Here is a 57,671-nt window from a genome sequence, read left to right on the forward strand (position 1 = left end):
CTCTTTACCCAAGCTGACCCTCTGAACGCTTCGAATCCTACGCATTTACCCCTCCTAGCCTCCCCTTATAAAAGGGACGAACCAAGGCTCGCTTGCGCGTCGCTTAATCAAAAGGCGGTGCGACGATAGGAGCGAGCCTGTGGTTCTCCCCCTAATATAGGGGGGAGCTAGAGGGGTATCTGCGGTGAAGTTACGACAAGTGATAATTCAGATTTATCACCGAGTTCTTTACCCAAGCTGATACTTTTAACGCTTCAAGTCCTGCGCATTTACCCCTCCTAGCCTCCCCTTATTAAAGGGAGGAACTACTGGCTCGCTACGCATCGCTTAATTACTTACCGCAACACTTCTTAAACTTGTTGCCACTACCACAAGGACAAGGATCATTGCGCCCCACCCCTTTAAACGGGTTCACCGTTTGAGACTGATGCCCAACCATCATCTCATCCGCCGCCATTGCGACTTCATTCACCATCGCATCCAGTTGCGGCGCCAAGTCTGCATAGGTTGGCAGTTGCTCAAAGCCCGCTTCACGCATTTGAGCATGCGTTTGCTCTTCGTCCATTGCTAACATCAAAGTCGTCAACAGAGCTTGAAGCATGCGCTCTGTGCCATCAGATAGCGTTTTACCTTGCCATTGCGTCTCAACAACCGGCCAAACCGTCATGAAACCTTCTGCAAAGTCTGCCGCTTGCTCTTGGTTGTCATCAAGCAAAGCCAGCAATGCGTATTGATTGGTTTTTAGAAGCGCATATTGAGCATGCAGGTGTTCAACGACCCAAGTCTCATGCTCTGATGTAAAATCGCCGATGACTGAAGATAACCAAGCCTCTGGTTTTAGCGGCTCAGCAGCAAAGTTAGCGGCTAGGATTGCGCCTTCAATAAACGCGCTAGATTCGCCTGTCCAGTCGACAGGAAGCTCGATGAATTTCATTTGTTCACTACACCAATCAAAATTTTCGGCAAGTATATTTACCTCGCCCTAGAAACACAATGGTCGATTCTTTGTTCTATAACGGGTAGAATCCCCGCTCCCTGAATATGATGAGAACTGGTATGCGTGTTGTTTTGGGCCCGATGGAGGGTGTGTTAGATCATTTAATGCGAGAAATTCTTACCGAGATCAACGACTACGATCTTTGTGTGACTGAATTTGTTCGCGTTGTTGACCAAGCTTTGCCTGATCACGTGTTCTATCGCCTGTGTCCTGAACTGGCTCAAGGTTCCATGACCAAATCCGGTACACCTGTTCATATTCAGCTTCTCGGCCAAGATCCCCGGTGGATGGCGGAAAACGCCGTTAAAGCAGCGTCACTTGGCGCGAAAGGGATTGATCTCAACTTTGGCTGCCCTGCAAAACTGGTCAACAAGAGCAAAGGCGGCGCGGCGTTACTGCAGCACCCAGAGCTTATCCATAGCGTAGTTAAAGCATGCCGAGATGCGGTAGACCCCTCTATTCCCGTTACTGCTAAGATTCGCTTAGGCTGGGAAAATCCAGATGACTGCTTTGAGATTGTTGATGCGATTGAACAAGCAGGCGCCAATGAACTTACCGTACATGCACGCACCAAAACTGGCGGATATAAAGCTAGCGAGATCAAATGGGAATACATCAACGCGATTCGCAGCAAAACCAACTTGCCTCTTATCGCGAATGGTGAGATTTGGAACTACGCCGATGGACAGCGATGCATTGAAACTACAGGCGTCGATTCTTTGATGGTCTGCCGCGGCGCGTTCAATGTGCCGAACCTCGGTAACGTGGTCAAACACAACCATACAGTGATGCCTTGGCATGAAGTGGTTGAGCTGCTTTTGGTCTATTCAACCTATGAAATCAAAGGCGATAAAGGGCTTTACTATCCAAACCGCGTTAAGCAGTGGTTCTCGTATCTTCGTCAGCAATACCCAGAAGCCGCTGAGCTATTTCGTGAGATCCGCACCTTTAACAAAGCGGCACCGATTGTCGAGCACATCCAGCAATACCGCGACAAGATGCTTGCGACCTTATCGCAGTAATCACCTTGCCGCAGTCAACCTAGTTAGTGTGTCAGCAGCAGAGAGCCCTCTGCTGCGATAGTGACGTCTAACACACCATCAATTGATTCAGATTTGCTGCCCGTCGATGCACATTCAAAACGGGCACTCTCAAGCCCTAGCTTCCAAACCGGCAGCGAAAACTGCACAGCGTCTGTCCCTAGATTAAAGCCACTAATCACCACTTCATCGTCCAGTTGACGGGCGAACACCAAGCTAAACTCATCAACATAAAGCGGGACAAAACTACCTCGCTGCAGTGCTTTTGATGCTTTACGAAGCGAAATCAATTGCTTGCAATACGGTAGCCACGAACTTGTCTCCACTCGCTCCCATGGGAAGCAGCGACGATTATCGGGATCATGCGTCCCCTCAAGCCCGACTTCCACACCGTAGTATAAGCACGGAGTGCCTACGTAGGTCATCAGAAGCTGTAAGGCGATGGCAAGACGATTGTCATTGCCAGCCAAGGTAGTAATAAAACGTTCCGTATCATGACTATCGAGTTGGTTTAACTGAGATAGCTGGTTGCTCCATGGCACTTTAGCACTTGCCTCTTGAAGCCAGCTTAAAAACTCGTGACAGTCGATGCTGATAGGATCAAACGCAATATCTTTGCCAGCGAGAAGCGCGCGCAGTGGATGGGCAAAACCATAGTAGTTCATGGCGCCATCTTCTTGATCGCCCTGTAGCCACTGAGTTGCTTCAAAGAAATGCTCACCCAGCATGTAGGACTCAGGATTCACCGACTTCATCGATTCACGAAACGCCCTCACATAATGGGCGTTGTTTGCTGCGCCCTCACCCTCACCCAGCATATGAATCACATCAAAACGCCAGCCGTCTATGTTGTATGGTGGTTTCAACCAATGTTTGATCACAGAGTCTTCGCTTCGATAGATATGATCGCGGACTTCTTCATTGTGGAAGTTTAAAACCGGTAGCGTATCGATTCCTTTCCAACCCACATACTGTTTAGAGTCACCATTAAAGAAGTAGTAGTCGCGGTAGGGACTGTCTGCAGAAGTGTAAGCACCGTTACTCGCCTCTAACACGTCAAACCATGGGTGAGCGACCGAGGTGTGATTGAGAACTGCATCAAGCACCACTTTCATTCCTCTTTGATGCAAGTTGTCTGCAAGTTCGGCAAATTGTTGATTAGTACCAAACTTAGGATCGATCGAATAGTAGTCCACCGTGTCGTACTTATGGTTACTGTATGAGGTGAAAATCGGATTGAGGTACAAGGTGGTTATCCCGAGATCTTGCAGATAGTCCAACTTAGATTCGATACCAGCTAGGTCGCCACCATAAAACTCAACCGCGCCCGAACTGCCATGATTGCCTACTGGCTCTCCCCACTGTTTCTTCACTGACTCACGATTGCGATTTGGGTATTGGTACTCGCCAGTCTCAACGCCAATACTCGGGTCGCCATTACAGAAGCGATCTGGGAAGATCTGGTAGAACACCTGCTCTGCAACCCAACTTGGTGGCTGATCTGCGCGGTTATATTTGAAATGATACTCTCGCCCCGGCATACGGCTGTGAGTGCCGCGCGCATCGAGCCAATATTGGCCCGTCGCAGTCAGTGCCTTAAACACATAGTAAGTCACATCTTTATCGGCACTCAGAGGCAATGCTGCTTGCCAGATGTCTAGCTGACCTTTGGTACCAACTTTACTAAGCTCGACTAGATATTCTTCATTGTCCGGCTCATGACGAAGCTTTATTGACTCAAATTTATCTTGCTCAGCAAATAGACGAATAGTGAGTTTATCACCTTCTCGCACTAACCCATCTTGGGTTTGCGGATGATATAAAAATGGCTGATTCATTATGATTCTTCTGTTATAGGGAACGAGGTAGGATAATTGTAGAAGAATCGGCTGAAGAAAAAATCCCCCTTCAAATTGAAGAGGGATCACAGATTGTAGGCTTAGCTCGGGAGGCTGAGACCTTTAAACAATGATGATTAGCTGAGCAACAAACTGTCGTCAGCTAGCTCTTCACCACGTACTTTGGAGAACATTTCCAATAAGTCTGGCACTTGCATATTGGCACGCTGATCGCCTTCTACATCGAGGACAATTTCGCCTTGGTGCAGCATCACGGTTCGATCGCCACAAGCGAGTGCATCTTTCATTGAGTGCGTCACCATCATTACCGTGAGGTTAAACTCTTGAATAACCTTTTTGGTGAGATCAATAACGAACGCCGCCATGCGTGGATCTAGTGCCGCAGTGTGTTCATCCAATAGCAGCAACTTACTGTCTGACAATGTTGCCATAACTAGGCTTACCGCCTGACGCTGACCACCAGATAGCAATCCAATGTTGTCCCCGAGCCTGTCTTCAAGTCCAAGTCCTAGAATGCTGATGCGCTCTTGGAACAGCTTGCGACGTTTACTCGACAGCGACATGCTCCAGCCACGCTTTTTACCACGCATGTAGGCCAGTGCCATGTTCTCTTCGATAGAGAGATCACCACAAGTACCGGCTAAAGGATCTTGAAACACGCGTGCACATTGATTAGCACGTTGATCGACGGTTTGGCGAGTCACATCCATATCATCAATGAGAACACGCCCACCGACCATCGGCGTTTCACCCGTAACCGCACCTAGCAAGGTTGATTTACCAGCACCGTTAGAGCCAATGACCGTCAAAAACTGATGCTCTGGCACCTCTAGGTTCACCCCTTTCAGTGCACGATTTTCCAACACCGTCCCTGGATTAAAGGTAACTTGAATATCTTCTAGTCGAATCATGCTGCATTCCCCGTTTTGCCTGGTTGAGAGACCGCTTTACTCTTAGCAGGCTTTACGACCTTTTTTGCTTTGAGGTTTCCTTTTATCTTTGGCGCAATCAGCGCAGCTGCCACTAGCACGGCGGTGACCAAGTTTAGGTCGGATGCTTGCAGGCCAAACATGCCCGAACTCAAGGCAAAGGCGACGGCCAAACGATACAGAACAGAGCCAACAATGACTGCAGTTACAGCAACCCAAATCTTACGACCAGGAATAAGCGTTTGACCTAAAATGACCGCAGCCAGACCGACAACAATCGTACCCACGCCGGATGTGACATCAGCGAAACTGTTGGTTTGTGCGAAAAGTGCACCAGCAAAGCCGACAAAGCCGTTTGATAGTGCTAAGCAGAAATAGGTGTAAAATGAGGTACTTGCCCCTTGAGCCTTAACCATGCGTGCATTTACGCCTGTGGCACGAAGACCCAAACCAAAGTCGCTGTTCAGCAGTCGTACCACAAACCAAGCTGAAATCAGCACTAACACGCCAACCACCAGCGGGCGAACATATATGGCATCACCCATCATTTCGAACGGAGTCAAAATGGTGTCTTCGCCAAGCAAGGCCATGTTTGGTCGACCCATGATACGAATATTGATCGAGAATGCCGCAATCATCGTGAGGATAGACGCAAGCAAGTGAAGGATACCGCAGCGCACTGCAAGAAAGGCGGTCACCCAGCCCGTTGCAGCTCCGGCAATAATCGCCATCCCTGTTGCTACCCAAGGGTTAATACCGGCAACAATCGCGGTAGCTGCCACAGCTGCCCCCATAGGAAAGCTGCCATCAACACTCAGATCAGGAAAGTCGAGAACGCGAAAAGTAAGATAGACACCCAGTGCAACCAGTCCGTAAATAAGACCAATTTCAAGGGCTCCAAAAAATGCAAAAGCAGACATAACTACTCCACTGCTGTTTAACAACTGCTGTTTAAAAAAGAAGACTTAACAAAAAAGCTGGATCCGAAGATCCAGCTTCATCTCAATGCAAGACTTACTTAACGCTTGTTGCGCGATCCATCACCGTTTGAGGGATAGAAAGACCCAATTTTTTCGCAGCCGTTGCGTTGATCACCAAATCCGAACCTTTTGCCACTTTGACATCGATTTTGCCTGGATCCGTACCTTCAAGAATTTGCGCTACGTAGTCTGCTGTCTGCACGCCGATTTGGTAGTAATCAAAACCAAGACTCGCCACAGCGCCACGCTCAACATACGACGTTGCCGCACCAAAAACCGGCGTCTTCGCTTGGTTAGCCGATACAATCATGCCTTCGATAGCACTCGCTACCGTGTTATCGATAAGCGCGTAGATGATGTCTGATTTCGCTGAAATAGCTTGAGTCGCGGTTTGGACATCGGCACTTTTAAGCGCTGTAGCTTCCACTAGCTCAATACCACGTTTGTCTGTGCTCTCTTTCAATAGCTTCATTAAGCTCACTGCGTTCGCTTCGCCTGGGTTGTAAACCACACCAATGCTCTTCACATTTGGCATGATCTCTTGGATAAGCTCAACGTGCTGATCGACGGGTGATAGATCCGATAGACCTGTCACGTTCTTACCTGGCTGTTCAAGCTTTTTCACCAGTTTCGCACCCACAGGATCAGTAACGGCGGTAAACACTACTGGAATATCACGTGTCGCAGAAACCAATGCTTGAGCTGTTGGTGTCGCGATACCCACTAACACGTCTGGGCGCTCACCCACGTATTGGCGAGCAATTTGCACTGCAATCGCTGGGTTACCTTGTGCAGTTTTATAATCAAACTCGAGGTTTTTACCTTGCTCGTAGCCTTTTTCTTTAAGACCGTCGACCAAACCTTGGCGTGTCGCATCGAGCGCAGGGTGTTCAACAATTTGCGATACCGCGACTTTTGCTGTTTTTGCCATGATGCTGGCTGAAGACAGCAACGCCACACCTGTTAATGCTGCAGTGACAATGATCTTGCTTGCTTTCATCTTAACTCCTTGATTAAGCAACCCAGAATGAGCAGAGGCACTCTACTCACTAATGGGGAATGAGTGTGTATTATTTAATTTACACTTCGTGAATTATTTTTTGACGCCTTGCTACTTCTACCAGCAAGGCAACCAAATTGAAAGGTATTATTAACATTCACATTAGATAAACGTGCTATCCATGTGCTTTCGCAACCAACATTTAAACAAATGCGTACATACAGCGATACATGCGACTAATATTTACTCAAAAATCAGCGTAATCCATTTTTGACAAAAGTGAAGCTTTGTGAGTGCAATTCTGTGAAAGATGTCTATATTCATACAGATAGCGTAATCGTCAACGAGTTGTTCACACCCAGTCGCGAGGGAACTTTTAGCATGCGTCCATTACTTCTTTTACCTCTGATTTTTCTATTGGCAATGCCCTCGATAGCCCGAGAGTTTGAAGGCAGTCAGTTAGAAAAAGTGACCACAGTGAATGGGGTTCCTTGGTCAATTCTGACTGTAGGTGACTCAGAACTATTGGTGACGTTAAGAGAAGGTCAAATGCTGCTTGTCGATACAAAAAGTGGCAAGCAAACATCGATAAGTGGGCTACCTGCGATTTATGCCTCTGGCCAAGGTGGCCTGATGGACATTCACCCAAGCCCATCCGAAGCCAACGTTTATTATTTCACTTACGCGAAACCTGTCGATAAAGGGGGAGCCCCCACTCTTGCGAAAGCGACTCTCGATGGCAACAAACTCACAAACTGGCAAGATCTATTCACCAGTAATGTGCCGGTCACCTCTGGTCGCCACTTTGGCAGCCGAATCGCTTTTGATGACGAAGGTTTGGTCTATATGACCATAGGTGATGCAGGTGACAGGGACAATGCTCAGCAGACCGATAACCACGCCGGTAGCATCGTTCGCCTCAATCAAGATGGATCAATTCCAAAAGACAATCCATTTGTCGACAACCCAGATTTTGCATCAGAGATATACTCTTACGGCCACCGCAATCCACAAGGGTTGGTGTTTGATAGCAAACGGGCTCAATTGTGGACGATAGAGCACGGCCCAAGAGGCGGTGATGAGCTCAACTTAGTTAAAGCGGGTCTTAACTATGGCTGGCCAATTACTTCACACGGTAAAGAGTATTGGGGGCCCATCAATGCTGGAGAGGCGCAAGAAAAAGAAGGCATTGAACCACCAAGCAAAGTTTACATTCCTTCCATTGCACCAGGGTCGCTGCATTTGTATGAGGGCGAGGAGTTTCCAAGGCTCAATGGCATCTTGCTAATCGGAGCACTGAAACTCACGCACATCAACATCCTAGATATCAACGAAGCAGGTCAAGTATTAGAAGAAAGACGCTACTACGAAGAGCTTGGAGAGAGAGTACGAGATATCACCACCGATTCGGCCGGTCACGTATGGTTTAGCACTGATAGTGGCGCGATTTATAGGATTAGTCGCCAGTTCCAATAACGGCAGTCCAATAACGGCTAAATGACCGCGATAGTAGTGACAACATTAAGCTAACACTCTATACAAAGGTGTTACAACTACACGGCCATCGTTGCTAAAACGAACAAGCCCCACTCGTTTGCGAGCGGGGCTTGTGTTTACATACTAATCAATTGTTACTAAAACCAGCGATCGAAGTCGCTTCTGTCAAGCTGCCTAAAAGCACGGTTCAACGTAATGGCAAGCTCTTTGTATTTAGGTTTCGCTTTTACTGGTTCCATCGCACCGCCCGATTCAATAATCTTTTGGTGCAGCTCACGGTACCAAGACGCCAAAGCTGGAGGCAACTGCGTGTTGTAGCGATTTCCCAACCACCACATCCCCTGTAAAGGCATACTAATCGCAAACAACGCAATCACAATCGACTGTGGCAACGCATGAGCGTTGTTAAAGGCCATTTGCGTTAACACACTAATGGCTGCAACCGCAGGCATCACTTTAATGCCAAATCGCGTCGCTTTAATGATGCGCTGCTCTGGAAACAGGGGCGTTAGCTCCTTACGCATCGGCCAAAGTTCCATGTACTTTTGACCATTTTTTAAACTCTGAGTCAGACTTGCTCTCTCGCTCATAGCTAACCTCACTAAAAAAAAGTTGAACTATTCAACTAAATCAGCAAAATATTGACGGAAGTTAAGATTCTTTCAAATTTATTTTGTTATCTTCTGCCATTATCGTTATTCTTTGCGAATCCTCAATCTCATTGTTGTCTTTATTTACAAAATAGGCAACCGTCGAGATGACCGTCGCAAGGACGCTAATGTGGTTTTCTTGGAAAAATCGCATATTATTATACGGCAATTGATGATTTTATGACCAAGAGTGATAGGCATTTTTTGCTGCCTCTCAGTCTTGAGATACGTTTACATCCTTGATCCCCGATCAGATAAAATACAGGTAACCTCTAATGTCTAAGCTGGTTTTAGTTTTAAACTGCGGCAGTTCTTCTCTTAAGTTCGCCATCGTTGATGCAGAAAACGGTGATGAGCACCTAACAGGTCTTGCAGAATGTCTTCACCTTCCAGAAGCTCGTATCAAGTGGAAACTTGATGGTAAACACGAAGCTCAACTAGGTAACGGCGCTGCTCACGAAGAAGCATTAGCGTTCATGGTAGAGACTATCCTTGCTTCTAAGCCTGAGCTAAAAGCAAACCTAGGCGCTATCGGTCACCGTATCGTTCACGGTGGCGAGCAATTCACATCTTCTGCGCTAATCACAGACGATGTACTTAAAGGTATCGAAGACTCTGCAACATTTGCACCTCTTCACAACCCTGCTCACATCATCGGCATCGAAGCGGCGAAGCACAACTTCCCAGAGCTTAAGAACGTAGCGGTATTTGACACTGCGTTCCACCAAACTATGCCTCAAGAGTCTTACCTATACGCTCTACCGTACAACCTGTACAAAGAGCACGGCATCCGTCGCTACGGCATGCACGGTACTTCTCACCTATTCATCGCACGTGAAGCAGCTGAGCTACTTGGTAAGCCAGCTAACGAACTGAACATCATCAACTGCCACCTAGGCAACGGTGCTTCTGTTTGTGCTATCAAAAACGGTGAATCTGTAGATACTTCAATGGGTCTAACTCCTCTTGAAGGTCTTGTAATGGGTACTCGTTGTGGTGACATCGATCCTGCGATCATCTTCCACCTGCACGACGCACTAGGTTACTCTGTTGAGCAAATCAACAACATGCTAACTAAAGAGTCTGGCCTTCTAGGTCTAACTGAAGTGACTTCTGACTGCCGTTTCGTTGAAGACAACTACGGTGAGAAAGAAGAAGCAACACGTGCAATGGATGTGTTCTGCCACCGCCTAGCGAAATACGTAGCTGGCTACACTGCGTCTCTTGACGGTCGTCTAGATGCTATCGTGTTCACTGGTGGTATCGGTGAAAACTCTGCACCAATCCGTGAAATGGTTCTAAACCGTCTAGGCGTATTCGGCATCGAAGTTGACGGTGAAGCTAACCTTAAAGCTCGTTTCGGCGGCGAAGGTACTATCACTGCAGCAAGCAGCCGTATCCCGGCAATGGTTATCTCTACTAACGAAGAGCTAGTCATCGCTGAAGACACTGCACGCCTAGCAGGTCTTTAATGTTCAAACTGGCTAACCTAGGTTAGCCAGTTTTCTTATAGGGCTCAGTGAAACACTTGCTTGCGCTTGTTTGCAACTCATCGAATCACTGAGTTTCTTCCCCCATATATATAGTTTGAGGTACTCAAAGAATGTCCCGTACTATTATGCTTGTACCTACTAGCGCTGGTGTCGGTCTTACCAGTGTTAGCATGGGTGTCCTGCGTGCAATGGAGCGTAAGGGTGTAAACGTATCGTTCTACAAACCTGTTGCTCAACCTCGCCACGGTGGCGATCAGCCAGATCTAACTTCTTCTATCGTAGGTAACAGCAGCGACATGAAAGTGGGTCAACCACTTCCTATGTCAGAAGCAGAAGCCCTGATTGGTAACGAGAAGCTAGACGTGCTTCTAGAAACAATCGTTGAGCGCTACAACCAAATCAACAAAGATGCGGACGTAACACTTATCGAAGGTCTTGTACCAACTCGTAAGCACCCGTTTGCAAACGCAATCAACGAAGAAATCGCGAAGACACTTGGCGCTGAAATCGTATTCGTTGCGACTCCAGGTACAGACAACCCGAGCCAGCTTAAAGAGCGTATCGAAGTTGCATGTTCTAACTATGGCGGCACCAAGAACAAGAAGATCTCTGGTGTTATCATCAACAAGCTAAATGCACCGGTTGATGAAGCAGGTCGTACACGTCCAGATCTTTCTGAAATCTTCGACGATGCAGACACAGCGCAGCAAGCTAACCTTGAAGTGATGCAAATCTTCAACACTAGCCCAATTCGTGTTCTAGGTTGTGTGCCTTGGAAGATCGACTTGATCGCAACACGTGCAGTCGACATGGCTGAGCACCTAAACGCTGAAATCATCAACGAAGGTGACATCGCAAAACGTCGTGTCAAGAGCATTACGTTCTGTGCACGTTCACTGCCAAACATGATTGAGCACTTCAAACCAGGCTCTCTACTTGTGACTTCTGCTGACCGACCAGACGTAATCGTTGCAGCGGCGCTAGCAGCAATGAACGGTGTGGAAATCGGCGCTATCCTACTAACAGGCGGCTACGACGTTCCTGCTGAGATTGCTGACCTTATCAAGCCTGCGCTTGAGACTGGTCTTCCAATCTTTAAAGCACAAGGTAACACTTGGCAGACTTCTCTGAACCTACAGAGCTTCAGCTTAGAAGTTCCTGCAGATGATAAAGAGCGTATCGAGTTCGTAAACGAGCACGTTGCTGGTCATATTGACGGCCCTTGGATCGACTCTCTACTAGAGGGTACTGTTGGTACTCGTAAGCTAAGTCCACCAGCATTCCGTTACCAGCTAACTGAACTTGCTCGCCGTGCTGGCAAGCGTATTGTTCTTCCTGAAGGTGACGAGCCACGTACAGTTAAAGCTGCGGCTATCTGTGCTGAGCGCGGTATCGCGGAATGTGTACTTCTTGGTAACCCAGAAGAGATCAAACGTGTTGCAGCACAGCAAGGCGTTGAGCTAGGTGCTGGCGTAACTATCATCGATTCTGATGCTGTACGTGAAGACTACGTTGCTCGCTTGGTTGAACTACGTGGCGCGAAAGGTATGACTGAAGTTGTGGCTCGTGAGAAGCTACAAGATTCTGTATACCTAGGCACTATGATGCTTGAAGCGAACGAAGTTGACGGCCTAGTATCTGGCGCTGTTCACACAACAGCGAACACTATCGTTCCTCCGTTCCAAATCATCAAGACGGCTCCTGGTACGTCTATCGTATCGTCAATCTTCTTCATGCTTCTGCCTGATCAAGTATTGGTATACGGTGACTGTGCGATCAACCCAGATCCAACAGCTGAGCAACTTGCTGAAATCGCTATCCAATCTGCAGATTCTGCTGCAGCATTCGGTATCGAACCTCGCGTTGCAATGATCTCTTACTCGACTGGTGAGTCTGGTAAAGGTGCTGACGTAGATAAAGTACGTGAAGCAACGAAACTGGCTCAAGAGAAACGTCCTGATCTCATCATCGACGGTCCTCTACAGTACGATGCGGCAATCATGGAGAACGTAGCAGCTTCTAAAGCACCTAACTCTCCAGTAGCTGGTAAAGCGACAGTATTTGTATTCCCAGATCTAAACACGGGTAACACAACATACAAAGCGGTACAGCGCTCGGCAGACCTAGTGTCTATCGGTCCAATGCTGCAAGGTATGCGCAAGCCAGTTAACGACCTATCTCGTGGCGCGCTAGTAGACGACATCGTTTACACAGTTGCACTTACTGCGATTCAATCGGGTCAAGAGCAAGAGTAATTTTGTTCTAGCTGAATGAAAAAAGCCTCCGAATGGAGGCTTTTTAGTATTTGAGGTTTGATGAGCGCCAACTAAAACACTTCATTGACGTGGAAGTAGAAGGTGCCACCATGCTCACCGTAACCGATATCCGCGCGCACATTGACCTTGTGTTTGATTTTGAATCGAAAGCCAGTACCAGCACTCGCTAACGTTTTATCCCACAGCCCGGATACATTTTCTGATACCGTACCCGCCGCGCCCCAGAAAACGACACCGACTCGCCAGTACACTGGTAAACGGTATTCTACCTGTCCCATCATCATTTGGTTATCACGATAGCGACCAAGGATATAGCCTCGCATCGCATCAGCACCGCCAAGATCTGGCAGTTGATTCCAAGGGACGTTGCCTGAGGTTAAGTTAGCTTGCACTTGCCATGCAAATAATCCCGGCACCGGCGCCAATGAGTGATATTGAGAAGCCTTAAGCGAATACTTACCAAAGTTCTCTGAGTTAGTGGCATCGTGATACAAACCCAAATCGGCTTGCAATAAGGTACCTTTCGTCGCGTTGGTTACGTTATCTCGGGTATCAAACACGTTAGAGACAAACACACCATAGCTGGTGTTATCGGTGAGCTCATTAGCAATGGTATCAAGGTTTTGATTTTCAAACGTCTTATCGTGAGGGCGCACCGATTTCACATTGGCACCCAAGCCCAAGAAGTAGTCACCAGAAACTCGAGTCAGCCACGTTGGCTTCACATCGATCACTTGCTCTTTGAAGTCAACCTTATTGCCGTCTTGCTGCCCGTTTTCGTAGCCCTGACCATAATAAACCGCTGCGTCATCAAACACTTTAATATCAGTGTAAACTCGGTTATCACCGCCATTGTAAAAGTGCTTATTACTGAACGTAATACCCATAGAGCCATTCGATGACGCATACGGGTTGATCACCATAGAAGAAGGCTGACCAGCACCATCACTCGGGTCACCATATAACCCCACATACAAGAGTCCAAGCCCCAAGCCTTGCTCTGGCTTGTAAAACACCGCAGGAATATAACTTGAATTGAGACCTTTATCTGCATCGTATTCCGACTCCGCACCAAACACGCCTAAAAAGCGATCCAGCTTTTCCGTGGTTGGATTTGGGGTGTGCTCAACAAGGGGCACAATATGATCGTCAGCTAACGAAAGAGAGGTAACTGCACTGCATGTCAGCAACAATGTAGTTTGAGCAAATAAGGTTCGCATGATTGGGAATAATGGGATTGATAGCAAAGGCAGGATTATAGAGGAAAAACGCCAGATTGCGGCGATTCAAATGTAAAAAAACTGCAGATTTTACTCTGCAGTTTTTTATTCACTGTTTTTAATCGGTTGGCGGTGATTAACCTTGGATACCAACGATTAGCCATGGCGCATTTGGCTGGGTCAAATCACGCTCAAGGTGCCAGATATCTTCAATGTCTTCTTCGATGTTTTCAATTGCATCGCGGTAACGACCAGAGAATTGAAGACTCAACTGTGCTTTGTTGGCGTCGTAATCGGCACGAACAACCTCAGCGTCAACATACATCACGTCAGTGTGCTGCTCGCCTTCAAGCTTAGCGCGTTCGCTGATAAGATCTTGCAGCAAGCTTGCTGATACATACTCTTCGATCGTGTGTAGTTCGTTATGATTCCACGCACCTTGAAGAATACGGTAGTGCTCGCGAGCACCATTTAGGAATGCTGCTTGATCAAAGCCCGGTGGGTAGTTATGAGGCACTTCGCTGTGTCCAGCTGCACCAAAGCCACCTGTTGAAGCCGTTGATGCTGGCTGTTCAAAGTTCTGGAAGTTTGAAGGCTGCTCGAACTGTTGACGAGAGTGACCGCCAAACGCCGGCTGCTGCCTCTGCTGATTCATACTACCCTGCTTTGCCCCCAGCATACCGCGCATCAGTTTGAAGATCACAAAAGCAATCAAACCAAAAATCAAGATATCCATGAAGTTGATGCCTTCGAAAGCACCACCAAAGAAGGCAGCTAAAAGGCCACCAGCAAGCAAACCACCTAAAATACCGCCCATCAGACCTTTCTTGCTGCTTCCAGCTTTATTCTGATCTTGGCGACTGATGTTATTGGTATTTTGTTGTTGCTGCTTTGGAGCCGGAGCCGTTTTAAAGCTCTTACCAAATGATTTACCGCCACCGAATTTCTTTGCTTCGGCTACCGGATTCACCGCCACTGCCAGTACTAGCAGTGCGACGAAAGAAAATAAACGTTTCATTCTCAACCTTTCGTTATTGTCACATTACATCGTAAGTCCTATTACGACTTACTACGCATCATATACTGAGCTTAGCATTAAAGAAACGCTTTAGATGCTCGGACTTGTTTCAGAATATTGCACGTTTGTTACGGTATACACACCAACAATGACATTGTTTCAAGAACCCACTGTTATACCGACAACTATCTCAAAAGTGCGTTGCAACCTTGCAATCACTGGCTTCATTTGTTGACGCTAACCTGTCCCAACACTAAAATAACGAACCGTGTTCAATTAAGAATCCATCACAATGGCCCGCAGAAACGATCATACCCGGGAAGAACTTATCGACCTGACGCTGACTACTGTCAGGGATTACCTCAACGAGAACTCCTATCACTCGCTGAGTCTTCGCAAGATAGCCACGCTTATAGGGTATGTTCCTAGCACCTTGGTGAATATTTTCGGCAGTTACAATTTACTGTTACTTCATGCCGTTGCTCGCACCGTAGACGAGTTGTCCCAAGAATCGAGACTAGTCATCGAAAAAACGGACAACGCTGAGCAAGCCTTGTATGCGCTGGCTATTTGCTATCATGATTTTGCAAAGAAGTACCCGTATCGTTGGCAATTAATATTTGAGCACAACATGAATGGTGACCAACTTCCAGAGTGGCAGTCGCAGCGCATCGACGGTATGACTGGCATGTTGGAGCATTTATTGTCTGAGCTTCGCCCAGAACGTTTACCGACTGACGTCATGAAGGCTAGTCGTGTACTTTGGGCTGGCGTGCACGGTATCACGCTACTCAGTGTCGATGACAAGTTTTTCACCTCAGAACCTATTGATGGCAGTGTGCTCATCAAAGATCTCATCTCAAATTACCTCAAAAGCTGGTAATTAAAAGGAAAGGTAATGCCTAACACCAAAACTGCGTCTTTACTTACCGAAAGACGCTTTATGCCCTACTTTGTTACTCAGTTTTTCGGCGCATTCAACGACAACATTTTTAAAAACGTTCTACTCCTTTTTGTTGCGTTCGCTGGCCCACAAGTACTACCTATTTCGAGCAACTTGTTCATCAACCTTGCTGCAGGCTTGTTTATTCTGCCTTTCTTCTTGTTCTCTGCTTCCGCAGGAGTCCTGGCTGACAAATACGAGAAGTCGTGGTTCATCCGCAAAGTTAAACTAGCGGAGATTGGTATCATGTGCCTTGGCGCCATTGGTTTTGTCACCGAAAGCTACGGCATTCTGCTACTGTTGCTATTTTTGATGGGTACCCAGTCTGCTTTTTTTGGCCCGGTAAAATACGCGCTACTGCCACAGCAACTCAAACCAAACGAACTCCTATCTGGCAACGCGTTGGTAGAAACAGGGACTTTTCTCGCGATTCTATTGGGTACTTTGGGTGCGGGCATTATTGCCTCCTCTGAGAGCGCTAAATATGTGGCGGCAGCCAGTGTGATTGTGTTCGCAGTGGCTGGCTATATATCGAGTCGTTCAATCCCCAATGCACCCGCGGCGGATCCAGATCTTAAATTCCGCTGGCAACCAGTTAAGCAAACCAAAGAAACGCTCAAGATCGCTCACCAAGATCGAGTCGTGTTCCAATGCATCATGGCGATTAGCTGGTTTTGGTTTTTGGGCGCGGCTTACTTAACGCAATTCCCGAACTTCACTAAGATCCATTTGATGGGCAATGAGGCCGCAGTCTCTTTCTTATTGGCGTTATTCTCTGTCGGTATTGCCCTTGGCTCTATGCTCTGTGACAAAATGTCGAAAAACCGTATTGATGTCGGCATTGTGCCAATTGGTAGCATTGGTATCACTATCTTTGGTGCATTGATGGCGTTTGCCGTTCCCGAAGAGCTTCCGCAGTTTGCATCGTTTAGCGAGTTTGTTTCGCACACAGCACTGTGGCCCGTGTTCGGCTATCTGCTTGCTCTTGGTGCCTCCGGTGGTCTGTTTATCGTTCCTTTGTATGCGTTAATGCAGCAGCAGGCGAAACCGACAGAGCGCGCCCGTGTCATTGCCGCTCTCAATATCTACAACTCTTTATTTATGGTTGGTAGTGCAGTACTGGGTATTGTTGGCCTTTCAGTGCTGGGACTTTCTATTGTTGAGCTGTTTATCCTGCTTTCAGCACTTAACTTTTTGATGGCTACTTACCTGTTTTTGCAAGCACCAGTCTTCGTAGTGCGTTTTCTGATTTGGATTCTTACGAACATCATGTATCGCATCAGCCACAAAAACCTGCATCACCTTCCAGAGAAAGGCGGCGCGCTGATTGTCTGTAATCATGTGAGTTACATGGATGCGTTGGTCATGAGTGCGGCAAGTCCGCGCTTAATCCGCTTTGTTATGGAAGAGGACTACGCAAACTTCAAACCAGTGCGTCGCTTCCTAAAACGTGCAGGCGTGATCCCAATTTCAGCCAAACGCAAAGGCACGATTCGCCGCGCCTTTGTGGAGATTGAGCAAGCACTCGCGGCTGGCGAAATTGTTTGTATCTTCCCTGAAGGCCGTTTGACTGCCGATGGTGAAATGAATGAGTTTATGCGCGGTATTGATATTGTGCTAAAGCGCTCGCCAGTTCCTGTCATCCCGATGGCGCTTAAGGGTTTGTGGGGAAGCTACTTCAGTCGTCACAAAGGACGTGCATGTAAAGGACTACCAACTCGATTTAGAGCGAAACTGGAGCTAGAAGCGGGCACGCCCGTACTTCCCGAAGAAGCATCAAGCCAAACCATGTTCGAGAAAGTGTCTGAACTGCGTGGTGACTACCGCTAGCCGGAGCAATACTATTAACCTATTTAACGGGCGTTTAGTTTTACTGAACGCCCGTTAAATTTTATTTAGTTTTACTTACCTTAAACTCTCGCTACACTTCGCTAACTATTGATTGGCATTTCAACTGCTATTAGCTAGCGCTTTTGCTGTTTGTAAGGATTTTGATGATATCCCAATTACGCTCTTACCCTCTGTTCTTCCTCGGGATTATTGCTTGCTTGACCCCTTGGGTAAGCTCACCAATGGCGCTGATTTTTGGCTTTCTTCTCACCACTTTTAGCTTAGTGCCGCACGATATTCCTATCGCCAAATACACCAAAAAGTTACTTGCTTACTCGATTGTTGGTTTGGGTTTTGGTATCCACCTTGACCAAGCTCTGCAAGCAACCAGCGACGGGATCGGCCTTATTATCGCCACCATCATTGGCACGCTTGTAATTGGCTGGGTTCTAGCAAGGCAAATGGGATTGGATAAGCACACTGGCTATTTGATCTCATCAGGTACTGCGATTTGCGGTGGCAGCGCCATTGCCGCGGTTGCCCCTGCTATTGATGCCGATGACGAAAGTATTGCCATTGCGCTCGCGACCGTATTTGTATTGAACTCGCTTGCGCTGTTTGTCTTTCCGGTTATTGGCCATGCGTTATCAATCGATCAGCATACCTTTGGTACATGGGCTGCTATCGCCATCCACGATACCTCATCGGTTGTGGGCGCGGCATCTGCGTATGGTGAGCAAGCACTTACCACAGCAACGACATTGAAACTTGCCAGAGCGTTATGGATAATTCCTGTTGCGCTAGTGAGTGCGATGCTGTTTCGCAACAAAAACAGCAAGCTAACGATCCCTTACTTTATCTTCTTTTACTGCGGCGCCATTTTGGTTAGTGACTACTTACCTCAATTTGAATCGGCGTATAACGGCATTTTCGATGTATCGAAAAAGTTGTTGGTTGTGTGTCTATTTTTGATTGGAACCAGCATATCCATCGAAAGGCTCAAACAAGCGGGCAGTAAGCCTATGTTATTTGGGATCACGATGTGGCTACTAATTTCGATAACGTCTCTTAGCTGGCTTTTGTTCGCTTAAGCAGGCAGTGAATTAGGTACTGATGTTATTGATATCAGTGGAAGGTGATAGAGCATTCTTGTTTGAAGCAGACTTTGATTTCTTGTGGTTTAAGTAAAGGATCGCTGTGAGCAAAAAAGCAGTTAACTCTGCAAGCGCTTGCGACAATCCCTCAGAGGTTAATGCAAGACCTATCTGCAATCCTATCGCAATCATTAATAGCTTGTTCATTCCCTTCCGTCTCGCTTAGCCAATTCAATAGTGGATATTATGGTGAGCCTTGCTTGGAATGAACAATGCCGATTTGGACTATGAAATAACAATAAAATCCGACTGAGAAGCAGCGAGCCACTGCTTGACGTCTCGACGAGCGACTTTGATTCCTGACGAGGTCAGTTGATTTGGCATTAAGAAGTAGCCAATTGGGTGTTTGAATTTAGCCAGCAGAGGGGTGAGTAAATCACGCATTTTGCTAAGCTCTGGTTGACTCTTTGCCTGCACCAAAGCCACACACCGCGCACCAAACTCTTCATCCTCAACAGGCACTACTATTGCTTGACTGATAAAGCTCAAACTATTCAGCGCTGCTTCGACCTCTTCACAGTGAACATTTTCACCACCGGAAATAAACAGGTTGTCAGCGCGGCCGATGACGCACAGCTCTTGTTGTGTATTCCAGCAGCCAAGATCTTTGGTATCAAACCAGCCAGACTCCAGCGCAAGCGGGCTAATCTTTCCTTGCACAAAATAGCCACGAGCGAGAGTGTCACCTGCAACATAGATACGCTCGTTCTCCACTTTTAATGCTCGGTGTGGCAACAATGTACCTGAAGAAGCAATCGCGTCGACACGCTTTGCTGTTACCGTTGATGCGGTTTCTGTCATGCCATAGCCCATCCAAGACTCAATCCCACGAGCCTCTGCGCTTTCCACTAATGTCTGCGCAATCTGACTGCCACCAAGTAACACGCGTTCTAGCGAGGTTGGCCATTGATTATCGATGATTCGCTTGAGCTGAGTGGCAACGAGCGATGCATGAGTGACATTCGCAATATCTGCGGCGAAGTTTCCAGAAGCAATGTTGAGCGTTGCCCCCACAGTTAGCCAGCGCCAAACTATGGCAAGCCCGGAGACATGAAACATAGGTAGACTAAGCAGCCAAGAGTCATCAGCGGTAAAGCGAAAGCGCTGCAATAAGCCCGCTGCCGATGCGAGATGATTAGATGCACTGTGAGCGACGGCTTTAGGTAGCCCCGTAGAGCCAGAGGTAAAAACAATCGAGACAACGGGTTCGGTCATCTCAATGGCATTTGTTAGCTGTGAGTTCGCTTTAGAGCTGTCATCATCGGATCTTTCGATGCGATAAAGCTCATGCTCATCACGCTGAGCCGTTAACTCATCCCATTGACAGTTACCCCAGACATTCGCCGGCTTATCAGTGCGATACAAGGTATCAAATTTAGCGATAAGCTGAGACTTGGGTTGGTCATTGAGCAAGGCAGGAATAACGCCGTGAGCGAGGCAGGCAAGATATCGAAGTACCAAGCTCTGCTCAGCTCTGCCAACAAGACATACGACATCACCAGGTGCTAAATCTTGTTCAACTAAGCACTGGCCGAGTGATTGAATTTGCTCACAAAGCTCATGCCACGTCATAGCGTGAGCTTGGTTTTTAATCGCAATCTTGTCCGGAGTGAGCTGCGCCCAATGCTCCCAAAGAGGGAGCGGTGGATTAACGGACGTCATTAAGCCTCATTATCGCCATGTGACTGCCAATACACGGTTTGCTCTGCCAGCGTTTGTACTGGCAGCAAACATCCAGGCCATGGCGTTTCAAGCTGAGCGCCAAATAGCTGCATCGTATCCAGCCCTGGTGTTTCTTCTGGATTGAGCCAATTTGCCAATCGTGCAAGCTGCCCAAGTCCGACACTCGACTCAAGGCTAGAACTTATCACCACTTGAATGGCGTGCGCTTTTGCTTCTTCGACCAGCGCCATGCACTTGTCGATACTACCAACTAAGGTCGGTTTTATGATCAGTGCTTTCACGCCTGTAAGGTGTTTGACCGCAAAATCACTCTGGTGAACCGCGGCTTGCAAGGTCTCATCCCAAGCGATAGCAATGCCAGTATCAATCGCGAACGACACACTGTCGCCGGGCTGCTGGCAAGGCTCCTCAATAAAGGCAATACGCTGCCTTAGCGATGGAGCGACATATTTGGCGAACTGTTTGGCTTTTTCTAGCGTCCAAGAGCGGTTCGCATCGAGCCTTAATGTGAGGTCTGGTATGGATTCTAGCAACAGACTAACAATCATCCCATCACGGATAGCTTCGTAAAGGCCAACCTTAATCTTGGCGACTTTCTTGCCTTGCATGTTATTGAGCTTAGGGATCAGCTCATCTGGGTCACCACTGCACAGTGGCGCTGCTCGATAGTTACCTTCCGCAGGTAGCTTACCGCCGAGCTCTAGCAATGCTGCCGAGAGACCAAACGCCACCGATGGGTAACAGCTTTCGATATCGGTAGGTTGATTGTGTACCCATAATTCGAGTTGGGCTTGAGCTTGAACGCCAGCCGCTTCTAGCGACTCTTGACTGAATCCAGGTAACGGGGCGATTTCACCCAATGCAACGCGGCCGTTGTCACTGAGTTCTACAACCCACCCTTCCCTTGCAGTGAGCTTTTGCTCGCGAAGAATAACACCGCTGTCCATAGGCAGACAGTAGCGATAGAGTTTTGCTTGTCTCATGGTCGTTCCCACTTCATAAGAAGTCATCACAGCCACCTTGAGAAGAACGGTGACTATGAACAATACACCGGGTTAGGCCGCGGCATGGGCTAAGAGTTCCCCAAAAAATGGTATTCATGCACTATATTGAGCGCTCTCTCAACCAACCGCTACCAAACGTAAATAGGCTGCCAAAAGGCAGCCATTACAGTTGTGTTATGGGTTTCTTGGGAACTTGTCAAAGTCAGGGCGACGTTTTTCGTTAAACGCGTTGCGACCTTCCTGACCTTCTTCTGTCATGTAGAACATCATGGTTGCGTTACCCGCAAGCTCCTGAAGACCAGCTTGTCCATCACAGTCAGCATTCAATGCCGCTTTCAGACAGCGAAGCGCCATTGGGCTGTGCTGAAGTACTTCACGACACCAGCGTACGGTTTCCTTCTCAAGATCAGCAATTGGCACAACGGTGTTAACCAGCCCCATGTCCACGGCTTCTTGTGCGTCGTAGAAACGACATAGGAACCAAATCTCACGCGCTTTCTTCTGGCCAACGATACGCGCCATGTATGACGCGCCCCAACCGCCATCAAACGAGCCAACTTTTGGTCCAGTTTGACCAAATTGCGCATTGTCTGCAGCAATCGTTAGATCACACATCATGTGCAGTACATGACCACCACCAACGGCCCAACCCGCTACCGATGCAATGACAGGTTTTGGACAAGTACGGATCTGACGCTGGAAATCCAATACATTCAAGTGGTGAGTGCCTGAATCATCTTGGTAGCCGCCGTAGTCACCACGAACGCTTTGGTCACCACCAGAGCAGAACGCCTTCTCACCAAGGCCAGTTAGGATAATAACGCCGACACCTTCATCGTAGCGTGCATCCGCTAACGCTTTGATCATTTCATTGACGGTACGTGGCGTGAACGCATTGTGTACTTGCGGGCGAGCTATGGTGATTTTTGCAATGCCATCTTTTGACTTGTGATAGGTGATCTCTTCAAAGTCACCTGTTACATCAGCCCAATCAACGGGTGCGTATAGCTCTTCTTCTGTTAATCCAACGGTTTTAGCCATGATCTATTCCAATTATTTTACTGAGCCTAAGCTCATTTGTTCTAGATAAGTGCGCAGCCGCAAGACAAAAGCCCGTGGCTGCTCTTTGTGTACGTTGTGGCCTGCACTGGCAATAGGTTCGTAATCAAGCCCACTGCCAATGGCAAGCTGAGTAAATTTGTTATCGAACTCACCACAGATATAGAGTGGTTTGCGATGTTCTGAGAACGACAATGCTTTCACGCTCGGGAGTAAGTCAGGCTGCTTCGCCAATGACGTGGCCAGCAACATGTCGCTCAATGCACTCCCAAGGTTAACACTGCGCTTAGCAATCAAAAGTTGTCTTTGCTCATGATTTAGTGAGGAAAACACCGCTTGCTGATACCAATCGGCCAAAACCGCGCCAATCTCTTCCTGCTTGAAGCGCTGAGCCCATAGGCTATCGCTACGCCAACGCGCGTTTTTTTGTTCATCGTCAGGCAAGCCAAAATTGCCTCCTTCAATCACTAAGCCATTAACATTTAGTTCATTAATTGTTTCGTGTATCGCGCGGTGCTTGGTCATCAAATACATCAAAAGGCGTGCACCAAGTGAGTAACCAACCAAACAAACCGGCATTGTTGCACTCAATTTATGTGCTTGAATACAGTCTAGTATTGTCGCAGTAATCATTCTGCAAACTTGATCAAAACTTACGCCTTGAACTGGGCAACTTTTTCCGTGACCAGGAAGGTCGATCGTCAGCCGATGATACTCAGGTAACACTTGATTGACCGCATCCCAGTCATCACCTGCCCCTAAAAAACCATGAACAAACACCACCAAAGGCGCTTCGGGCGATGAGTGGGCGGGTGTATAGCGATACGCTAACCGTTCAGGTGTAGGCATAACGGATGTCATTGGGCATAACTAACATCATTAGCCACACTTCTCCCAAGCTGGCGAATCATCTCTCCAACTTCGTTAGGTTGAGTGGTCACTTCTAATAACAAAGTACCTTCACCCTGAGAGAGATGGTGAGCCACAGCAGACTCTAATTCAGATTTGTCTTGTGGCGCATGATAGCGCAGACCAAATTGCGCCGCTGCATGATGAAATTGGTAACCATGAGGCATTTGATAATACTGTGACTTCTGCTCTGATGGCGCGGGAAGCATGTCAAAAATAGCGCCGCCATCATTGTTGGTCACGACAATCACACATGGTTTATTAGAGCGTGAGAACAGAGCTAACGAATTCAAATCGTAAAGTAGTGAAGTATCACCGATGTACAACACTAACGAGCGTTCACTCCCCTTTTGCACTCCAGCTGCCGTTGCCACCAGACCATCGATGCCGGAAGCTCCGCGATTACTGTAGGTTTCAATCGCAGGCAGAGACGTCAGCATATCAACCAAGCGTACAATCAAACTGTTACCGATAAACAAATCCACACTGTCTGGCAGCGCCTCAACACTTCTCGCCACATCAAATTCAGTTAAATGTGGCGTGCTAAGGAATTTCGACCTCACCGCTTCTGAAGCGTCAATGAGCGACTCTGCCCAGCCTGAATGTTGAGCTTGTGGAAGCACCTTTAATGCCGCACTGAGCCAATCCTTAACGTTGACACAAAGCTGCTTTTGTCTGAGGTGACTTGGATTTAGCCGATCAAGCACAGGGGTAAGTAGTACGTACTCGCACCCTGCTTCGGCTTGATGATCAATCCAGCTCAATAATCGCTTTGACACCAGTCTTGACCCGACTTGCAAGATAAAATCAGCCTGCGCCAGCTCAGCATTGGCCGCTTTATTTTGCAGCCAAATATCATAGCGCTGCCAACGCTCGCTCACACCCGATTGAGGATCGCAAAGCACCGGCCAACCAAGCTGATTAGCAAGCGCTAGCGCCTGTTTTGCCTCAGCAAGGCGAACGCTGCCAACAACGATAACGCCTTTACGCGAAGCAAGGTCGAGTGACTCAGCGTCTTGGGCGATATTATGCAGCCTGTTTTCGGTGTAACCAGAGAAGCAATCACTGCTTGCTTGCCATGCACTAACGCTGGCTAGGTAGTCAGCAAATACTGTTTTATCTTCCCCGCCATAAAGAGGCTCAGGGAATGGGCAGTTAATATGAATGCTACCGCCACGCAGTCTTTGCTCAGCAAAAGCATAATCGATGGAGGTGAGAAGCCATGGCAAAGGCACTTGTGTCGATGGCGAAGGCAAATCAAGCGCGTGACTCACATGCGAAGAGAATATGCCTGTTTGCTCGATAGCTTGGTTAGCACCGCAGCCGACAAGCTCTACAGGTCTATCGGACGTAAGTAATATCAGTGGTTCTTTGGTGAGCTTGGACTCTGCCACTGCCGGCAATAAGTTCGCAACAGCGGTACCAGAAGTGACGATAACGGCCACTGGGCTTTGCGTACGTTTAGCCAGCCCCAACGCAAAGAAACCGAGGCCGCGCTCATCAAAATGAGTGTGTAGAGTGAGCCCTGAATGTTCAACCGCCTCTAAAGTAAGCGGCGTTGAACGTGAGCCTGGAGCGATACAAACATGTCTTACGCCTTGGCGATAACACTCTTCCAGTAATGTTTGTGTCCAAACACGATTGAGCGCGGCTTGATGGTGGCTCATGAAGCCACTCCAAGAGACGGGTTATCAGAGATAAGGCTGAGCAATGTCGACATTTTCTTGTCTAACTCTTGCCATTCGTGTTCGGCAACTGAACCAGGAACAATGCCCGCACCGGCAAACAATTGAACCTCATCTTTCATTAGTAAAGCGCTGCGAATGGCAACGCAAAACTCAGCGCGCTCATGGCTTAAATAACCCACAGAGCCTGCGTACCAGCCCCGAGCAAACGGCTCTCTTTGTTCAATAAACGCCATCGCTTCGTTGCGAGGCAAACCGGCGACCGCCGCTGTCGGCTGAAGTGCTTGCAGTAGCTGTACCGCATTTATGCCTTTGTTTAACTGAGCGACAATATTGCGCTTTAAATGCTGCACCTTTCGAAGACGTACTAAACGAAGCTCTTGTTCTAAATGAACCTCGTCGGAATGAGGTGCTAAGCTTTGCAAAATGTCATCAACCACGTATTGGTTTTCGTTGATGTTTTTCACATCTTGCGTCAGCCAGTTAGCCAGCTTCATATCATCCGCTGCATTATCACCGCGACCGATCGTGCCCGCTAAGGCTTCCGTCTCAAGCTGCTGACCCACTCGGCGATAGAGCCGCTCTGGTGTCGAGCCAACAAATGCCAACTCTTTGGAAAGCACCATCATAAAATGGAAGCTATGATGATTTTCTCGATAACTGGCTTTGAGCAATTGTGCTGGTGAAATAGGCTGTTTGACATCAACCGTGGTTTTGCGCGCGAGTACAACCTTCTTGAACTGATTATTTTCAATGCCTGTTAGCACGTCACCAACGAGTCGGTGCCACTGCTGCTCACTAGGAGTATGAGTTAGGCTCGAAATGGATGTGGCAAGCGGTGGCAACTCGGCAACATCTATTACCAACTGCTTGAGCGCTGCTATTGCTTTCTCGACGCTCATACTGATATTAACGGCAATACGCCAGTTTTGATCGAAGCGTATCAGTTCAACTTGCGGCAAGAAGAAAAAGGCTGACATGCAGCGGCGATTTTTGTCTGTATGGCCATCGAAGGAACGCCCACCCCATACACGCTGGTTTTCTGCCAAGATAGTGTAAGCGGGAGCGGCTTCAGAGAATGTGTGTAATTGACCTAGCGCCACTACCTCTTCGCGAGTGTCGCGGGATTGCCAATAAAACTTCGGATAATGAGGTTGCGCTTCCAGCCAGTCGATGCAGTGAGACTTGGGACGTCCCTCGATGTCTTGCTCCAGTCGTTTACAACCTTGTGGGGCAGTTTCAAGTTTGCTGACAAGTTGAGCGATAGCTGTTGTTAACTGAGACAAATCAACCTCATAACCTTAAAATTTGTTCCTATATACACGAAATACTCTATTTCTACCAACCCTATAGATCAAGCCACAAGGCGATTAATTGCTCATGATGTCAACCTGCTCACATCTCCGCCTTTTGGCAGTGTGCTTTATTTTCCACTTTGATCAGATTTTTATTCTTTCAAAAGCCAATTTGGTGTAATTTAGTAAAGAAATTATCGAATTTTTAGGAATTAAACAATGAAAAATATCGGGATGTCGTCAAAACTCGATAATGTCTGCTACGACATTAGGGGTCCTGTACTCAAACATGCTAAGCGCATGGAAGAAGAGGGACATAAAATACTGAAACTCAATATCGGTAACCCGGCCCCGTTTGGTTTTGACGCCCCTGATGAAATTCTAGTCGATGTCATCAGAAACCTGCCTACTTCACAAGGTTACTGTGACTCTAAAGGTATATACTCCGCTCGCAAAGCTGTAGTTCAACACTACCAACGCAAGGGCATTCACAGCCTCGACGTTGAAGACGTTTACATTGGCAACGGCGTTTCTGAGCTTATTGTAATGGCGATGCAAGCGTTGTTAAACAACGGCGATGAAATGTTAGTTCCCGCTCCTGACTACCCACTGTGGACTGCAGCGGTGTCACTTTCTGGTGGCAACCCGGTGCACTACCTATGTGACGAAGAAGCGGACTGGTATCCGGATCTTGATGACATCAAGAAGAAAATCACGCCAAAAACGCGCGGCATTGTTCTTATCAACCCGAACAACCCTACCGGCGCAGTCTACAGTCGTGACTTCCTGCTAGAAGTCATCGAAATTGCACGCCAGCATAAACTGATTATCTTTGCTGACGAGATTTACGACAAAGTTCTTTATGACGGTGCCACTCACACTTCAGTCGCAACATTAACAGAAGATGTGCTTGTGATGACCTTCAACGGCCTGTCCAAGTCTTATCGCGTTTGTGGCTTCCGCGGCGGCTGGATGTTCATGACCGGACCAAAGGAAATGGCAACAGGCTACGTCGCTGGCCTTGAAATGCTGGCTTCGATGCGTCTTTGCGCCAACGTACCTATGCAGCATGCTATTCAAACCGCGCTAGGGGGTTATCAGAGTATCAATGAGCTTATCTTACCGGGTGGCCGCTTACTTGAGCAGCGCGATAAAGCGTATGAGTTGATCACTCAGATCCCTGGTGTATCGTGCGTCAAACCAAAAGGCGCAATGTACCTTTTCCCGAAAATCGACACTAAGATGTACAACATCAAAGACGATCAAAAGATGGTACTCGACTTCCTCAAGCAGGAAAAAGTGTTGCTGGTACAAGGCACTGGCTTTAACTGGCCGAAGCCGGATCACTTTAGAATTGTTACTCTTCCACATGTGGAAGACTTGGAAATGGCGATTGGCCGATTTGAGAAGTTCCTGTCTACCTACAGTCAGTAACTCTTTCATATTGATACAATAAAGCCTATTCTTAATACGCGCCCAACCTTTACTGGGCGCGGATTAAGGGGAAAACGTTGTATGAAAGAAAGTCACTTTTTCGCTCACCTCGCTCGCATGAAACTGATCCAACGTTGGCCTCTCATGCGCTCAGTCTCTACCGAAAATATCTCCGAACATAGCCTGCAAGTCGCGTTTGTCGCTCATGCCCTTGCCATCATCAAAAACAAGAAGTTCGGTGGCAATACCAATCCAGAACGCATTGCGATTTTAGCGATGTACCACGACACCAGCGAAGTATTGACCGGTGATTTACCCACGCCAGTCAAATACTACAACCCAGAAATCGCCAAAGAATACAAAAAGATAGAAGCCGCTGCCGAGCACAAACTGTTGTCACTTCTACCGGATGAGTTTCAAGAAGACTTTAAGCCATTTTTGCTCTCCAACGCCGCTCACGAAGAGGACTCACAAATAGTGAAGCAGGCGGACTCTATCTGTGCGTATCTCAAATGCCTTGAAGAACTCAGCGCAGGCAATCATGAGTACGCGCTCGCCAAGAAACGCTTGGATGAAACGCTGCAACAACGAAAAACGCCGGAGATGGATTACTTCCTTCACACTTTCGCCCCAAGCTTCGAACTGTCACTCGACGAAATTAGCTAGCACCAGGAGAGATAATGACATTAGGTAACTGCACTCCAAACGCCATTTCTCTTGATCCATTAGACATCTGGCAAGTCAGGCACAGTGACGAGCACAAACTTCGCCGCAACGATCATCGCGACCCTTACCAGCGCGACCGAGCACGCATCCTTCACTCCGCTGCATTTCGCCGCTTACAAGCAAAAACGCAGGTTCATGGCACGGGCGTGAATGACTTTCATCGCACCCGATTGACACACTCTCTGGAAGCCGCGCAAATTGGCTCTGGCATTGTGGCTCAGCTCAAGCAAAAGCAGCCACAATTCGCAGAGTTACTGCCAAGTGATGCGTTAATCGAGGCATTGTGTCTGGCGCACGACATTGGCCACCCGCCCTATGGCCATGGTGGTGAAGTAGCACTGAACTATATGATGCGAGAGTATGGTGGCTTTGAAGGTAACGCCCAAACGTTTCGTATCGTGACCCAGTTAGAGCCTTATACTGAAGCCCACGGGATGAACTTGACTCGAAGAGCCTTGTTAGGGCTTTTGAAATACCCTGCATTTATTAGCCAAACGCGCACGGACAAGCAGCCTCATGCTGTGGCCAATCAGCGTCAGTTGAAAGCCAAAGACTGGTCGCCAGCAAAGGGGATCTACGATAAAGACTCGGTGCAGTTCGATTGGGTACTGCAGCCGTTAACCCCGCCCAACAAGGCGCTATTTCAGACCATGCGCGCACAGCAAACATCACCTCTAGGACATCGCAAAACTCGATTTAAATCGCTCGATTGCTCCATTATGGAGCTTGCTGATGACATCGCTTATGGCGTCCATGATTTGGAAGATGCGATTGTGCTGGAGCTTATTGATAAGCAGCGATGGCAGCAAAGTGCGGCAGAAGCGTTAAGAAATCTAGAACCAAACTGGTTAACCCAAAATATTGATTCTATCTCTGAGCTGTTATTCTCCGGTAAGCACTATGAACGCAAGGACGCCATTGGCGGTATCGTCAATGCGCTATTGACCAGTATTAGAGTCGAGCCAATACCAGACAGCCAATTTGAGAGTCCGCTACTGGCATATAACGCCTACCTTGAAGAAGGGATGGCTGCAGTGCTTGATGTGCTCAAACAGTTCGTTAGTCAGTATGTGATTCAAGTGCCAAGGGTTCAAATTTTTGAGTATAAGGGGCAGCAAATCATTATGGATCTGTTTGAAGCCTTTAGCGCCGATCCTGAGAGACTGTTGCCTGAGTCGACGTGTCAGCTGTGGAGAAAAGCCTGTGGCCAGCATGACGATGGCATGCGCGTCATCGCCGACTACATCTCGGCCATGACCGATGGCTATGCGCAGAAGATGCATCAGCAATTATTTGCGGCAAGCTAAGATAAGCCACGGAAGCGTTAAGTCGCCACTAACGCTTCCCTGAACTAACGCTTCCCTGAATAATTTCGCTCAAACACACCTTTTGGCATATTGTCGATTTGAAAGCCGATCATCTCATTGAACGCTGTAATTAACGGCGTAAAGTCGACATTAGGTTCAATCGACTCAAGCAGATGAAAGCCTGCTTCAACCGTCGACAGCGCATTACTTGATGGGGCTTTTCGAATACGGTAGTCACCTATCAAATCATCGGCAAGTTTTACAAGAGCTAGCGAATGTAAGTTGGTCGATAGCTTCCACATTTTAAAGGCTTTCTTCCACGTCCCATCAAGCAGTATCACGCGGAGCGGTTTATGCCCCGCCTCAGTTTTCACCTCAGACACTGTTCGCGCACCCTCTCCCGGATAGAGAACCACACTTTGATAGCGCTTATCGTCCAGTAACGTATTGAGCTCGTCATGCTGACTAAAATCTTCGCCAATAAACAAACGTGCATTCTTAAGGGAAAGCGACAGAATGCGTGCCGTACCCAGTGGTCGCTTTTCTTCACTGCTATGCTGCAAAATGATCAATTGTGTGTCACAGTGGATGCGTTCTATCCACTGACAAATACATGCCCGCTTAGCTTTGAGGCATTTTGGACAATAACGAGACATGGACACTTCTTTCGTCATAAGGCTATCGCTGTTTAGTTTACTGTGCGCATTACTGCAAATCCCTGCGCTACAGAACTGGGTTGAATGGAACAAACTGGCGATATACTCCGGCCAGTGGTGGCGGATAGTAACAGGAAATTTCTCACACACCAACTTAGCACACCTTGGCATGAACCTAGCCGCTCTCTGGGTGATCTGTTATCTGTTTCGTCCCAACTGGCGCCTCCTAGTATCAGTCACCCTTTTCAGCGCCGCTGTAATTGGCACTGGTCTGCTCCTTAGTTCACTCAGCTACTATTTGGGACTCTCTGGCATTTTGCACGCTATCTTCGCGTTTTGGGCGCTTAAAGAGTCTCTTGAGGGTCGAAAATCAAGCTGGCTGTTGGTGATTGGTGGGGGGGTGAAAGTAGGATGGGAGCTGTATTTTGGTGGGTCGGCGGCAACATCAGCGTTAATTGAAGCCAATGTGGCAGTACAAGCCCACGCTATTGGATTAGCCGCGGGCTTTGGATTGGCACTACTCTACCACTATCGCAGCGCAGCCGTTAAAGGGTAATTCGGTCGCGGTTTTTTTCTACCGTCGCTGCGCCGATGCCTTTGACCTGGGTTAAATCATCAGCAGACGTGAACTTACCGTGCTGCTTGCGATAATCAACAATCTTTTGCGCCTTCTCAATACCGACTCCTTTTAAGAGCTCTGCCAGCTCCTCTGGCTCGGCTTGGTTAATATTTACCGTAATGTCTATACCTTCCAGTTTGTCACCGTCAGCAGCCCATACAGTGGCGGTAGGCGCCGCTAGCAACATAACTGCAAGCCAAAGTGTTGTTAGTAATTTCATGATTGTCCCTATTTTTAGTTGGTTTAGGAGTGAGCCAACATAAGGGAAGCGAATTTGGAAGGAAGTCTGACAGGGTGAAACTATAACGGACTGCATAAGCAGTCCGTTATTATTGAACTATCAGTTACATTCAAGTGTGAATGAACCAATACTGTCTCAGCTTACCGAGCTGGTAATAGCTAAGCACCTGATTATTGAGCGTCTAGGAAGTACTCAATTTCAGTGTTACTGCGTAGGATAGCAATCACAGAGCTGATGTCTTGCTGAGTCGCCTCACGAATCATCTGTGCACCAATTTGCTCGTTGTAAGCACTGTTGTAATCTGACATCACTTTGTTCAGTTCAACGACAACAACATTGCCTTGCATGTCTTTAGTTTGAGCGAAGCTTGCTGCACCTTCTTCTGGTTTAGACATTGCGAACACAGTACCTGCTAGCGGTGAACTGCGATCGATAGTTTCTAGCTCACCAAAGGTTAGACCGTTTGCGTTAAGCGCATCCGACTTGCCTTCTTTAAGCTCATTAACCAGTTGAACACCAAGTTCCATTGCCGCTTGCTCACCTTTCACTTTCGCTAGCTGAGTTTCAACTTGCTCTTGCACCTCTTCGATAGGAAGTACAGTTTGCTCGCGAAGGTCGTCAACACGAACCACAATGATGTGCTCAGGAGCCACTTCCATCACTTCAGAGTTCAGGCCATCTTCTTTCACTTCTGGTGATTGAATAGCTTGCATCACTGTCGCTGACTTCAAGATTTCAGGAGCATCGATTTGCGAGATAAAGTCAGTCGTTACCACCTTCTGGTTAACGGCCTCTGCTGCGTCATCCAATGAATCTGGGTATTCGAACGCGACTTTCTCTAGCTCATTTTGCAGACTGTAGAACTCATCAATCGCAACTTGGTCTTTAAGCTCAGCAACAATCTCAGCTTTCACTTCAGCAAGTGGCTTAGATTCTGATGCTTTCACCGCGTCCAATTGAATGATGTGGTAACCGAAGTCAGATTTAACCAGACCAGTGCGATCGCCAACGTTAACCAGTGCAAATGCGGCTTCTTCGAACGCAGGATCCATAACGTCACGTTCAATCCAACCTAGTGAACCGCCTTCTTCAGCACTGCCGATATCTTCAGACTTTTCTTGCGCTAACGTTGCAAAGTCTGCGCCTGCATTTAGCTCATCAAGGATAGCTTGTGCTTTCGCTTCATCATCACCTTGAACAAGAATGTGGCTAACTTCACGTTGCTCATCCGTCGAGTACTTATCTAGGTGCTCATCGTAGTATTGCTGAACATCTTCATCTGTCACTGTTACGCTGTCTTTAAGCGCTTGTGCTGATAGCTCGATGTAAGATACTTTTACTTGCTCTGGGCGAGTAAATTGAGCAGGGTTTTCTTGGTAGTACTGCTGGACTTCTTCGTCTGTAATCACGGCTTTGTTAGCAAACTCTTCAAGCGATAGCGTAAGAGTTTTGATGTCACGTGTTTGAGTCAGCAGTTTGCCTTGTGTTTCAATTTCACTTGGCAATGTGAATTCGCTGCCTTGAAGTGCGCTTAGCAATTGGCTACGCACTAGGTCACGACGAAGGTATTCTGCAAAGCTGTCAGCAGTGAAACCGGCACGACGTAGCGTTGCTTGGTAAAGTTCTGAGTCAAATTTGCCGTCGTTTTGAAACTGCGGCATTTCAAGCATCATAGTACGAATTTGAGAATCGCTGATGCGAAGACCTAGAGATTCCGCGTGTTGCTCAATGAGCACATCGTCGATCATGCGATCGAGGACCGATTTACGGAAAGAAGCGACATAGCTTGGGTCGCCAAGTAGAGTCGAGAAGTACTCGCCCATTTGCGACTGCATACGATTACGCTCGTTTTGATACGCCTGCTCAAACTCGCCACGACCGATCTCAACATTACCCACTTTGGCAGCTGTGTTACCGATACCGCCAGCGATATAGCTGCCAACACCTGCAAACACAAAAGACAAAATAATGAGTCCTAAGATAATTTTAACCGCGATGCTATTCACGCCCTCGCGAATTCGCTCCATCATAATTTTATTACTCTCCAGAAAGGAAGGGTTATCTTCAACTGCATGGGATAATATCAGAAAAAGAAATGCGCATCAGTAAGATGCGCATATTTAAAAAAGGTTCGACTTTATTTGTCGATCAAGCTTGTTGAAAGCTTAATTTTTGTGCAGTCAATCCAAGACTTACGACTAACTGCAACAAAAGATTAGTTACAAGCGTCTTTAAGCGCTTTACCCGCCTTGAATGCAGGAACTTTAGCTTCAGAGATTTGGATCTCTTCGCCAGTTTTTGGGTTGCGACCAGTACGAGCAGCACGAGTACGTACGCTGAATGTACCAAAGCCAACTAGAGCCACTTGATCACCTTCTTCTAGAGTAGTGCTAACTGCTTCGATGAAAGCGTCTAGTGCACGACCAGCTGAAGCTTTAGATAGATCTGCGTTTTCTGCGATTTTTTCCACTAATTGTGTTTTGTTCACTGTGTTTCCCCTTTCTGTTACCTAATTATTATTTTTAAAGGTAACGTTAGTTCCATTCTCGTAGTTAAAGACTCCAAGCCTTGTCCATCAAGGGCTTCAGAGTTACATAGCTAAAGTTAGTGCCACAAAAAAACGCTGACAAGCTTTTTTTACTTATCAGCGTATTTCTTTTAGCTAAATTTGGGGCACATCACTATTTTACAGGCTCAAACGCCGCTCCAAGCGGTGCTCGCTCAAGTGCTACCTCAAGAACTTCGTCGATCCATTGAACAGGAATTACCTTCAAATCAGCAATTACGTTGTCAGGAATTTCTTCTAGATCACGTTCATTGTCCTTTGGAATCAACACGGTTTTGATACCACCGCGGTGTGCAGCAAGCAGCTTCTCTTTCAAGCCACCAATTGGCAGTACTTCGCCGCGCAAGGTGATTTCACCTGTCATCGCCACTTCTGCTTTCACTGGATTACCCGTCAAGCTTGAAACCAGCGCGGTACACATAGCGATACCCGCACTTGGGCCATCTTTAGGTGTTGCACCCTCTGGTACGTGTACGTGGATATCACGCTTCTCGTAAAAGTCAGTGTTGATACCCAGCTTTTCAGCGCGAGAACGAACGACCGTCATCGCTGCTTGAATAGACTCTTGCATCACATCGCCAAGTGAGCCCGTTTGCGTTAGCTTGCCTTTACCAACCATCGATTCTGTTTCGATAGTCAGTAAGTCGCCGCCTACTTCTGTCCAGGCTAGGCCAGTCACCTGACCAATACGATTGCTGTCATCAGCTTTGCCGTAGTCGAAGCGCTGTACGCCAAGATATTCTTTCAGATTGTCTTGGTTGACCGTCACTTTCTTCAGTGCTGGGTCAAGCAGGATGTTCTTCACCGCTTTACGACAGATCTTCGAGATTTCACGCTCTAGGCTACGTACGCCCGCTTCGCGAGTGTAGTAACGGATGATGCCGATGATCGCAGAGTCTTCAATTTCGATCTCGTGCGGCTTCAGACCATTGCGTTGTACCTGTTTCGATACAAGGTGACGCGTTGCAATGTTAAGCTTCTCGTCTTCGGTATAACCTGACAGACGAATCACTTCCATACGGTCTAGAAGAGGGCCTGGGATGTTCATCGAGTTCGACGTCGCCACAAACATGACGTCAGACAGATCGTAATCCACCTCAAGGTAATGATCGTTAAAGGCATTGTTTTGTTCTGGATCTAGAACCTCAAGCAGAGCAGATGAAGGGTCGCCACGCATATCCGATGACATCTTATCGATTTCATCAAGCAGGAACAGCGGGTTCTTAACACCCACTTTCGACATTTTCTGAATCAGCTTACCGGGCATAGAACCGATATAGGTACGACGGTGACCACGGATTTCCGCTTCATCACGCACGCCGCCAAGCGCCATACGAACGTACTTACGACCTGTTGCGGCTGCAATAGAGCGACCTAGAGAAGTCTTACCTACACCTGGAGGACCAACAAGACAAAGGATTGGGCCTTTAAGCTTGTTAATGCGGTTTTGAACCGCTAAGTACTCAAGGATGCGCTCTTTCACGCGCTCTAGACCGTAGTGGTCTTCATTCAGTACTTCTTCTGCTTTAGCGAGATTTTTCTTAACCTTAGAGCGCTTCGCCCACGGTACGCCTACCATCCAATCGATGTAACTGCGAACCACGGTTGCTTCCGCTGACATAGGAGACATCATCTTAAGCTTCTGCAGCTCTTGTTCTGTCTTCTCTTTTGCTTCCGCCGGCATTTTTGATTCTTCGATTTTCGCTTTTAGCGTCTCGAACTCATCTGGCGCATCATCAAGGTCACCCAGCTCTTTCTGGATAGCCTTCATTTGCTCATTCAAGTAGTACTCGCGCTGAGATTTCTCCATCTGCTTCTTAACGCGGCCGCGGATTCGCTTCTCAACTTGTAGCAAGTCGATTTCAGATTCCATTTGCCCCATCAAGAACTCGAGACGCTCAGTCACATCAAGTAGCTCAAGCACTTGCTGTTTATCAGCAAGTTTTAATGGCATATGTGCAGCGATGGTGTCTGCAAGACGCGCTGCTTCATCAATTCCACCCAGAGAGGTGAGCACTTCTGGTGGGATTTTTTTGTTGAGCTTGATAAAGCCTTCGAACTGGTCAATGGCGCTACGCACAATGACTTCTTCTTCACGCTCTTCAAGTTCAGGAGTAATTAGGAATTCTGCATCCGCAACAAAAAAGTCTTCGTCACGGTAGCTGCTGATGTTCGCTCGTTGCTGACCCTCAACCAGTACCTTCACTGTACCGTCAGGCAATTTGAGCAGCTGTAGAATCGTCGCCACTGTACCTGTAGTGTACAGGTCATCAATTTTTGGCTCTTCAGTATCTGCTTCTTTTTGAGCTACTAGGAGTACTTGCTTGTCATTGTCCATCGCAGCTTCTAAACAGCTGATCGACTTTTCGCGGCCAACAAACAAAGGAATCACCATGTGTGGGTAAACCACAACGTCGCGCAGAGGCAATACCGGGATTTCTATACGCTCGGAACGTTCCAAGTTCATATTATTCTCTCTTCCGCTTAGTATTATTTTCAGTATATGGGGGCGTAATCGTTGGATTCAATAAAGAAAATAAAAAAAGGAGGTAATCAATACCTCCTTTTTGAGTGAACTTGGCAAATTACTCTGCGCTTGCCACTTGATTGTCGTTGTTGGTGTAGATAAGTAGCGGTTCTGACTCGCCATTTATCACGCTTTCATCGATAACCACTTTGCTCACATCGGTTGCCGATGGTAGCTCATACATGGTTTCTAGAAGCACGCCTTCAAGGATTGAACGTAGGCCACGAGCACCTGTTTTACGCTCCATTGCCTTGGCAGCAATAGCACGCAGTGCATCTTCGCGGAACTCAAGTTCAACACCTTCAAGCTCGAACAACGCGCCATACTGCTTAGTCAGGGCGTTCTTAGGCTCGTTTAGGATTTGGATAAGTGCATCTTCATCAAGTTCAGTCAGGGTCGTTGTGACCGGAAGACGTCCAATGAACTCAGGGATAAGGCCGTATTTCACCAAATCTTCTGGCTCTACTTGAGTGAATAGCTCACCAACGGTTTTGGTTTCGTCTTTAGAGCGAACTTCCGCGCCAAAGCCAATACCCGTACCTGTCGCTACACGTTGGTCAATCACTTTATCTAGGCCGGCAAACGCACCGCCACAGATAAATAAGATTTTAGACGTGTCCACTTGCAAGAACTCTTGCTGTGGATGCTTACGACCACCTTGAGGTGGTACAGAAGCGATAGTACCTTCAACCAGTTTAAGTAGTGCTTGCTGAACACCTTCGCCAGACACATCACGTGTGATTGACGGGTTTTCAGCCTTGCGTGAGATCTTATCGATTTCATCGATATAAACGATGCCACGCTCTGCTTTTGCTACGTCGTAGTCGCACTTTTGCAGTAGTTTCTGAATGATGTTTTCTACGTCTTCACCAACATAACCGGCTTCGGTTAGTGTTGTTGCGTCGGCCATAGTGAATGGAACATCAAGGAAACGTGCAAGCGTCTCAGCAAGTAGCGTTTTACCACTACCCGTTGGACCGATAAGAAGGATGTTACTCTTACCGAGTTCAACACCGTCAGCCGTTGTATCACCATTGCGCAAGCGCTTGTAATGGTTGTACACGGCAACAGAGAGAACTTTCTTCGCATAGTCTTGACCGATTACGTAATCGTCTAGGTGCGCGCGAATGTCTCTTGGCGTTGGCAACGCTTCAGATTCCTTCTTCGGCAGCACATCTTTGATTTCTTCACGGATAATGTCGTTGCATAAATCAACGCATTCATCGCAAATGTAAACAGACGGACCTGCGATTAGCTTGCGAACTTCGTGCTGACTTTTACCACAGAAAGAGCAGTACAACAGTTTACCGCTACCGCCCTCTTTGCTTTTATCTGTCATTCGCTAACCTCTTAGCCTTTACTTTCTATGTTTTGAGTGTATATCAATTTAGACTATATTGCGCCCGAGAATTCATTTTTCAAGGGCAGCAATCCAGTCTTATTTCACTCAAACGATGACGGGTTAACCGCGATGGGTTAAAACTTCGTCGATAATACCGTATTCAGCTGCTTGAGCCGCTGACATGAAGTTGTCACGGTCAGTATCTTTTTCAACCACTTCGATTGGTTGACCCGAGTGCTCAGCAAGAAGTTTGTTTAGCTTCTCTTTGATTGTCAGGATCTCTTGCGCGTGGATCTGAATGTCTGACGCCTGACCTTGGAAACCACCAAGTGGTTGGTGAATCATTACGCGAGAGTTTGGTAGCGCAAAGCGTTTACCTGGCGCACCACCAGCAAGTAGGAAAGCACCCATCGAGCATGCTTGACCAGTACATAGCGTGCTGACGTTAGGCTTGATGAACTGCATGGTATCGTAGATAGACATACCCGCAGTAACACTGCCGCCTGGTGAGTTGATGTAAAGGAAAATATCTTTGTCAGGATTTTCTGATTCTAGGAAAAGCATTTGGGCGACGATGAGGTTCGCCATGTTGTCTTCCACTTGACCAGTCAAGAAAATGATTCGTTCTTTTAGTAGTCGCGAATAAATATCGTAAGAGCGTTCGCCACGGGAAGTCTGTTCAACCACCATAGGTACTAGCGCGTTCATAATTGGCGACATTGCATTTTTTTCTTGGTAGCTCATATTCTTATGTCCCTAAAATAAATGGCCCGGATGATAAACATCATACGGACCATTGTTAGCAGAGAAGTCGACTCTAAGTCAACCTTCTATACAAGATATTGCTTATTAAGCTGCAGGCTGTTGGTTCATTAGCTCGTTGAAGCTAACTTCTTTGTCAGAAACCTGTGCTTTAGCTAGGATCGCGTCGATCGCTTGCTCTTCTAGTGCAACGTTGCGCATGTTGTTCATCATTTGCTCGTTTTGCTCGTAGTAAGCGATAACTTCTGATGGATCTTCGTATGCCGTTGCCATTTCAGAGATAAGCTCTTTCACTTTCTCATCGCTAGCTTCTAGCTCTTCAGACTTGATCACTTCACCTAGAAGAAGACCAACCACTACGCGGCGCTTAGCTTGCTCTTCGAATAGCTCACGTGGAAGCTGTGCAGCTGCTTCTGGGTTGCCGCCGAAGCGTTGTGCAGCTTGCTGACGTAGAGCACCGATTTCTTGATCGATTAGCGCAGCAGGAACGTCGATGTCGTTCTCTTTAACTAGACCGTCAAGAGCTTGCTCTTTGATGCGGTTCTTGATTGCTTGCTTAAGCTCGCGCTCCATGTTCTTGCGAACTTCTGCTTTAAGAGCGTCAACGCCACCTTCAACAACACCGAACTTAGCAACGAACTCGTCGTTGATTTCTGGTAGTTCTTGAGCTTCAACCTTGATTACTTTGATTAGGAACTTAGCCGCTTTACCTTTTAGGTTTTCAGCGTGGTAATCTTCTGGGAAGTTTACGTCGATTTCGAACTCCATACCCGCAGTCTTACCTTGGATACCGTCTTCGAAACCTGGGATCATGCGACCAGCGCCCATCTCTAGTGGGAAGTTCTCAGCTTTACCGCCTTCGAACTCTTCACCGTCGATAGAGCCAGTGAAGTCGATAGTTACACGCTTGCCGTCTTCAGCAGCTTCTTCAACGTCAGTCCAAGATGCTTGTTGCTTACGTAGAGTTTCGATCATCTCTTCAACGTCTGCGTCTTGTACTTCAGTCGTTGGTTTTTCAACAACAACGCTCTCTAGACCCTTAAGTTCTACTTCTGGGTACACTTCGAAAGTTGCAGTGAATACTAGATCTTTACCAGCTTCGTTCTCAACAGGAGCGAAAGTTGGTGCACCTGCTGGATTGATTTTTTCAGAAACGATTGCTTCGATGAAGTGACGTTGCATAACTTCACCCATCACGTCTTGACGTACTGCTTGGCCGTACATTTTAGCAACCATCTTCATTGGCACTTTGCCTTTACGGAAACCATCGAAACGACGGTTTTTCGCGATGTTGCGTAGTTCAGCTGTCACTGCGTCTTCGATGTTAGCAGCAGGAACAGTAATGTTTAGACGGCGCTCTAGGCCCTCTAGAGTTTCAACAGTAACTTGCATTGTATAAACCTCAGTTTGGCTCAGTGTTGGCTGAGCGTATGAGCGTCAATATCTCTAAGATATTTCCGCTTCATCCTTGTTAGTACCCAAAGGTACTTCTTTAAAATGAGCATCGATAACCAGTCAGCGGCACTTTATAGAGCACCTTGCTTTGGTTATCGGACTAATGAGTGACGTCTTCGTCATGCTGAACGGGTCAACTTAAAGGCATCTCTGATTAGTCTCAGGACAAAATTTCAGACGCGACATTCTAGCGATCTCCACCTACCCTGTCGAGTCGAAGTCGGGTCAATCGACGCTTTTGTCGCTAATTACTCAAAGAATTGGGGAATCATTGCTGTTTTCTCCCAAGTCCACATTGAAATGGGGACAATATCGTCTTTTTCAAGAGATTGAAGGGCTTTTTTTAGTGAAAGACTAAAAAAGAGATCTTGCTCCTGTTTTGCAGCTTTTTCACCTCTCAGAATTCATAACTTTTTCGCCACATGTTAGTCACATTCGTTAACCTATAGGTGTTAGGCTGTAGAGGTAGTTTCATGCGATTAAAACGAATTTTAGTGAGCTTTATAGCGCTGTTTGTTTTTATCTCCACTGCAGCGGGGCATTGGTACTGGCATCACAGCTTAGAGACGATGCAATTACAGCATCAAAACTGGCTCAATCGCTTTGTTGAAACAATAGATAGCAAGCTCGACAAATACCGTCATATTCCCCAACTTTTATCTCAAGACAAAGAGTTAGTCGATGCATTGCAAGCACCCAATAACTCGGCTCAAATTGAAGTGACCAATCGTTACCTGCAGCAAGCGAACAAAATCATTCTTGCCTCCGACACATACCTGCTGGACCGCTACGGTAACACTATCGCTTCGAGTAACTGGAACCTCCCCCATTCCTTTGTCGGCAAGAACTTTGCTTTTCGCCCTTATTTTCAATATGCGATTGAAGGCAAACAGAGCGCCTACTTTGCGCTGGGTTCTACTTCAGGACAGAGAGGATACTATTACTCGTTTCCCGTAACTTATGCCGCAGACCACATCGGCGTGGTCGTGGTGAAAATGGATCTCTCTTCCATTGAGCGAAGTTGGCAAAGCGACACCAGCATTTACGTGGCCACCGATAGCAACAACATTGTGTTTATGTCTAGCGACTCTGAGTGGCTATTTAACAGCCTAACGAATATTGACGAAGACACACTCACCACCGTCCGAGACTCTAGACAATATCTGCAAACCCATATCAAAAGCCTCGGCTTTCAAGGTGACCTGTTGGCAAGCACTACCTTGCTTACCAATCCCAAAGGGAACCTCTTTACTAAGCACTACTTAGCCACTCAACGGGAGTCTGGGATTCCCAATCTGATACTGCGCGTGCTGACGCCACTATCTGCACTCTACGTCGACCTGTTCGGTTTTATCAGCGTGCTGGCTTTGGTGTTTATTTCAATCTATCTGTTCGTCGCCCTTGCCGAAAATCGCCGCTACCGCCACAGGCAAATCGAGCAACTGCAAGCAGAAGCGAAGCAAAAACTTGAATTTCAAGTGATGGAAAGAACAGCGAAGTTACATGTAGAAATTGATGAGCGTGTCAAAACCGAAAAAGCGCTTCGACAAGCTCAAGATGAGTTGGTTCAAGCGGCCAAACTGGCGGTGCTAGGGCAGATGTCTGCCAGCATTAGCCATGAGCTTAACAATCCACTCGCCGCTATCCGCAGCTTTGCTGAAAATGGTCAGCGCTTTATCGACAAACACAAAGTCGATCGAGCTAAAGATAACCTTAGCCGTATTGTTGCCCTTACCGAGCGAATGGCCAAGATCAGTCAGCAGCTCAAATCCTTTGCCAGACGCAGTGATGCCAATGAACTTAGTGAAGTGAAATTGGCGCCCGTGGTGTTTTCGACTATTGAGCTTATCCAACCGCAGCTTAAGAGCCATCAGGTTAAACTGGATTGCGTCGTCGATCAGCAAGATATCCTAGTCCTCATCAACCCAATTCAACTTGAACAAGTGCTGATCAATCTAATGACCAATGCCATGCAAGCGATGGAGAATTGCACCGAAAAGCGGTTAAATTTAACTATAGAGCTCACCGATTCGGCAGTCATGATCCATGTTGACGATTCGGGCCCGGGACTGGCCGATTACTCCTCGCCAACCCTGTTTGAGCCTTTTTACACCACCAAAGAAAACGGCTTAGGGCTTGGGCTTTCGATCTCACAGCAAATTATTCACAACCTCGATGGACACATCCATGTCAGCGAGTCCGCTCTTGGTGGCGCGCGCTTTAGCGTCGAACTACCTTTTTCTCAATCTATAAAAGCATCCAATCAACCCGCCAAAACATCCACAAGGAAGCCTGTATGAGCCAAGTGTTTTTTATTGATGATGAATCTGATATTCGAATCGCCTTGGAACAAAGCTTCGAGCTTTCCGATATCGACGCAAGGTGTTTTGCCAGTGTTGAGGATGCCCTACTCGCTCTCAAGCAAGAAACACCCTTGGCCATAATTTCCGATATTCGCTTACCAGGTTTGTCAGGTTTAGATCTACTCAACACCATCAGTCATCATTACGATGGTATTCCTGTAATTTTGATTACTGGGCATGGCGATATTTCCATGGCCGTTCAGGCAATCCAAGATGGTGCTTACGATTTCATTGAAAAACCGTTTTCCGCTGAACGCTTGATTGAGACTACCCAAAGAGCAATTGAAAAGCGCCACCTTACCTTAGAGAACGAACAGCTAAAACGTTCTCTAAAGGCAAGCCAAACGCTAGGTCCGAGGATCATTGGCAACACCCCTGTAATTCAAACTCTGCGTGAGACGATTGGAATGATTGCCGATACTGATGCCGATATTCTGCTCTTTGGTGAAACGGGAACAGGGAAAGAGTTGGTCGCCCGTTCGCTGCACGAGCAAAGCAGTAGGCGCGATGCTAACTTTGTCGCCGTCAACTGTGGTGCAGTGCCTGAAAACTTAATTGAAAGCGAACTGTACGGTCATGAGAAAGGGGCATTTACTGGTGCAGAGAATACTCGGATTGGTAAGTTTGAACATGCCCAAGGGGGCACACTATTTCTTGATGAAATTGAGTCAATGCCAATGCAGGCACAGATCCGCTTGCTACGTGTATTACAAGAGCGCGCTATCGAGCGAGTAGGTTCCAATACCCTCATCCCACTAAATATTCGCGTCATCGCAGCAACCAAAGCAGATCTCAACCAAGCGTCATTGGCGGGTGATTTTCGCCAAGATCTCTATTACCGCCTCAACATCGTCACGCTTGACCTCCCCCCGCTTCGAGACCGAAAAGATGATATCGCAGCGCTTTTTCACCACTTTCAACTGGTCGCAGCATCGCGTTATGGCAAAACCGCCAACGCACTCTCCGCGGCAGAACTCAGCCAATTAATCAGCCATGATTGGCCTGGTAATGTTAGAGAGCTGAGAAACTGTGCCGAGCGTTTTGTCCTGCTTGGTAAAATTCAAGCCGGTAATGCCCAAAATGATGACCAAGAGCGTGGCCAAAGCCTCGCTGAACAGGTGGGATTGTTTGAAAAAAGTGTCATTGAGCAGGCTCTGGTCGACACCCATGGCAGCATCAAGCAAACCATGGAAAAGCTCAATGTCCCGAGAAAAACATTGTACGATAAAATGCAGAAATATCAGCTTATTAAGGAGTCCTACAAAAGCGACGACTAAAATAAGGTAGAACTGTGATACATATCTCCTATACTTGAAAGTGTAGCCAAAGAGTTGCATACAAGATTATTAATAAGGAGTCGTTATGGGGGAAAAAACCAAAGTGCCCTTCATTTCTGACACAGTTGAGATAGATGGCATTTTTTACGTTGAGCAACGTGTCGCTGCAGGGGAAAGACGCAAGGTAAAGTCAAAACGTGTTCTGTATGAAAGACGTTTTCAATCCGATCCGCGCGAGAATTATGGTAAGCATATTGATGAGGAGGTCTAACGACCTCCTTTTGCTTTTTTGGTTCTAACTTACTTGGTGATGATTTCCGGGCCCATCAAGGTCGTTGGTAACCAAGTTGACACCCAAGGCACGTAAGTCACGATAATCAGGAACAAGAACATCACGGCCACCCATGGCAGTGCGGCTTTCACTACGCCCATCATCGACATCTTCGCCACGCCCGCCGTCACAAACAAGTTGAGCCCAACAGGTGGCGTTATCATGCCTATTTCCATATTCACTACCATCATAATCCCTAGATGAATAGGATCGATGCCAAGCGCGATAGCAATTGGGAACACCAAGGGTGCCACAATAATCAGTAGGCCTGACGGTTCCATAAACTGACCACCAATAAGCAACAGAACGTTCACCACAATCAGGAAGGTAATAGGTCCCAAGCCCGCAGATAACATGGATTCGGTTATCATCTGTGGAATACGTTCTTCAGTCAGCACGTGCTTAAGGATCAGTGCGTTAGCGATGATAAACAGCAGCATGATGGTGAGCTTGCCCGCTTCAAAAAGCGTGTGTTTGGTGTCTTTGTGCACAAAGGTCTCAAACACTTTAATAAGCACTGGCTTAGTATTTTCTTTATCCGCAAACGGCCCCATATCTTTGTAGATAAAATTGGCAATCAGGAACGAGTAAACCGCTGCCACTGCCGCTGCTTCCGTAGGGGTGAATACCCCGCCGTAGATACCACCAAGAATGATGACTACCAGCAACAAACCCCAACTCGCCTCACGGGCAGAATCAAACACCTCTTTCCAGCCCACAAATGGCTGCTTGGGAAGCCCTTTTACTTTTGCGGCAATGTAGATGGCGATCATCAACATGAGACCCGCTAGTAGCCCAGGAATAACGCCGCCAAGGAACATACGGCCTACTGACACATCGGTTGCAGCCGCATAGACCACCATAACAATGGAAGGTGGAATAAGGATACCTAAAGTGCCCGCGTTACAGATAACCCCTGCGGCAAACTCCTTGGTGTAGCCGTTTTTAATCATACCTGCGATTACGATACTACCGATGGCGACCACCGTCGCTGGCGACGAGCCAGACAGAGCCGCAAACATCATACAAGCCACCACCGATGCCATCGCAAGACCACCACGGAACCAGCCTACCATTGCAATCGCAAAGCGGATAATTCGTTTCGCCACACCGCCCGTGGACATAAAACTGGATGCCAAAATAAAGAAGGGAATCGCCAGTAGTGTGTAGTGACCGGCAAATGCATTAAACAGGGTTTGCGCCACCGACGCCAATGATGCGTCTGAATGCATCAAAAGAAATAGAATACTCGATAGGCCAAGTGATACCGCGATCGGCACCCCGATAAGCATAAAGCCTATCACCATCAAAAAGAGTAATAGAATGTCCATGCTTATTTATCCTTGTCCTTGACGTTATCAAACGCGTTATCTTGCATCTCAGCTTTTAGTGCTTCTAAATCCTCTTCCGCTTCATGGCCTGCGATTAGTCGATCCAGTTTTCCACTAAAGATTTGGTAGGCCGCCTGAGCAAATCGGAAAGTCAGCAATGCCATGCCAATAGGAAGCGCCATATAGGGGATAAATCGAGGCATTTTTTCATAACGCTCACCTTCATTAAGCCAATCAGCTAAGAACTGGAACATTTCAGGCATAGGGATATCATCGGTTTCATACCAAGCTCTCTCGGTGACAAACGGATACCAATAGTTCCATGAGCCGATGAGAAGTAGGACAGAGAATGTTAGACAAGCCAAAACAGACAAGATAGCAAACAGCTTACGGTGCTTCTCCGACACCATATTGATCACCACATCCACACCGATATGGAAGTGTTTCTTCACACCGTAGGACGCACCAACCAGCACCATCCAGGCGAACATAAAGACGGTCAGTTCAAGTGCCCACAAAATGTTGTCGTTAAACACATAACGAGAAATAACATTGGCAAAGGTCAACAGCGTCATCGCACCAAGAAAGAACGCGATCAGCGTTTCTTCAAAGGCATCGGTGACCTTACCAATACGAGAAATAAGAGACTGTTCCATGTGATACATCGCTTTTGTAATAATTGGGACAGGGAGATGGCCTCACATCCGGTGAGGCCATGTACGACTTAATGGTTATTGTTGGTTAGACGCTAGCGCCGCTTCGATAAGATCAGAGCCGATGTCTTTCTCAAACTTCTGCCATACTGGTTGAAGCGCTTCTACCCATTGCTGACGTTGCTCTGGCGTTAGAGTACGCACCACACCGCCCGACTCAACAATGTTGTTCTTGTTGGCTAGGTTTACCTTGGTTGACTCAGCATTACGGGTGTCAGTCACTTCTTTTAGGATTTGTGCAAACTGCTTACGGGTGTCTTCTGGCATGCCATCCCAGAATTCACGAGAAGTCACGACTAGGTAATCAAGAATGCCGTGGTTGGTTTCTGTAACACCGTCCTGTACTTCGAAGAATTTCTTACCGTATATGTTTGACCAAGTATTCTCCTGACCATCAATAACCTTAGTTTGCAGGCCGCCATACACTTCTTTGAACGACATTTTCTGAGGGTTAGCACCCAACTGCTCAAACTGCGCAACCAGTACGTCTGATGCTTGAACACGGAACTTCAGATCTTTCGCATCACTCGGTACCAAAAGCGGCTTGTTCGCCGACATCTGTTTCATGCCGTTATGCCAAAACGCAAGTCCTTGCAGGCCGCGACGTTTCATCGCATTTTTCAGTTGTTCACCCGATTCTGAGTTTTGGAAACGATCCACCGCTTCCACGTTTTCAAACAAGAATGGCAAATCGAAGATGCGGTATTTCTTAGTAAACTTCTCGAATTTAGAAAGTGAAGGAGCGGCAAGTTGAACATCGCCGTTCAAAAGGGCTTCGAGAACTTTGTTGTCATCGTACAGTGTCGAGTTGGGGAATACCTGCATACACGCTTTACCGTTCATCTCAGTATTCACACGCTCTTCGAGCAATGACGCAGCGATACCTTTCGGGTGCTTGTCCGTATTGGTTACATGACTGAACTTGATGACGATTTCACCCGGGTCACAGTTCGCAGCGGCATTGAAGCTAACAAGTGCAAGAGCAGAGACAGACAGTAGGGATAGAGGCTTTAACATTATTATTCTCCTTTGGATTGATGCAGTCCCGTCTATGGGTACTGATGGGCATTAAGGAGCAATAAGGGTGCCAGGGTTTTAAATTTGTTACTTTTCAACAACATAGATTCACAGAGAGTAAAAAGAAATGATTCTGGGGTTGGGGGATGGGTGGAAAGTGACACATTGGGAGATGGGGGATTGGTGGGAAATGGCCGAAAAGTTTTGGTGGGGAGAGTAGAGAAAAAAGAAGAGCACCCCTCCTAGCCTCCCCTTATTAAGGGGAGGAACAGACGGCTCGCTGCCGCATCGCCTGAACTGAATAATTAGCGATGCGACGATAGGAGCTAGCCTATTGTTCTCCCCCTTTATAAGGGGGAGTTAGAGGGGGGTGCTCTTCTTGCTTTTAACTGATTTAAAACGCGAAGCATCAAGCCCCACAGCCCTACACCAACAACCTCTCCTCAGTCACAGCATCAAAAAACACCGCCTTAGACATATCAAAGTACAGCGGCGCTACTTGACCCACACTGGCATCAAACTCAGGAGACAAACGACACGCGACTTCTTGGTCATTGACCTTAACCATAGCGATGACATCAGGCCCTGTTGGCTCCAGTACTTCCAGCTTAAGGTTCACTTGAGTCGCAACGGCCGTCTCTTCTTCCAGCTTTTCGGTGATGTGTTCAGGACGCAGACCAATCACAATCTCATTGCCGTCTTGTGGACGTAATGAGTCAGGCAGAGCAACGACGTGCTGCTGATTGTCACCGGAGAACACACGAATAATCGGCTTATCATTCTCATCCAAATCAACACGTGTCTTGATGAAGTTCATCGATGGTGAACCCATAAATCCTGCGACAAACATATTGTTTGGCTCGTTATAGATCTCTTTGGGTGTGCCCAATTGCTGCAACTCACCGTCTTTCATGACTGCGATGCGATCAGCGAGCGTCATTGCTTCGATTTGGTCATGTGTTACATACACAATCGTCGTATTTAACTGCTGATGGAGACGTTTGATCTGATGGCGCATCTCAACACGCAGTTTCGCATCTAGGTTAGACAGCGGCTCATCAAACAAGTAGAGCTTTGGACGTCGAGCGAGCGCTCGGCCCATCGCGACCCTTTGTCTTTGGCCACCCGAAAGCTGTGATGGTTTGCGGTCAAGAAGATGGTCGATTTGTAGCATCTCAGCAACGCGATTAACTTCGGCATCAATTTGCTCTTGGGGCATCTTGCGAATTTTTAGACCGAAGGCGATGTTGCCACGTACCGTCATGTTTGGGTAAAGAGCGTAAGATTGAAACACCATAGCGATATCGCGATCTTTTGGCTGCACCTGAGCGACATCGCGACCATCAATCACGATTTCTCCTGCACTGATATCCTCAAGACCCGCAATGGTGTTCATCAAGGTCGATTTACCGCAGCCCGACGGCCCTACAAGGATAAGGAACTCACCGGAGTCGATACTGATATCGATACCTTTAAGGGTTTCATTGTCCGCGTTGCGATAGGTTTTGCGGATCTGTTTAAGTTCTAATGTTGCCATGTTGATTATCCTTTTACTGAACCCGCAGTGAGACCGCGAACAAAATACTTCCCTGCCAGTACGTAGACCACCAGCGTTGGCAACGCAGCGATGATCGCAGCGGCCATATCAACGTTGTACTCTTTGACACCCGTACTCGTGTTGACCAAGTTGTTGAGTGCCACCGTTATCGGTTGCGTCTCTGAGCCTGAATAGACAACCCCGAATAAGAAGTCATTCCATATGGAGGTGAACTGCCAAATCACTGTCACCATAATGATAGGTGTCGAAAGTGGCAGCAGGATTTTAAAGAAGATAGTGAAGAAGCCCGCACCATCGAGTTTGGCCGCCTTGACAAGCTCATCTGGCACCGCAATGTAGAAGTTACGGAAGAACAGTGTCGTAAAGGCCATGCCATAGATAACGTGTACCGCTACCAAACCCGCAGTTGTGTTCGCGAGACCTAGCTTTCCAAGTAGCGCCGCCATTGGTAGCAAGATTACTTGGAATGGAATAAAGCACCCGAACAGTAGCAAGCTGAAAAACAGATCAGAGCCTCGAAACTTCCACTTAGTGATCACGTAACCGTTGAACGCACCAAGCAAGGTTGATATTGCCACGGCCGGGATCACCATTTGGAATGAGTTCCAGAAATAGCTCTTCACCCCTTCACATTTCACGCCAGTACAAGCGCTACTCCATGCTTTACTCCATGCGTCAAATACCCACTCTGTTGGTAGCGACATCAGGTTGCCGGCTTTAATATCAGGCAGCGTCTTAAATGACGTAATGGCCATGACAAACAATGGCATCAAGTATACCAAGCAGAAGAAGGTCAACGCCGAGTAGATAAAAAGTCTTGAGAGATTCATCGACGTATTCATGATTTCTTCTCCCTAAGTTCTGAGTACAAGTACGGAACCAAAATCGCCAATATCCCTGCGAGCATCATCATGGCACTCGCTGCGCCGAGACCAACCTGACCACGAGTAAATGAGTGTGCGTACATGAAGAGTGCTGGTAAGTCAGAGGAGTAACCAGGGCCGCCTGCGGTCATCGCAGTCACCAAGTCGAAGCTCTTGATGGCGATGTGAGACGTAATGATGACTGCACTAAAGAACACCGGGCGCAGACAAGGCAGAATGATTTTCCAATAGATAGTTGGCAAATTTGCACCATCGATTTGCGCCGCTTTAATGATCGACGAATCAATACCGCGAAGCCCGGCTAGAAACATCGCCATCACAAAGCCAGATGATTGCCAAACCGCCGCTATCACTAGGGTATAAACCGCCATATCGGAGTTGACCAGCCAATCAAACTTAAAGTTTTCGAAACCCCAGTCATGCATGAGTTTTTCGATGCCGAGACCTGGGTTTAAGATCCATTTCCACGCCGTACCTGTGACAATGAAAGAGAGTGCCATCGGGTAGAGGTAGATAGTACGAATTGCGCCTTCTTGGCGGATATTTTGGTCAAGCAATATTGCGAGTCCCACACCGAGGACAATCGCAATTAGCATGAACAACACGCCAAAAATACCAAGATTGGTAATAGAAGTGATCCAACGGTCGTTCTCCATCAGCTTCTCATACTGAGTAAAGCCGACAAAGTTAAACGAGGGGAGAAAACGCGAGTTGGTTAATGAGATCGCCGCGGTCCAAAAGATGAACCCGTAGATACACACTACGGTAACCAGCATGGTGGGTGCCATGACTATTTTGGGTAGCCAATTTTGAAGGCGATCTACCAAGCTGAGTTTTGGTGCGGACTGCTTATTCGAGTCTTGTGCATTCAAAGCCTGCTCCATAACTTTTCCTTACTGATAACTGCTTTCGGAATTGAGCAAGCGCTAAGGGTGCAAGGCACCGCTCTCTCCCTAATTCAAGGGAGAGAGTCAGCTTTAACGCTTAGTTTAGGAGGAAGTGACTAGATAGCCGCTTTAACTGCTTTCGCTAGCTTTTGTGCTGCTTCTTTTGGATCCGCTTTTGGATCATTAAAGAAGTTTGTGACTACGTCGTAGATAGCACCTTGAGCGTAACTGGTCGTCGACATGCCATGAGCCATACTCGGTACAAGATCACCGGTTTTCGCCGTTGCTTTGAAGCTCGCCATTGAGTCCAGAGCACATTGGTCAAACGCGCTCATGTCCATATCGGTACGAACTGGGATGGAACCCTTGTTGAGGTTGAACACTTCTTGGAACTTCTTATCCAAGATTGTTGCTGCTAGCGCTTTTTGCGCCGCTACATTGCTTTCATCTTTGATTTCAAAGAATGCGAAGCTATCGACGTTGTGTGTGAACTGGCCATCTGTACCCGGAGCTGGAGCACAGATATAGTCTTTACCCGGTACCTTGCCAGCAGCAGTGAACTCACCTTTCGCCCAGTCACCCATGATCTGCATTGCCGCTTCACCATTGATAACCATCGAGGTTGCAACGTTCCAGTCACGACCTGGAGAGTTCGCATCGATGTAGTCATGCACTTTTTGGAACTTGGTGAAGACTTCTACCATCTTGTCACCCGATAGCGTGTCCATGTCTAGGTCAACGAACGCTTTACGATAGCCATCGGAACCTAGTACATCTAGCGCAACCGCTTCAAATACGGTTGCGTCTTGCCATGGCTGGCCACCGTGTGCGAGAGGGATAAAACCTGCGGCTTTGATTTTCTCTGCTGCAGCAAAAAAGTCATCCAGCGTTTTCGGCACTTCAACACCAGCTTTTTGCAGAACTTCTGGGTTAGCCCAAAGCCAGTTAACACGGTGGACGTTGACAGGCACTGCTACGTACTCACCATTGAATTTCATGATGTCAGTCACCATGCTAGGAACACTTTGATCCCAGCCGCCAGATTGTGCCACGCTGTCAAGGTTAGTTAGGAAGCCCAAGCCGCCCCACTCCTGAATGTCATGACCTTTGATTTGTGCCGCTGAAGGTGGGTTACCAGACACTGCGCGCGTCTTAAGTACCGTCATTGCACTTTCACCGCCACCGCCTGCAACAGCAAAGTCTTTCCAAGAGTGACCTTGCTCTTCTAGCATCGCTTTCAGCTCTTGTACGGATTTCGCCTCACCACCAGAGGTCCACCAGTGAAGGACTTCCACTTCACCAGCACTAGACAGCGAAGGTAGGGTGGCAGCAGCGAGGGATAGAGTCAGTAGGGTTTTATTCATTTTCATTGTTATCTTCCATGTATTGGATTAGACAAAGGGCTATTCTTGCCCCTGTTCGATACACAGTGTAGAAAAAACCAGCAATCCTCATTGCAACAAACTGTTAACTCAAAGTAACAAGGATGTTACACTGTGAAATCTATCACTAAGCTTCTAAATTAGGTGGAATATAGACTTTCACCTCTAAACCACCTTGCTCTGAATTTTGTAGCACAAGGTCTCCGCCCAGGCCGTGCAAGATGTTGCGGCAAATTCCAAGACCTAAACCGTGCCCATCTTTATCATTCGCGAGACGAGTATAAGGCTCAAAAACCGCTTCTAATTGCGCTTCTGGAATGCCGTTACCTTTGTCTAGAATTGTGACAACGATCCATGTCGGATTCTCTTCGATGGATACAAAAGCATGCTTACCGTACTTCACTGCATTGTCGATGAGGTTGGTTAACACACGCTTAATCGCCAAAGGTTTAAGTACCACTGGCTCCATTTGCAGCGCCGTAAAACTCACTTGCGTGTGCACCTGATTGTAGGTTTCCGAGACGTTTCTGATCATCTCATTGAGATCGACAAAGTCATTGTTCTCATGCAAGTCCGTATCGCGCACACACTGCAAAGCACCTTTAACCATCATCTCTAAATCATCAAGATCTTGGTTGAACTTGTGACGCTTGGCATCATCATCAAGCAGTTCAGCGCGAAGCCTCAAGCGGGTAATAGGCGTTTTTAAGTCATGGGAGATGGAAGAAAATAAATGCTCTCTGTCAGATACATATTTTCTAATCCGGGTTTGCATGCGATTAAATGCCCGCGTTGCGGTAACCAGCTCTGTTGCACCCTCTTCTTTGAGTGGCGACTGATCAATATCCATGCTCATTTCATTGGCGGCTTTCGCCAAACGTTTCAGTGGTTTCACTTGCGCTCGCACGAGCAAAAATGTCAGAAGCAGCATCAGTGAGGTAAAAATAACCAAAAACACCAACTGATCTTTAGAGAAAAACTGATCATCGAGCTGCATGTAAGGGGAAGGCAGCAAAGCCGCAATATAAATCCACTCACCTTTCTTAAGCTTGAGCTGTACTACCAAAATCGGTGGATCTAGCGGTCCCAAGGTCAACGTATGGTGAGCCCACGACCTCGGTAAATCATTAAGAAAAATATCGTTTTTAAGCAACCTGAGATTCTCAGCCTTTGAGAAATCCACTTTGACCGCTTCGATGGTTGGAAGCTTATCAATCAGCACCCTTTTCACCGACATCATCGCCGCTTCTTTTAGCGGCGTATCTGGAATGGGCTCAACCAACAGCTCTTCATGGTTAAAGGAAACAAAGAAACGAGTTCCCCCCATATTACGGATTTGATCCAGCACGATATGACGGTACTTAATCGGTAACTTTTGAAAAAAGGTCACGGTAGAAGCAAACATAGTCGCCATGCTGGCTGACGTATCGCGAATACCAGAGAGTTCATCCTGCTTGGTTTTCTGATACCAAATGGCAGTCAGAACACTCTGAGAGCAAAAAACTGCAAGCAGAGTCAGCAGTAGCGTTCGAGCGACCAGAGAGTTCGGGCTCAATCGCTTGAACCAGCGTGTTCTAGACATGAATTATTGACCGTATTCCACAGGCACTGAAAGGATGTAACCATTACCACGCATGGTTTTGATATAGTGAGGAAACGCTTTGCTGGTTCCAAGACGATTACGAATACGGCTCAATTGAACATCAATCCCACGTTCATAAGGCAGCGCTTCACGGCCGCGCGTGGCAAAAGAGATGGTATCTCGGTCAAGAATTTCATTCGGACGCGATAGAAACAGCATCAACAGCGCAAAATCACTACCGGAAAGATCGTGGCTGCGCCCATTAGCTCTATTCGTCATTCGGTGAGCAATAGTGTCGAGGTGCCAATCACCAAAGTCTATGGTTCTTGGCGGCGTATCATCATGCTTATCTTCATGAATATGCGCGCGGCGTAACAAAGCTTTAATGCGAGCCATTAACTGTCTTGGACTGAACGGCTTGGCGATGTAGTCATCAGCACCAATCTCAAGGCCAATGATCTGATCGGTTTCATCGGATACTGCGGTCAACATGATGATAGGCACTTGGGACTCGCGTCTCACTCGCTGACATAGGGTAAAACCATCATCACCAGGTAACATCACATCTAGCAAAATGAGATCCGGATACCCCTTGGCTTTGATGAACAGTTCCATCTCAACGCCATCTTCCGCCCCTGAAACTTGAAAGCCTGCTTTAGTCAGATACTCTTCAAGTAATAGACGGATTTCCTCGTCATCATCCACAACTAAAATGTGCGTCTTAGCCTGCATTATGTTCCCTTAAGTCTGCACTGCGATCTCTACAGTGTAAGGGTTTTAGCTAGGAGTTATTATTGATTCGTTTATAAATTTTACTACTTAGTTTTGCTCAAGTTCACAAAAATGACATGGAAGTACCCAATTTGAACGTTTACCTACATTAAGAAGAGCAGCTAATCGCCATTCTCTTGCCCCATTCAGGCGGAAGTTTTGCCAAATGGTTGTACTCGGGCTGTTCATCATAAGGCGTTTTTAACACATCTGCGAGTGTATGAACGAGTGAAAAGTCCCCCTGTTCGGCTTTATCGATGGCCTGCTGAGCCAAGTAATTCCGCAGGATGTACTTCGGGTTTGCTTTACGCATCTGCTCACAGCGCTCAGGTGTTTTGAGAGCCTCTTTTTCACAGCGCAATAAGTACTCACTGAGCCATTTCTCTGCCTTGGTTCTATCGACAAACAAATCAATGATCGAAGCGCTATCATGGCTATCTAAACAAGATAAAGCTCTAAAAAAACGAGTGTAATCGACACCTTCCGACTCCATGAACGCGAAGCTATCATTAAAAAATGCACCATCCTCTGGGTATTTTTCAACTAAGCCAAACTTAGCGCGCATATAGGTGCTGTATTGGCTTTGAAGCCTTGGAGTGAACTGCTCAAGTGCCCGCTCTAAATCTGCACGCACGATAAAAGGAGTGAGCGCCTGCGCTAAAGCGGTCAAATTCCACAGAGCGATAGAGGGCTGATTATTGAACGCATAACGCCCTTGATAGTCTGAATGATTACAAATATAGCCTGGCTCATAATCGTCCATAAATCCGAATGGGCCATAATCAAAGGTTTGGCCGAGTATCGACATGTTATCGGTATTCATCACCCCGTGAGCAAATCCTTTTGCTTGCCAATGGGCAATCATGTCGGCTGTTAATGCAACGATACATTCGAACATCGCAAGATATGGCTGCTTCGTGTGCTGGCATTGAGGGAAGTGCCACTCAATCACTTTATCTGCTAAATGCTGTAAGTGATCGTGCTGCTCGGTATAAAAGAAGTGTTCAAAATGGCCAAAACGAATATGGGTCTCGGCCAGACGAAGTAGTAAGGCGCCTGATTCAACCTTCTCTCGATACACAGGCGTATCTGTGACCATCATGCCAAGGGCACGAGTGGTTGGAATGCCCAATCCTGCCATGGCCTCGCTACACAAATACTCACGAATGGTTGAACGCAGCACTGCGCGTCCGTCTCCCGAGCGTGAGTAAGGCGTTTGCCCTGCCCCTTTTAAATGTAGATCGAATACGCTGCCAGAGTCCGAGATCAACTCCCCAAGCAATAGTCCTCGTCCATCACCTAAATCTGGATTGTAGATGCCAAACTGATGCCCAGCGTATTTCATCGCTAATGGTTTAAATTGTTCAGCGAAGGAGGTGCCAGACAAAATTTTTAAAAGCTCAGAGGATTGATTAGCGTTACCGGGAAAGCCAAACCGTTCAGCAAGTGGTTGATTCCAAATCACCCATCTTGGATTGTCGAGGGGAGTGGGCAAAACATAGCGATAGAAGCCGGAAGGCAAGGTTGTGTATCGGTGAGTAATCGCGATTCGATCTAGCAGCGGCATATCGGTCTCATTACGAGATATCAAAGACAATTGATATGAGTATAGCGACTAGAAGGGTTTAAAAAAGAAACGAAAAGTGTGGGTATTGTGTGTGGCTTCGCCTAGAGGAACGCCCATTTGCGAAGATTGCTGTCTGCGGTAACTGCTAAATACAGAGAATGCAGTGAATCGAAGCGTTTGGGCTGTCCCCTAAGAAGTATTGTTATTAGAGCATCGCAAGAATTGCGATCACTGTACCTAGAGAGAAAAGGCAAGTGCGACTAATAACGCCAAGGTTGGTAGGTTGAATCATTTCTTGATGCATAGGCAATATCTCCTTTTTATTACACTACGATTACAATATAGGCCGAGACAGGCATTTTTACAACATACGTCGCACAATTATTTGAAATTGAGCCAACTTTTTTTCACCAAAACACCGTCAAGACCACAATCACTGACCCTAAGAATGCGGCAAAGCAAATCGGTAATACTAGGTGTTTGTCACGGGATAACGTAATAAACCCCGCCGGTTGTTTCACCACAAAAGTGACCATAAGAAGGTTGTAGACCGCAATCAGCACGCCAATCAAGAAAACATCGAAATAGAGTAAGCTGGTCGCCAGATAGACATAAAAGGCGATCAACAGATAATCAACAACAATGAGCCACGCAAGGCACTTACGCATGTTGGTACTGGGGATCACTAGGTTAGTCATAGCGTTTCATTACCTCGAAAGGCGTGATTGGCTGATTCCTTGTCGCTTCTCGAATCGCCTGCTGCTTTGAACTGTCTATCAGAGAATCGAGCTCTTGCTCATTCAGAGGCGGCTTTTGCTCATTAAAACTGAACGCGGCAAACTCTTTATAAACTTTGTTGAGCTGACGTAGAGTTTCAGCGGTCAAAATATACAGCTCTATGCGTCTATTGATGCCAGACTTTGGGTTATCGAGATCAATCGGTGCCGTATCGCTCATTCCGGATACCTGAAAGATGTGTCGTTCTTGTAGCCCTCCTTTGTCGAGATAATAACGAGCACTGTTCGCTCGATTGCTCGATAGCTCCCAGTTGGTCGTGCGTCCACCTTTAAAGCGGCTTGCATCGGTGTGACCTGTGATGATCATTTTGTTCTCAATGCTGGAAAGTAGCCGAGCCAAGCTGAGTAACAAGTCTTGATAAAACGGTGTGACTTTAGCGCCTCCGCGATAAAACATTGGCCCTTTTTCAGAATCAGCAATCACCAGTTTTAGACCTTGCGGCGTGATGACAACCGCTACGCTACCCAGCGCATCAATACCGCTTAGCTGCTGTTTAACCCGCTCGGCGAGCACTTCAAGTTCTTGTTGACTGTTAAACTCACCGGACAATACCGATGTATCATTAATTCGATGCAGATCGGCATCGTAATGAGAAGTGGCGACCGAAGGCAGTGGCAGCGGATTCACCGAGTTACCGCCGGTTTCCGTTGTGCCATGATGCTGAATCGGATCGTTACCATAAGCAAAGTAGTTAAGCAGCTTCTTCTGATCTTCCACATCGACAACTTGTAAAATCCACAGCACCAAGAACAAGCACATTAGAGAGATCATCAAATCGGCCATCGCAACCTTCCAGCCACCATGTTGCAGAGGATCACGTTTTTTGCGGCCTTTTCTGGCAAAAACAATGGGCTGCTCCATAGCGGCTCCTCCCTTGGTTGGGATTAGGTTGTGAGCGGTTCTGTTGCATTAAGACGGCTGAGAACGCAACACTTCTACGGCTTTTTCCAGCTCAACAAACGACGGTTTATAGCGGGTTTCAATATTTTTCCTACCGGCGTTAGCACACATGTGCGCCGACTGACCTTGAGAGTAAGCAGACAATATCGATTTC

The 57,671-nt window shown here is 47.3% G+C and carries 50 protein-coding genes (1 of these 50 running past the window's edge); 14 read left to right on the top strand and 36 right to left on the bottom strand.

Going from position 1 to position 57,671, the window contains the following annotated elements:
* Positions 1-331 precede the first annotated feature (331 nt).
* Positions 332-934 carry an SEC-C metal-binding domain-containing protein gene (locus ACVA6Q_RS19295; RefSeq protein WP_446648600.1) on the bottom strand — a complete coding sequence of 201 codons (603 nt, stop codon included), beginning with the start codon at positions 932-934 and terminating at the stop codon, positions 332-334.
* 122 nt (positions 935-1,056) lie between these two features.
* On the opposite strand from ACVA6Q_RS19295, the gene dusC reads away from it, so the two are divergent.
* The gene (dusC, locus tag ACVA6Q_RS19300) at positions 1,057-2,019 is read left to right on the top strand and encodes a tRNA dihydrouridine(16) synthase DusC (protein WP_418641651.1); all 963 of its coding nucleotides are present in this window, start codon (positions 1,057-1,059) and stop codon (positions 2,017-2,019) included.
* A gap of 23 nt (positions 2,020-2,042) precedes the next feature.
* Here the strand turns inward: dusC and malZ are convergent, their stop codons facing one another.
* From malZ to ACVA6Q_RS19320, 4 genes are all read right to left on the bottom strand, one after another.
* Positions 2,043-3,875, bottom strand: a complete 1,833-nt coding sequence (gene malZ / locus ACVA6Q_RS19305; RefSeq protein ID WP_446648601.1) for a maltodextrin glucosidase — start codon at positions 3,873-3,875, stop codon at positions 2,043-2,045.
* Positions 3,876-4,012: 137 nt separating this feature from the next.
* Complete coding sequence (locus ACVA6Q_RS19310; RefSeq protein WP_446648602.1) at positions 4,013-4,807, bottom strand: ABC transporter ATP-binding protein; 795 nt, start codon at positions 4,805-4,807, stop codon at positions 4,013-4,015.
* Positions 4,804-5,745, bottom strand: coding sequence for an ABC transporter permease (locus ACVA6Q_RS19315; RefSeq protein ID WP_446648603.1), 942 nt, complete (start codon positions 5,743-5,745; stop codon positions 4,804-4,806). Before ACVA6Q_RS19315 ends, ACVA6Q_RS19310 begins: the two co-directional genes overlap by 4 nt.
* 94 nt (positions 5,746-5,839) lie before the next feature.
* Entirely contained in the window at positions 5,840-6,805 is a 966-nt protein-coding gene (locus ACVA6Q_RS19320) for an ABC transporter substrate-binding protein (RefSeq protein ID WP_446648604.1), read from the bottom strand.
* 381 nt (positions 6,806-7,186) lie between these two features.
* Between ACVA6Q_RS19320 and ACVA6Q_RS19325 the strand changes: the two genes are divergently transcribed.
* Complete coding sequence (locus ACVA6Q_RS19325; protein WP_446648605.1) at positions 7,187-8,281, top strand: PQQ-dependent sugar dehydrogenase; 1,095 nt, start codon at positions 7,187-7,189, stop codon at positions 8,279-8,281.
* Between the two features lie 158 nt (positions 8,282-8,439).
* Here ACVA6Q_RS19325 and yfbV read toward each other — a convergent pair whose 3' ends face one another.
* Positions 8,440-8,892 (bottom strand): terminus macrodomain insulation protein YfbV, encoded by a 453-nt coding sequence (gene yfbV / locus ACVA6Q_RS19330; RefSeq protein ID WP_353498146.1) that lies wholly within the window; start codon positions 8,890-8,892, stop codon positions 8,440-8,442.
* A 335-nt stretch (positions 8,893-9,227) separates the two neighbouring features.
* Here yfbV and ACVA6Q_RS19335 point away from each other — a divergent pair, with 335 nt between their 5' ends.
* Together ACVA6Q_RS19335 and pta are read left to right on the top strand one after the other, a co-directional pair.
* A complete protein-coding gene (locus ACVA6Q_RS19335; protein ID WP_112462262.1) occupies positions 9,228-10,424 on the top strand; it encodes an acetate kinase in 1,197 nt (398 codons plus the stop codon).
* Positions 10,425-10,555: 131 nt separating this feature from the next.
* A complete protein-coding gene (pta, locus tag ACVA6Q_RS19340; protein ID WP_353498145.1) occupies positions 10,556-12,700 on the top strand; it encodes a phosphate acetyltransferase in 2,145 nt (714 codons plus the stop codon).
* Positions 12,701-12,771: 71 nt separating this feature from the next.
* Here pta and ACVA6Q_RS19345 read toward each other — a convergent pair whose 3' ends face one another.
* Together ACVA6Q_RS19345 and ACVA6Q_RS19350 are read right to left on the bottom strand one after the other, a co-directional pair.
* The gene (locus ACVA6Q_RS19345; RefSeq protein ID WP_446648606.1) at positions 12,772-13,941 is read right to left on the bottom strand and encodes a BamA/TamA family outer membrane protein; all 1,170 of its coding nucleotides are present in this window, start codon (positions 13,939-13,941) and stop codon (positions 12,772-12,774) included.
* A gap of 136 nt (positions 13,942-14,077) precedes the next feature.
* Positions 14,078-14,959, bottom strand: a complete 882-nt coding sequence (locus tag ACVA6Q_RS19350) for a Tim44 domain-containing protein (protein ID WP_446648607.1) — start codon at positions 14,957-14,959, stop codon at positions 14,078-14,080.
* Positions 14,960-15,251: 292 nt separating this feature from the next.
* Here ACVA6Q_RS19350 and ACVA6Q_RS19355 point away from each other — a divergent pair, with 292 nt between their 5' ends.
* The 3 genes from ACVA6Q_RS19355 (at position 15,252) to ACVA6Q_RS19365 (ending at position 18,823) form a co-directional block, all read left to right on the top strand.
* Positions 15,252-15,842 carry a TetR/AcrR family transcriptional regulator gene (locus ACVA6Q_RS19355; protein WP_446648608.1) on the top strand — a complete coding sequence of 197 codons (591 nt, stop codon included), beginning with the start codon at positions 15,252-15,254 and terminating at the stop codon, positions 15,840-15,842.
* A gap of 15 nt (positions 15,843-15,857) precedes the next feature.
* On the top strand, positions 15,858-17,732 hold the full coding sequence (locus tag ACVA6Q_RS19360; protein ID WP_446648609.1) for an MFS transporter: 1,875 nt from the start codon (positions 15,858-15,860) through the stop codon (positions 17,730-17,732).
* Between the two features lie 164 nt (positions 17,733-17,896).
* The gene (locus ACVA6Q_RS19365) at positions 17,897-18,823 is read left to right on the top strand and encodes a YeiH family protein (RefSeq protein WP_446648610.1); all 927 of its coding nucleotides are present in this window, start codon (positions 17,897-17,899) and stop codon (positions 18,821-18,823) included.
* 12 nt (positions 18,824-18,835) lie between these two features.
* Here ACVA6Q_RS19365 and ACVA6Q_RS19370 read toward each other — a convergent pair whose 3' ends face one another.
* From ACVA6Q_RS19370 to ACVA6Q_RS19400, 7 genes are all read right to left on the bottom strand, one after another.
* Entirely contained in the window at positions 18,836-19,033 is a 198-nt protein-coding gene (locus ACVA6Q_RS19370) for a hypothetical protein (RefSeq protein WP_353498140.1), read from the bottom strand.
* A gap of 78 nt (positions 19,034-19,111) precedes the next feature.
* Positions 19,112-20,548 carry an o-succinylbenzoate--CoA ligase gene (gene menE / locus ACVA6Q_RS19375; protein ID WP_446648611.1) on the bottom strand — a complete coding sequence of 479 codons (1,437 nt, stop codon included), beginning with the start codon at positions 20,546-20,548 and terminating at the stop codon, positions 19,112-19,114.
* Positions 20,548-21,552 (bottom strand): o-succinylbenzoate synthase, encoded by a 1,005-nt coding sequence (gene menC / locus ACVA6Q_RS19380; RefSeq protein ID WP_446648670.1) that lies wholly within the window; start codon positions 21,550-21,552, stop codon positions 20,548-20,550. Before menC ends, menE begins: the two co-directional genes overlap by 1 nt.
* Before the next feature lie 195 nt (positions 21,553-21,747).
* Positions 21,748-22,614: a 1,4-dihydroxy-2-naphthoyl-CoA synthase gene (gene menB / locus ACVA6Q_RS19385; RefSeq protein ID WP_353498138.1), complete on the bottom strand. Its 867-nt coding sequence runs from the start codon at positions 22,612-22,614 to the stop codon at positions 21,748-21,750.
* 12 nt (positions 22,615-22,626) lie between these two features.
* Positions 22,627-23,481: a 2-succinyl-6-hydroxy-2,4-cyclohexadiene-1-carboxylate synthase gene (gene menH / locus ACVA6Q_RS19390; RefSeq protein ID WP_353498137.1), complete on the bottom strand. Its 855-nt coding sequence runs from the start codon at positions 23,479-23,481 to the stop codon at positions 22,627-22,629.
* Between the two features lie 8 nt (positions 23,482-23,489).
* Positions 23,490-25,208, bottom strand: a complete 1,719-nt coding sequence (gene menD, locus ACVA6Q_RS19395; protein ID WP_446648612.1) for a 2-succinyl-5-enolpyruvyl-6-hydroxy-3-cyclohexene-1-carboxylic-acid synthase — start codon at positions 25,206-25,208, stop codon at positions 23,490-23,492.
* The gene (locus tag ACVA6Q_RS19400) at positions 25,205-26,512 is read right to left on the bottom strand and encodes an isochorismate synthase (RefSeq protein ID WP_446648613.1); all 1,308 of its coding nucleotides are present in this window, start codon (positions 26,510-26,512) and stop codon (positions 25,205-25,207) included. Before ACVA6Q_RS19400 ends, menD begins: the two co-directional genes overlap by 4 nt.
* Before the next feature lie 228 nt (positions 26,513-26,740).
* On the opposite strand from ACVA6Q_RS19400, the gene ACVA6Q_RS19405 reads away from it, so the two are divergent.
* The 3 genes from ACVA6Q_RS19405 (at position 26,741) to ACVA6Q_RS19415 (ending at position 29,988) form a co-directional block, all read left to right on the top strand.
* A complete protein-coding gene (locus ACVA6Q_RS19405; RefSeq protein WP_353498134.1) occupies positions 26,741-27,955 on the top strand; it encodes a pyridoxal phosphate-dependent aminotransferase in 1,215 nt (404 codons plus the stop codon).
* An 81-nt stretch (positions 27,956-28,036) separates the two neighbouring features.
* Entirely contained in the window at positions 28,037-28,621 is a 585-nt protein-coding gene (yfbR, locus tag ACVA6Q_RS19410) for a 5'-deoxynucleotidase (protein WP_353498133.1), read from the top strand.
* Between the two features lie 14 nt (positions 28,622-28,635).
* Positions 28,636-29,988 carry an anti-phage deoxyguanosine triphosphatase gene (locus ACVA6Q_RS19415; protein ID WP_446648614.1) on the top strand — a complete coding sequence of 451 codons (1,353 nt, stop codon included), beginning with the start codon at positions 28,636-28,638 and terminating at the stop codon, positions 29,986-29,988.
* A gap of 44 nt (positions 29,989-30,032) precedes the next feature.
* Here the strand turns inward: ACVA6Q_RS19415 and ACVA6Q_RS19420 are convergent, their stop codons facing one another.
* Positions 30,033-30,644 (bottom strand): tRNA-uridine aminocarboxypropyltransferase, encoded by a 612-nt coding sequence (locus ACVA6Q_RS19420; RefSeq protein WP_446648615.1) that lies wholly within the window; start codon positions 30,642-30,644, stop codon positions 30,033-30,035.
* On the opposite strand from ACVA6Q_RS19420, the gene rrtA reads away from it, so the two are divergent.
* Complete coding sequence (gene rrtA, locus ACVA6Q_RS19425; RefSeq protein WP_446648616.1) at positions 30,643-31,200, top strand: rhombosortase; 558 nt, start codon at positions 30,643-30,645, stop codon at positions 31,198-31,200. The two genes, ACVA6Q_RS19420 and rrtA, sit on opposite strands and share 2 nt — an antisense overlap.
* Here rrtA and ACVA6Q_RS19430 read toward each other — a convergent pair.
* The 7 genes from ACVA6Q_RS19430 to tig all read right to left on the bottom strand — a co-directional run bounded on the left by ACVA6Q_RS19430 (position 31,190) and on the right by tig (position 40,093).
* The gene (locus tag ACVA6Q_RS19430; RefSeq protein ID WP_418642294.1) at positions 31,190-31,450 is read right to left on the bottom strand and encodes a ComEA family DNA-binding protein; all 261 of its coding nucleotides are present in this window, start codon (positions 31,448-31,450) and stop codon (positions 31,190-31,192) included. The genes rrtA and ACVA6Q_RS19430 overlap by 11 nt on opposite strands.
* 224 nt (positions 31,451-31,674) lie before the next feature.
* On the bottom strand, positions 31,675-33,534 hold the full coding sequence (gene ppiD / locus ACVA6Q_RS19435) for a peptidylprolyl isomerase (RefSeq protein ID WP_446648617.1): 1,860 nt from the start codon (positions 33,532-33,534) through the stop codon (positions 31,675-31,677).
* 185 nt (positions 33,535-33,719) lie between these two features.
* Positions 33,720-33,992, bottom strand: a complete 273-nt coding sequence (locus ACVA6Q_RS19440) for an HU family DNA-binding protein (protein ID WP_006075676.1) — start codon at positions 33,990-33,992, stop codon at positions 33,720-33,722.
* Between the two features lie 193 nt (positions 33,993-34,185).
* Complete coding sequence (lon, locus tag ACVA6Q_RS19445; protein WP_446648618.1) at positions 34,186-36,537, bottom strand: endopeptidase La; 2,352 nt, start codon at positions 36,535-36,537, stop codon at positions 34,186-34,188.
* A 118-nt stretch (positions 36,538-36,655) separates the two neighbouring features.
* On the bottom strand, positions 36,656-37,936 hold the full coding sequence (clpX, locus tag ACVA6Q_RS19450; RefSeq protein ID WP_042474030.1) for an ATP-dependent protease ATP-binding subunit ClpX: 1,281 nt from the start codon (positions 37,934-37,936) through the stop codon (positions 36,656-36,658).
* 123 nt (positions 37,937-38,059) lie between these two features.
* Positions 38,060-38,683, bottom strand: a complete 624-nt coding sequence (gene clpP, locus ACVA6Q_RS19455) for an ATP-dependent Clp endopeptidase proteolytic subunit ClpP (RefSeq protein WP_042499015.1) — start codon at positions 38,681-38,683, stop codon at positions 38,060-38,062.
* A gap of 105 nt (positions 38,684-38,788) precedes the next feature.
* Positions 38,789-40,093, bottom strand: a complete 1,305-nt coding sequence (gene tig / locus ACVA6Q_RS19460) for a trigger factor (protein ID WP_429761198.1) — start codon at positions 40,091-40,093, stop codon at positions 38,789-38,791.
* Between the two features lie 536 nt (positions 40,094-40,629).
* Between tig and ACVA6Q_RS19465 the strand changes: the two genes are divergently transcribed.
* The 3 genes from ACVA6Q_RS19465 to ACVA6Q_RS19475 all read left to right on the top strand — a co-directional run bounded on the left by ACVA6Q_RS19465 (position 40,630) and on the right by ACVA6Q_RS19475 (position 44,067).
* On the top strand, positions 40,630-42,456 hold the full coding sequence (locus tag ACVA6Q_RS19465) for a sensor histidine kinase (RefSeq protein ID WP_446648619.1): 1,827 nt from the start codon (positions 40,630-40,632) through the stop codon (positions 42,454-42,456).
* The gene (locus ACVA6Q_RS19470; RefSeq protein ID WP_446648620.1) at positions 42,453-43,796 is read left to right on the top strand and encodes a sigma-54-dependent transcriptional regulator; all 1,344 of its coding nucleotides are present in this window, start codon (positions 42,453-42,455) and stop codon (positions 43,794-43,796) included. Before ACVA6Q_RS19465 ends, ACVA6Q_RS19470 begins: the two co-directional genes overlap by 4 nt.
* Positions 43,797-43,881: 85 nt before the next feature.
* Positions 43,882-44,067, top strand: a complete 186-nt coding sequence (locus ACVA6Q_RS19475; protein ID WP_112462277.1) for a hypothetical protein — start codon at positions 43,882-43,884, stop codon at positions 44,065-44,067.
* A 29-nt stretch (positions 44,068-44,096) separates the two neighbouring features.
* On the opposite strand, the gene ACVA6Q_RS19480 is transcribed toward ACVA6Q_RS19475, so the two are convergent.
* The 13 genes from ACVA6Q_RS19480 to motA form a co-directional block, all read right to left on the bottom strand.
* Complete coding sequence (locus ACVA6Q_RS19480) at positions 44,097-45,458, bottom strand: TRAP transporter large permease (protein WP_112462278.1); 1,362 nt, start codon at positions 45,456-45,458, stop codon at positions 44,097-44,099.
* A gap of 2 nt (positions 45,459-45,460) precedes the next feature.
* A complete protein-coding gene (locus ACVA6Q_RS19485) occupies positions 45,461-46,114 on the bottom strand; it encodes a TRAP transporter small permease (RefSeq protein WP_446648621.1) in 654 nt (217 codons plus the stop codon).
* Positions 46,115-46,189: 75 nt separating this feature from the next.
* Complete coding sequence (locus ACVA6Q_RS19490) at positions 46,190-47,188, bottom strand: TRAP transporter substrate-binding protein (protein ID WP_446648622.1); 999 nt, start codon at positions 47,186-47,188, stop codon at positions 46,190-46,192.
* A 424-nt stretch (positions 47,189-47,612) separates the two neighbouring features.
* Positions 47,613-48,725: an ABC transporter ATP-binding protein gene (locus ACVA6Q_RS19495; RefSeq protein ID WP_429761185.1), complete on the bottom strand. Its 1,113-nt coding sequence runs from the start codon at positions 48,723-48,725 to the stop codon at positions 47,613-47,615.
* A 5-nt stretch (positions 48,726-48,730) separates the two neighbouring features.
* Positions 48,731-49,588 (bottom strand): carbohydrate ABC transporter permease, encoded by an 858-nt coding sequence (locus tag ACVA6Q_RS19500; protein WP_353498112.1) that lies wholly within the window; start codon positions 49,586-49,588, stop codon positions 48,731-48,733.
* Positions 49,585-50,514, bottom strand: a complete 930-nt coding sequence (locus ACVA6Q_RS19505) for a carbohydrate ABC transporter permease (protein ID WP_353498111.1) — start codon at positions 50,512-50,514, stop codon at positions 49,585-49,587. The genes ACVA6Q_RS19500 and ACVA6Q_RS19505 overlap by 4 nt, the downstream gene beginning before the upstream one ends.
* 119 nt (positions 50,515-50,633) lie before the next feature.
* Positions 50,634-51,887 (bottom strand): ABC transporter substrate-binding protein, encoded by a 1,254-nt coding sequence (locus tag ACVA6Q_RS19510; protein WP_042498997.1) that lies wholly within the window; start codon positions 51,885-51,887, stop codon positions 50,634-50,636.
* Positions 51,888-52,026: 139 nt separating this feature from the next.
* Complete coding sequence (locus tag ACVA6Q_RS19515; protein WP_446648623.1) at positions 52,027-53,481, bottom strand: ATP-binding protein; 1,455 nt, start codon at positions 53,479-53,481, stop codon at positions 52,027-52,029.
* 3 nt (positions 53,482-53,484) lie between these two features.
* Positions 53,485-54,213: a response regulator transcription factor gene (locus ACVA6Q_RS19520; protein ID WP_353498108.1), complete on the bottom strand. Its 729-nt coding sequence runs from the start codon at positions 54,211-54,213 to the stop codon at positions 53,485-53,487.
* Positions 54,214-54,361: 148 nt separating this feature from the next.
* On the bottom strand, positions 54,362-55,819 hold the full coding sequence (locus ACVA6Q_RS19525; protein ID WP_353498107.1) for a protein adenylyltransferase SelO: 1,458 nt from the start codon (positions 55,817-55,819) through the stop codon (positions 54,362-54,364).
* A 407-nt stretch (positions 55,820-56,226) separates the two neighbouring features.
* Positions 56,227-56,517, bottom strand: coding sequence for a hypothetical protein (locus tag ACVA6Q_RS19530; RefSeq protein WP_353498106.1), 291 nt, complete (start codon positions 56,515-56,517; stop codon positions 56,227-56,229).
* Complete coding sequence (locus ACVA6Q_RS19535) at positions 56,510-57,478, bottom strand: OmpA family protein (RefSeq protein WP_446648624.1); 969 nt, start codon at positions 57,476-57,478, stop codon at positions 56,510-56,512. Before ACVA6Q_RS19535 ends, ACVA6Q_RS19530 begins: the two co-directional genes overlap by 8 nt.
* 48 nt (positions 57,479-57,526) lie before the next feature.
* Positions 57,527-57,671, bottom strand: partial view of a flagellar motor stator protein MotA gene (gene motA / locus ACVA6Q_RS19540; protein ID WP_446648625.1) — the 3' portion only. The gene runs 722 nt beyond the window's last position; the window shows 145 of its 867 coding nt (coding positions 723-867); its start codon lies beyond the right edge, outside the window — the gene reads right to left on this strand; the stop codon is at positions 57,527-57,529.

The organism is Vibrio sp. DNB22_10_4 (assembly GCF_052879755.1).

What these genes read in the sequence shown, in the direction of transcription:
- ACVA6Q_RS19295 (WP_446648600.1), bottom strand. Translation starts at nt 934, where the DNA reads ATGAAATTCATCGAGCTTCCTGTCGACTGGACAGGCGAATCTAGCGCG.
- dusC (WP_418641651.1), top strand. Translation starts at nt 1,057, where the DNA reads ATGCGTGTTGTTTTGGGCCCGATGGAGGGTGTGTTAGATCATTTAATG.
- malZ (WP_446648601.1), bottom strand. Translation starts at nt 3,875, where the DNA reads ATGAATCAGCCATTTTTATATCATCCGCAAACCCAAGATGGGTTAGTG.
- ACVA6Q_RS19310 (WP_446648602.1), bottom strand. Translation starts at nt 4,807, where the DNA reads ATGATTCGACTAGAAGATATTCAAGTTACCTTTAATCCAGGGACGGTG.
- ACVA6Q_RS19315 (WP_446648603.1), bottom strand. Translation starts at nt 5,745, where the DNA reads ATGTCTGCTTTTGCATTTTTTGGAGCCCTTGAAATTGGTCTTATTTAC.
- ACVA6Q_RS19320 (WP_446648604.1), bottom strand. Translation starts at nt 6,805, where the DNA reads ATGAAAGCAAGCAAGATCATTGTCACTGCAGCATTAACAGGTGTGGCG.
- ACVA6Q_RS19325 (WP_446648605.1), top strand. Translation starts at nt 7,187, where the DNA reads ATGCGTCCATTACTTCTTTTACCTCTGATTTTTCTATTGGCAATGCCC.
- yfbV (WP_353498146.1), bottom strand. Translation starts at nt 8,892, where the DNA reads ATGAGCGAGAGAGCAAGTCTGACTCAGAGTTTAAAAAATGGTCAAAAG.
- ACVA6Q_RS19335 (WP_112462262.1), top strand. Translation starts at nt 9,228, where the DNA reads ATGTCTAAGCTGGTTTTAGTTTTAAACTGCGGCAGTTCTTCTCTTAAG.
- pta (WP_353498145.1), top strand. Translation starts at nt 10,556, where the DNA reads ATGTCCCGTACTATTATGCTTGTACCTACTAGCGCTGGTGTCGGTCTT.
- ACVA6Q_RS19345 (WP_446648606.1), bottom strand. Translation starts at nt 13,941, where the DNA reads ATGCGAACCTTATTTGCTCAAACTACATTGTTGCTGACATGCAGTGCA.
- ACVA6Q_RS19350 (WP_446648607.1), bottom strand. Translation starts at nt 14,959, where the DNA reads ATGAAACGTTTATTTTCTTTCGTCGCACTGCTAGTACTGGCAGTGGCG.
- ACVA6Q_RS19355 (WP_446648608.1), top strand. Translation starts at nt 15,252, where the DNA reads ATGGCCCGCAGAAACGATCATACCCGGGAAGAACTTATCGACCTGACG.
- ACVA6Q_RS19360 (WP_446648609.1), top strand. Translation starts at nt 15,858, where the DNA reads ATGCCTAACACCAAAACTGCGTCTTTACTTACCGAAAGACGCTTTATG.
- ACVA6Q_RS19365 (WP_446648610.1), top strand. Translation starts at nt 17,897, where the DNA reads ATGATATCCCAATTACGCTCTTACCCTCTGTTCTTCCTCGGGATTATT.
- ACVA6Q_RS19370 (WP_353498140.1), bottom strand. Translation starts at nt 19,033, where the DNA reads ATGAACAAGCTATTAATGATTGCGATAGGATTGCAGATAGGTCTTGCA.
- menE (WP_446648611.1), bottom strand. Translation starts at nt 20,548, where the DNA reads ATGACGTCCGTTAATCCACCGCTCCCTCTTTGGGAGCATTGGGCGCAG.
- menC (WP_446648670.1), bottom strand. Translation starts at nt 21,552, where the DNA reads ATGAGACAAGCAAAACTCTATCGCTACTGTCTGCCTATGGACAGCGGT.
- menB (WP_353498138.1), bottom strand. Translation starts at nt 22,614, where the DNA reads ATGGCTAAAACCGTTGGATTAACAGAAGAAGAGCTATACGCACCCGTT.
- menH (WP_353498137.1), bottom strand. Translation starts at nt 23,481, where the DNA reads ATGCCTACACCTGAACGGTTAGCGTATCGCTATACACCCGCCCACTCA.
- menD (WP_446648612.1), bottom strand. Translation starts at nt 25,208, where the DNA reads ATGAGCCACCATCAAGCCGCGCTCAATCGTGTTTGGACACAAACATTA.
- ACVA6Q_RS19405 (WP_353498134.1), top strand. Translation starts at nt 26,741, where the DNA reads ATGAAAAATATCGGGATGTCGTCAAAACTCGATAATGTCTGCTACGAC.
- yfbR (WP_353498133.1), top strand. Translation starts at nt 28,037, where the DNA reads ATGAAAGAAAGTCACTTTTTCGCTCACCTCGCTCGCATGAAACTGATC.
- ACVA6Q_RS19415 (WP_446648614.1), top strand. Translation starts at nt 28,636, where the DNA reads ATGACATTAGGTAACTGCACTCCAAACGCCATTTCTCTTGATCCATTA.
- rrtA (WP_446648616.1), top strand. Translation starts at nt 30,643, where the DNA reads ATGGACACTTCTTTCGTCATAAGGCTATCGCTGTTTAGTTTACTGTGC.
- ACVA6Q_RS19420 (WP_446648615.1), bottom strand. Translation starts at nt 30,644, where the DNA reads ATGTCTCGTTATTGTCCAAAATGCCTCAAAGCTAAGCGGGCATGTATT.
- ACVA6Q_RS19430 (WP_418642294.1), bottom strand. Translation starts at nt 31,450, where the DNA reads ATGTTGCTAGCGGCGCCTACCGCCACTGTATGGGCTGCTGACGGTGAC.
- ppiD (WP_446648617.1), bottom strand. Translation starts at nt 33,534, where the DNA reads ATGATGGAGCGAATTCGCGAGGGCGTGAATAGCATCGCGGTTAAAATT.
- lon (WP_446648618.1), bottom strand. Translation starts at nt 36,537, where the DNA reads ATGAACTTGGAACGTTCCGAGCGTATAGAAATCCCGGTATTGCCTCTG.
- clpX (WP_042474030.1), bottom strand. Translation starts at nt 37,936, where the DNA reads ATGACAGATAAAAGCAAAGAGGGCGGTAGCGGTAAACTGTTGTACTGC.
- clpP (WP_042499015.1), bottom strand. Translation starts at nt 38,683, where the DNA reads ATGAGCTACCAAGAAAAAAATGCAATGTCGCCAATTATGAACGCGCTA.
- tig (WP_429761198.1), bottom strand. Translation starts at nt 40,093, where the DNA reads ATGCAAGTTACTGTTGAAACTCTAGAGGGCCTAGAGCGCCGTCTAAAC.
- ACVA6Q_RS19465 (WP_446648619.1), top strand. Translation starts at nt 40,630, where the DNA reads ATGCGATTAAAACGAATTTTAGTGAGCTTTATAGCGCTGTTTGTTTTT.
- ACVA6Q_RS19470 (WP_446648620.1), top strand. Translation starts at nt 42,453, where the DNA reads ATGAGCCAAGTGTTTTTTATTGATGATGAATCTGATATTCGAATCGCC.
- ACVA6Q_RS19475 (WP_112462277.1), top strand. Translation starts at nt 43,882, where the DNA reads ATGGGGGAAAAAACCAAAGTGCCCTTCATTTCTGACACAGTTGAGATA.
- ACVA6Q_RS19480 (WP_112462278.1), bottom strand. Translation starts at nt 45,458, where the DNA reads ATGGACATTCTATTACTCTTTTTGATGGTGATAGGCTTTATGCTTATC.
- ACVA6Q_RS19485 (WP_446648621.1), bottom strand. Translation starts at nt 46,114, where the DNA reads ATGGAACAGTCTCTTATTTCTCGTATTGGTAAGGTCACCGATGCCTTT.
- ACVA6Q_RS19490 (WP_446648622.1), bottom strand. Translation starts at nt 47,188, where the DNA reads ATGTTAAAGCCTCTATCCCTACTGTCTGTCTCTGCTCTTGCACTTGTT.
- ACVA6Q_RS19495 (WP_429761185.1), bottom strand. Translation starts at nt 48,725, where the DNA reads ATGGCAACATTAGAACTTAAACAGATCCGCAAAACCTATCGCAACGCG.
- ACVA6Q_RS19500 (WP_353498112.1), bottom strand. Translation starts at nt 49,588, where the DNA reads ATGAATACGTCGATGAATCTCTCAAGACTTTTTATCTACTCGGCGTTG.
- ACVA6Q_RS19505 (WP_353498111.1), bottom strand. Translation starts at nt 50,514, where the DNA reads ATGGAGCAGGCTTTGAATGCACAAGACTCGAATAAGCAGTCCGCACCA.
- ACVA6Q_RS19510 (WP_042498997.1), bottom strand. Translation starts at nt 51,887, where the DNA reads ATGAAAATGAATAAAACCCTACTGACTCTATCCCTCGCTGCTGCCACC.
- ACVA6Q_RS19515 (WP_446648623.1), bottom strand. Translation starts at nt 53,481, where the DNA reads ATGTCTAGAACACGCTGGTTCAAGCGATTGAGCCCGAACTCTCTGGTC.
- ACVA6Q_RS19520 (WP_353498108.1), bottom strand. Translation starts at nt 54,213, where the DNA reads ATGCAGGCTAAGACGCACATTTTAGTTGTGGATGATGACGAGGAAATC.
- ACVA6Q_RS19525 (WP_353498107.1), bottom strand. Translation starts at nt 55,819, where the DNA reads ATGCCGCTGCTAGATCGAATCGCGATTACTCACCGATACACAACCTTG.
- ACVA6Q_RS19530 (WP_353498106.1), bottom strand. Translation starts at nt 56,517, where the DNA reads ATGACTAACCTAGTGATCCCCAGTACCAACATGCGTAAGTGCCTTGCG.
- ACVA6Q_RS19535 (WP_446648624.1), bottom strand. Translation starts at nt 57,478, where the DNA reads ATGGAGCAGCCCATTGTTTTTGCCAGAAAAGGCCGCAAAAAACGTGAT.